Source organism: Caulobacter sp. GW821-FHT11E10 (assembly GCF_058808375.1).
In genome coordinates this window covers 331955-387668 of the sequence record NZ_JBXARP010000006.1, presented here as the reverse complement: position 1 = coordinate 387668, position 55714 = coordinate 331955, and the positions used below count along the sequence as shown (strand labels likewise).

Here is a 55714-nt window from a genome sequence, read left to right as displayed (position 1 = left end):
CGTCACTGGCTGCAGAGCCGCTTCGACGGCATCGCAGACGGCGAGACCCGGGCGCGGCTGGTGGGCCTGCTGCGGGCGGCGGCTGAGTAATGCATCCGGCCAGGGCCTTCCTCGTCGAGGATCGCGCGGTCTTGCTGGACTTCGTGCGCACCCATCCGTTCGTGACCGTCGCCGCCAGCATCGGCGGCCGGCCGTTCGTGGCCCAGGCGCCGGTGGTGATCCGCGATCTGGACGGCGAGATCGCGCTCGACTTCCACCTGTCGCGCGGCAACGCCATGACGCCGCACCTGACGCAAGGCTTCCGGGCGGTGGTGCTGGCCACCGGCCTCGACGCCTATGTCAGCCCCGACTGGTACGAGAGCGCCGATCAGGTGCCGACCTGGAACTACCAATCGGTCGAGGCCGAGGGCTCGGTCGCGCCGCTGAACGAGGCGGAGTTGATCGCCTTGCTCGACGACCTGTCGGCCCAGGAGGAGGCGCGCCTGCTGCCGAAGACGCCCTGGACCCGCGACAAGATGAGCGAGGGGCGCTTCGAGGCCATGCTGCGCGGGATCGCCGGCGGCCGGCTGTTCGTCGAGCGGCTGGAGGGTGTGTTCAAGCTCTCGCAGAACAAGAGCGAGGCCGATCGGCTCGGCGCGGCCAAGGGGCTGGGTGACCATCCGATCGCCGGGCTGATGCAGGACCTCTAGCCGTTCATCCCGGAAGCCTCGCAGAGGCTATCCAGTACCCAGGGGCCAAGCGCGGTTCGGCGGCCCCTGGGTCCCGGCTCTCCGCTTCGCTGCGGCCGGGATGACACATGAACGTTGACCTGATGAGTTTGCGAGGCCATTGAACCCCCGGACCAGATGGTCGGGCGGTCGCGTCGTCTTCGGACGCCGAGGAAAGTCCGGGCTCCACGGTGACAAGGCGGTGGGTAACGCCCACCGGGAGCGATCCCAGGGAAAGCGCCACAGAAAGCAAACCTCCTCCCTACGGGGCGGGAAGGGTGAAAGGGTGGGGTAAGAGCCCACCGCGGACCTGGCGACAGGGACGGCATGGCAAGCCCCGCCTGGAGCAAGACCGAATAGGGACCCCGCGCCGGCCTCGCGTCGGATAGGCCGTCACTGGCTGAGAGGGTCCGGGTAGGTCGCGAGAGCCGTCCAGCAATGGCCGGCCTAGAGGAATGATCGTCGCCGTCTCCCTGTCTTCGGATGGTGGGGCGGAACAGAACCCGGCTTACAGACTGTCTGGTCCCCTCACATCCTCCCCCTGGCGGGGGAGGTGGCGCGAAGCGTCGCAGGGTAGGTGCTTGAAGCCTTTGCTTCTTCCCTCTCCGTCGGCCGCGCCGGCGCCTCTCCCCTGGGGAGAGGATTTTCCCCTTCATCCCCACCAACTGGGCTGCGATGCCACCCCGCACGACGTTCACTTATGAGTTCTGTGTATGTTCTGTGGATTAACTATCACGCCCAGTGAAGAAGGGGTGCGACACCTTTGAAATGTCGATGAAATGGGCATTGGTGTCATTGTCTCCCAGTTCATCCCATGTTAACCCAATTTGTGTCGGGGCGACGTGGGTGATCGCCCTCCGACGTGGGTTGGCGGGGTTCGGCTTCAGTGTTTCTCTCGACGTTCGAGAAACAGCTCGACAGCAAGCGGCGCATCGTTGTGCCGCAGGAGTTCCGCGCCGCTGTCTCCGGCCTGTTCGACGGCATCTTCTGCTTCCCCTCGATCGAGGCCGACTGCCTGGAAGCGGGCGGAAAAGCCTTGTTCGACCGCTATTTGGGCGTGATCGAGGAGATGCCGTTCGGCGATCCGACGCGCTCGGCCCTCGAAACCAGCGTCCTCGGCGGCATGTCCAAGCTGGCGTTTGATACAGCTGGTCGCATTACCTTGCCCGATCACCTGTGCGAAATGTGCGGCCTCACGGATTGGGTGGCCGTCGTCGGCATGGGTGAACGCTTTCAGATTTGGTCCCGCGAGGCCTTCCAGGCCCATCGCGCGCAGCAGCGCGATCTGGCTCGGGAAGGTCTGGCGGCCCTGCGCGCTCAGCAGCGCGTCGCCAAGTTCGGGGGCGCGTCGTGAGCGAAGCGCCGCACATCTCGGTTCTGTTGGACGAAGTGGTCGAGGCCCTCGACGCCAAGCCGGGCGATGTGATCATCGACGGCACGTTCGGGGCGGGTGGCTACACCCGTGCGATCCTGGCCACCGGCGCCACGGTCGTGGGCTTCGATCGCGATCCCACCGTCCAGCGCTTCACCGAAGGTCTGTCGGCCGACCGCTTCCGCTTGATCCAGGACCGCTTCTCGCAGATGGCCGAGCACTTCGAGCCGGAGTCGGTCGACGGCGTGGTGCTGGATATCGGCGTGTCCTCCATGCAGCTGGACGAAGCCGAGCGCGGTTTCTCGTTCATGCGCGACGGCCCGCTGGACATGCGGATGAGCGACACCGGCCCAACCGCCGCCGACCTCGTCAACGAGCTGGACCACACCGAGCTGGCCCGCATTCTCTATGTCTACGGCGAGGAACACGCCTCGCGCCGCATCGCCAGCTTCCTGGTGCGTCGCCGCGAAGAGCGCCCGTTCGAGCGCACCCTGGACCTGGCCCACGTGATCGAGCGCGCCCTGGGCGGCCGCAAGGGCGCCAAGGTCCATCCGGCCACCCGCTCGTTCCAGGGCCTGCGCATCGCGGTGAACGACGAGCTGGGTGAGCTGGAGGCGGGCCTCGCGGCCGCCGAGCGAATCCTGAAGCCCGGCGGTCGGCTCGCGGTGGTCACCTTCCACTCGCTGGAAGATCGCATCGTCAAGAACTACCTGGCCGAGCGGGCCGGGCGCACGCCGGGCGGTTCGCGCCACCTGCCGCAGGCTCCCGCCGGCGCCCCGGCCAGCTTCCAGCTGATCGCCAACAAGGCCATCGCGCCGGGCGAGGCCGAGCTGGCCATCAATCCGCGCGCCCGCTCGTCGAAGCTGCGCGCCGCCGTGCGCACCGAGGCTCCCATCTGGGAGGGCGTCGCGTGAGCGTCTCGGGCGTCTTCAATCGCCGGGTCCGCGGCTTCCGCGTCGTCGAGGTCGGCGGTCTCGTCATCCTCGTCAGCCTGGTGACCAGTGTCTATCTGGCCAAGACCTTCGCCGGTCGCGAGCGTCAGGAGATCAGCCGCATCGAGCAGGAGATCCAGGACGAGGGCGTCCGCAAGCGTCTCCTGGAGGCCGAGGTCGCTCACCTGGAGCAGCCGCGCCGCATCGAGCAGCTGGCTCAGATGATGCAGCTGAAGCCCATCGCGCCGGACCATGAGATCTCCGAGGACGCGCTGATCGACGTCGCCCGCCGCCGCGACCTGCCGCGCGCGCCGGTCTCCGCCGCGCCGGTGGCGCCGGAAACCCTGGCCGCCGACGCGCCCGAGGCGCTGCCGGACGACGCGGCTGTTCCGCCGCCTCCGCCGGTCCCTCAGCCGGTCGCGCCGCAAGCGCCGAGGGCTCCGCGATGAGCCTCTCGAACCTCGATCCGAACGGCTTCCAGCCGGCCGCCTGGCGGTGGCTGATCGAGCGCGTCTGGCGCCTGGAACACGCCTTCGAGCGCTCGCGCGCCGCAGCCAAGCCCGAAGACGACACCCGCATCCGCATCTTCCTGGTCATGGCGTTCTTCAGCGTCTGCTTCGTCGGCGTGGCGCTGGGCGCCGGCTGGTCGGCGATCTTCTCCAACGCCGGCAAGGGCAACGGATACGCTCAGGGCGCGGAAGGCGCGCGCGGCGACGTGGTCGACCGCAACGGCAAGCTGCTGGCCGTCGACCTGGCCCACTACGCGCTCTACGTTGATCCGAGGGAAGTCTGGGACGCCAAGGAAACCCGCCGCGCCCTTGGCAAGGCTCTGCCGCAGGTCCCCGCCAAGCGCCTGGACAAGGCCGTGTTCGGCGATCACCGCGCCTTCGTCCTGGGCGGCCTGACCCCCGACGAGAAGGACGCGATCTTCAATCTCGGCCTGCCGGGCATCGCGTTCGAGGAGCAGGAGCGGCGGATGTATCCGCTGGGCGCCACGGCCGCGCACCTGATCGGCTTCGTCGACAGCGGCGGCAAGGGACTGGCCGGCGCCGAGCGCGCCCTGGACGACCCGATTCGCAAGGCCGCCGGCGGCGACGGCGGCGCCCCGACCCAGCTGTCGATCGACGTGCGCGTGCAAGCCGCCCTCGAGGACGAACTGCGCAAGGCCGCCCAGGAATTCCAGCCGCGCGGCGCCGTGGGCCTGGTCACCAACGTCCACACCGGTGAGATCCTGGGCCTGGCCAGCTATCCCGACTACGACGCCAACAAGGCGGGCGAGGCCACCGACGACCAGCGCCTGAACCGCGCCGCCGCCGCGGTCTACGAAATGGGCTCGACCTTCAAGGCCTTCACCGTGGCGATCGGCCTGGACACCGGGGTCGCTACCCCGGCCTCGACCTTCGATGCGCGCGTGCCCTTCAAGCTGGGCTACCGCACCATTCACGACTACCACGCGGCCAAGGCCATCCTGACCCTGGTCGAGGTGTTCAAGCACTCGTCGAACATCGGCACGGCCATGCTGGCCGAGCGGGTCGGCGGCGAGCGCCTGAGCCAGTACTTCACCAATCTGGGCCTGACCAAGCCGGCCAAGATCGAGCTGCCGGAGTCGGCGCGTCCGCTGACCCCGCGCAAGTGGGACCAGGACGCGGTGGCCTCCACCTCGTTCGGCCATGGCATGAATGTCAGCCCGCTGGCTCTGGCCCAGGCGATGAACGTCCTGCTGAACGGCGGCGAAATGCGGCCTCTGACGATCAGGAAGATGCCGGCCGGCGTCCGTCCCGAGGGCAAGCGCGTTCTGACCGAGGAGACCTCGCGCCAGATGCTGAAGATCATGCGGGCCAATGTCATTCCGGGCGAGGGCGGCAGCGGCGGCAAGGCCGATGTCCCGGGCCTGTCGGTCGGCGGCAAGACCGGCACCGGCGAGAAGTACGACCCGGCGATCCGCGGCTACAATCACCAGCGCCAGGTCTCGTCCTTCGCGGCGACCTTCCCGACCGATGGCCCGATCGAGGCCGACCGCTACTTCGTGCTGATCCTGATGGATGAGCCACACGGCACCGCCAACACCGCCGGCTTCTCGACCGGCGGCTGGGTGGCCGCGCCGGCCGCCGGCCGGGTGATCGAACGCATCGCGCCGTTCCTCGGCGTGCAGAGAAAAACCGAGCTGGTGACCATCGCCAGCCAGCCCAAGGCGGCGACTTCGGAGGCGGGACTATGACCAGGAATCTGTCGGAACTGTTCAACCGTCCCTTCGCCAACGATCCGGCGATCGCCGGCGTCACCGCCGACAGCCGCAAGGTCACGGCCGGCTGGCTGTTCGCCGCCCTGCCGGGGACCAAGGTCGACGGCCGCGACTTCGCGCCGGGCGCGGTTCGCCAAGGCGCCGCCGCCGTGCTGGCCCCCGAGGACGGTCTGGAAGGTCTGGGCGTGCCGGTGGTCCGCTCCGAGGACGCCCGCCGCGCCTACGCCCTGGCCTCGGCCGCCTTCTGGGGCAAGCAGCCGGCCATGTGCGTGGCCGTCACCGGCACCAACGGCAAGACCTCGGTCGCCGGCTTCGCCCGCCAGATTTTCGCGAAGCTCGGTCACAAGGCCGCCAGCATGGGCACGTTGGGCGTCGTCGTTTCCGAGGCCGGCAAGCCCGACCAGCAGCTGACCCCGCCCGGCCTGACCACGCCGGACGCCGGCGACGTCGCCGAGATGGTGGCGCGACTGGCCGAGATGGGCGTCACCCACCTGGCGCTGGAAGCCAGCTCGCACGGGGTCGATCAGCGCCGCGTCGACGGGGTCAAGCTGCACGCCGCCGGCTTCACCAACTTCACCCAGGACCACCTCGACTATCACGGCTCGATGGAAGAGTACCGGGCGGCCAAGCTGCGCCTGTTCGACACCCTGACGCCCAACGGCGCCATGGCCGTGCTGAACGCCGACAGCGAGGCCTTCCCGAACTTCGCCGCCGCCGCCATCACCTCCGGCCAGAGCGTGTTCTCGGTCGGCGAGGACGGCCAGGGCCTGCGTCTGGTCTCGCGCGTCCCGACGCCGGAAGGCCAGCGCCTGCTGATCGAGGCCGACGGCCAGGCGTTCGACATCCGCCTGCCGCTGGCCGGCGCCTTCCAGGCGTCCAACGTGCTGGTGGCCGCCGGGCTCTGTGTCGCGGCGGGCGAAGACGTCGCGAAGGTGCTGAAGGCGCTCGAAAGCCTGGAGGGCGCGGCTGGTCGTCTGCAGCGCGTGGGTCGCGGCCCCAAGGGCGGCGAGGCCTATGTCGACTACGCCCATACGCCCGACGGTCTGGAGACCGTGCTGGAGGCCCTGCGCCCGCACACGCGCGGCAAGCTGATCGCCGTGTTCGGCGCCGGCGGCGACCGCGATCGCGGCAAGCGTCCGCTGATGGGCGCGATCGCCGCGCGGCTGGCCGACATCGCCATCGTCACCGACGACAATCCGCGCTCGGAGGATCCCGCCTCGATCCGCGCCGCCATCCTTGAGGCCGCTCCCGGCGCCCGCGAGATCGGCGACCGTCGCGCGGCCATCCGCGCCGCCGTTGAGCTGATGGGCGATGGCGACGTGCTGGTCATCGCCGGCAAGGGCCACGAGCAAGGTCAGATCGTCGCCGGCGTCGTCCACCCGTTCGATGACGTGGCCGAGGCGCTGGAAGCGCTGGAGGGCGTGAATGCCTGAAGCGCTCTGGACCGCCGAGGAAATCGCTGAAGCCACGAACGGCAAGGTCGCCGGCGACTTCGCCGTCACCGGGGTCTCGATCGACACCCGGTCCGTGGAAGCGGGCGACCTCTTCGTGCCGCTGGTCGGCGCGCGCGACGGCCATGATTTCGTGCCGCAGGCCGTGGCCAATGGCGCGACCGGCGTCCTGGCGGCCAAGGCTGTCGACGCCCCGGCCGTGATGGTCGAGGACACCTTCAAGGCGCTGGAAGCCCTGGGTATCGCCGCTCGCGAGCGCGCGTCCCAGTGCAAGCGCGGCGCGGTGACGGGCTCGGTCGGCAAGACCAGCGTCACCCGCGCCGTCGAGGCTGGCCTGCGCCTGGCGGGCCGGGCGCACGCCTCGGTGAAGTCCTACAACAATCATATCGGCGTGCCCCTGACCCTGGCCCGCATGCCGCGCGACACCGAGCGCGCGGTGTTCGAGGTCGGCATGAACCACGCCGACGAGATCACCCCGCTCAGCCAGTTCGTCCGTCCCCACGCCGTGGCCATCACCACGGTCGGTCCGGTCCACCTGGAGAACTTCGCGGATGGCGAGGAGGGCGTCGCCCGCGCCAAGGCCGAGATCTTCGCGGGGCTGGAGCCCGGCGGTGTCGCGGTGCTGAACGCTGACAATCCCTGGTTCGAGCTGCTGCGCGCCGAGGCCGCCAAGGCCGGCGCCCTGGTCTGGAGCTTCGGCGAGGCCGAGGGCGCGACCGCGCGCCTGGCCGGCTTCAAGGTGGAAGGCGAGGGCGCGATCGTCTCGGTCGACCTTCGGGGCGAGGCCCTGAGCTTCCCGATCCGCCAGACCGGCGTCCACTGGGGCCCCAACAGCCTCTGCGTCCTGCTGATGCTGGAAGCCCTGGACGTCCCGCGCGCGACGGCCCTGGCGGCGCTCGCGGCCTTCGCGCCGATCGAGGGCCGCGGCGCCGAGAAGACGGTCCGGATCGAGGGCGGCGCCTTCACCCTGGTGGACGAGAGCTACAACGCCAATCCGGTCTCGATGCAGGCGGCCTTGAAGACCCTGGGCGCGCGCAAGGTCGGCGGTCGCCGGGTCGCGGTGCTGACCGACATGCTCGAATTGGGCGAGGGCAGCGCGGCGTTTCACGCCGAGCTTGCGGCCCCGATCGCGGCTGCAAACGTTGACGTGGTTTTTCTCGCAGGCGTCCACATGAAATCGCTGTGGGAGGCGCTTCCGCCGACTCGGCGCGGCGGTTACGCGGAAGTTACTGAAAAGTTAACAGCGACGCTGGCAGGGGCGATCCAGCCTGGCGACGTGGTGATGGTGAAGGGGTCGAACGGCTCTCGCGCCGGCGTGCTCGCCGGGGCTCTGGCGGCGCTCGATCTTGGGGAACAGGGCTGATGCTGTACTTCCTGTACGAATGGCTGGCGCGCACGCAAGAGCACGTCCCGGCGCTGAACCTCTTGAAATATCTGACCTTCCGGTCGGGCATGGCCATGCTGACGGCCTATATCGTCGCCGTGGCGATGGGCTCGCGCTTCATCCGCTGGATGAAGGCCAAGCAGGGCAAGGGTCAGCCGATCCGCACCGACGGCATCGCCCGTCACGTCACCGAAAAGGCCGGCACGCCCACCATGGGCGGCTTCATGATCCTGGCCGGCTTGTTCGCCGGCGCCCTGCTGTGGGCCGACCTGCGCAACATCCACGTCTGGGTCGTGCTGCTGGTCACCGGCAGCTACGGGATCCTCGGCTTCATGGACGACTACGCCAAGGTCACCAAGCAGACCACGGCGGGCCTCTCCAGCGGCCAGAAGCTGCTGGCCCAATTCATCGTGGCCATCGCCGCCACCGTGATCCTGGTGCTGTTCGCGCCCAAGTCGCCGATGACGCCGGGTATGGAGACCAGCGTGGTCTTCCCGATCTTCAAGGCCCTGGTGATCAATATGGGCTGGTTCTACGTGGCCTTCGCCGCGGTCACGATCGCCGGGTTTTCGAACGCCGTGAACCTGACCGACGGCCTGGACGGCCTGGCCATCGTGCCGGTGATGTTCGCCGCCTCGACCTTCGGCCTGATCGCCTACCTCGTCGGCAACTACAAGTTCGCCGACTATCTGAACCTGCACTTCGCGCCGGGCGTCGGCGAGCTGGCGGTGCTGTGCGGCGCGATCATCGGCGGGGGCATGGGCTTCCTCTGGTACAACGCCCCGCCGGCCAAGATCTTCATGGGCGACACCGGCTCGCTGGCCCTGGGCGGCGCGCTGGGCGCGATCGCCGTCTGCGCCAAGCACGAGCTGGTCCTGGGCATCGTCGGCGGCCTGTTCGTGGCCGAGGCGCTGAGCGTCATGATCCAGGTCGCCTACTTCAAGAAGACCGGCAAGCGCGTCTTCCTGATGGCGCCGATCCACCACCATTTCGAGAAGCTGGGCTGGGCTGAATCCACCGTCGTGATCCGGTTCTGGATCGTGTCGATGATCCTGTCCTTCGTCGGCCTCGCCACACTTAAGCTGCGCTAGGGAGACCCGGAGAATGATCCCCGTCCGCGGATTCGAGGACAAGACCGTCGCGGTGTTCGGCCTGGGCCGGACCGGACTGACGGCCGCGCGCGCCTTGATCGCGGGGGGCGCGAAGGTCGCCCTGTGGGACGAGAAGCCGGCCAGCCGTGAGGCCGCCGCCGCCGAGGGCTTCCCCGTCGTCGACCTGCAGGCCGCCGACTGGACCCAGTTCGCCGCCCTGATGCTGTCGCCAGGCGTGCCCCTGACCCACCCGGCCCCGCACTGGACGGTCGAGAAGGCCAAGGCCGCCGGCGTCGAGATCCTGGGCGATGTCGAGCTCTTCGCCCGCACGGTCAACGCCGCCCCGATCCACAAGCGCCCGAAGATCATCGCGGTCACCGGCACCAACGGGAAGTCGACCACCACCGCCCTGATCGGCCACCTCTGCGCCTCGGCCGGCCGCGACACGCGGGTCGGCGGCAATATCGGCCAGGGCGTCCTGGGCCTGGAAGACATGCACGGCGGCGCGGTCTATGTGCTGGAGCTGTCGTCGTACCAACTGGACCTGACCTCGAGCCTGAAGCCCGACGCGGTGGTGCTGCTGAACATCTCGCCCGACCACCTGGACCGGCACGGCGGCATGGACGGCTACATCGCCGCCAAGCGCCGGATCTTCCTGAACCAGGGCAAGGGCGACACCGCGATCATCGGGGTCGACGACGCCTGGTGCCAGCAGATCTGCACCGAGATCACCGCCGCCAACCGCCGGACCATCTGGCCGATCAGCGCCGGCAAGGCCATGGGCCGGGGCGTCTACGCCCTGCAGGGCGTGCTCTATGACGCCACGCGCGAGCGGGTGGTCGAGGTCGCCGACGTGCTGCGCGCCCGCAGCCTGCCGGGCCGCCATAACTGGCAGAACGCCGCCGCCGCCTACGCCGCCGCGCGGGCCATCGGCATCTCGATCTCCGACGCCGTCGACGGCCTGATGACCTTCCCGGGCCTGGCGCACCGGATGGAGACCGTCGGCAAGCTGGGCAAGGTCCGCTTCGTCAACGACAGCAAGGCCACCAACGCCGACGCCGCCCGCCAGGCGATGTCCTCCTATCCGAAGTTCTATTGGATCGCCGGCGGCGTCGCCAAGGCCGGCGGCATCGAGGACCTCAAGGATCTCTTCCCGCGCATCGCCAAGGCCTATCTGATCGGCGAGGCGGCCCAGCCGTTCTCCTGGACCCTGGCCGGCAAGGCCGAGTGCGTGCTGAGCAATACGTTGGAGAAGGCCGTGCAGCAGGCCTATGCCGACGCCGCCGCCAGCGGCGAGGAGGCCATCGTCCTGCTCTCGCCGGCCTGCGCCTCGTTCGACCAGTTCGCGGATTTCGAGGCGCGCGGTGAAGCGTTCCGCGCGGCCGTGAACGGGTTGAGCGTCAGCAGCGACAAGACGGCGGTGGCTTAGGGGGCCGCCCAAGCCTCCTGCCGGAGTTCCGCTTTCGACCCTAGTCGGACATTGGCTCACTGCGTCCTTCGAGGCGCGCTCAGGAGCGCGCACCTCAGGATGAGGTGGTCAGTGCAAGGAGATCCTCATCCTGAGGCGTGAGCCGCAGGCGAGCCTCGAAGGACGCACTGAACATCCGACTCCCACCCGTTGGAGACGTTTGAGAAGTTCGCTTCCCGGCATCGGTGACCAAACCATCGCGCGGATTCAGTTGTCCCAGGGGTCCCGAAGGGCTTCCCAATAAAATAGCAACTGAAGGAGAAAGCGGATCAGCGCGGCAACCACCGCCGTGGCGCCAATGGTGGTCAGCCCCCAGAACCAGATTGTGAACTTGAACCCGCCCAGTACAAACGCGGTGCCTAAACACACAGCGAGCGTGGCGAGGGTATAGACCAGCACTTGGTCGGTTCGCCGTCGCGCCGTCGCCCACCGCTCCAGAGCGGCTTCCAGCCGGGACGAAATATTGTGGTCAGGTTGATCGTCAGCGTCTTCCACGAACCGTCCCCCCGGCTAAGACACCTGCCGGAGTTGTTGTAGCGCTAAACTGACCAAGGTCCGCAATCCACCCTTTGGAGACACCACAGACGGCCGCTTGCCGCGCACCCTGTGGAGACCCGTTGCCCCGCACACCGCCATCGTCTAGCCACTCACAAGGTCAAGGTTCGCAACCTGAGACTTTGAGTGAGGCGTAGGTGAAGTTTTTGTTGGCTGCCGCCATTTCGCTATCGGCGAGCGCGGCGTTTGCGCAGGCGCCCCCTCCCGGCGTTTCCTTATTTGTCACATGCGGCTCGTCGGACAAGATAGAAGCGGCCGCAAAGGCGCAGCTCTCCAGCAGTTCAGCACCGGACGTCGATCTCGCGGCGGCGATTGCGGCTATCGCTCTGGGCAAGGCCCAACATGCCAAGGCGCTCGACGGGCAACCGGTCGAAGGCGTTTTTAGATCAGCCAGCCAGTTTGGCGCATTGGCCAAAACCGCGTCCGATCCTGAAGTCGCTGATCTGTTCCGTCGGGTCGCTCGCGATCAAGTCTATCGGAACACCTCTACCGCGGCGATGCAGCGGACGAGTTGGGCGACCGGCTTGAGCGACGTCTCCCGCGCCTACGCCTTTCAAATTCTCGCTGGCGACGGTTGCGGCGTCGATGGCGACAACCTCCGTTGGCTGCAGAGTCGTATCGCCGCCCGGGGCTGGTTCAAAATCAGCACTTCCGGCGTGGACGCCGATAGAGCGGCATTTCTGCTGATCCAGCACGCTGATCGTGATCCTGGTTTCCAGAGCGAAGTGCTGTCGATTCTGGAGCCTCTTGCCGCCGCTGGAGAGACCAAGCCCTTGAACTTCGCCTATCTGTTCGATCGCGTCTCTGTCGCGCATAGCCGACCGCAAAGATATGGCACGCAAGGTCGTTGCTCAGCGACAGGCTGGGCGCCGTTCGATATCGAAGATATCGATAGCCTCGACAAGCGCCGGTCGGCCGTAGGGCTGCCACCGCATGCGGACTACGTCGCCGCGAAACGCTGTGGCGCGCCCGGAACGCCGAGATAGTCTGTCCGAACGGGTCATCCGGGAAAGCAATGCAAAGTACCGTCCACGCCCCTAGCCGCCGTTCGAATTGCCCGCTCCCGATGCTGGCGTCTCACTTGGCAACCCCTCACCCCAGCGGCATGAACGCATCGACCTTGTCGAGGGCCGCCAGCGGCGAGCGGATCGAGCAGCGCAGGCCTTGCGACTGGTAGTCCATCGCCACCGCGCCGCCCAGTTCGGTGGGCAGGGCGGTTTCGACGATGCGGGTGCCGAAGCCTCGCCGCTCGGGCGGGCGCACGGCGGGCCCGCCGCGCTCGGTCCACTCGATATGAAGCTGATCGTCGGGCTCGACCCGCCAGCGCACGTCGACATGGCCGGTGGGGGCGGAGAGGGCGCCGAACTTGAGGGCGTTGATCGCCAGTTCGTGAAAGGCCAGGGCCATCACCACCGCCGGCTTGGGCGAGACCCGGAGATCCAGGCCGGTGATGGTCAGCTGCTCGGGATGAACGCGGTAGGGCGTCACCGAGCCGTCGACGATCTGGCGAAGGCTGGCCGCCGACCAGTTCTGGTCGGTCAGCACGTTGTGGGTGGCGGCGATGGCCATCAGGCGGCCTTCCAGGGCGTCGCGCACCGACGGCTCGACCCCGGCGTTGCGCAGCGACTGGTTGGCGATCGACTGCACGGTGGCCAGGGTGTTCTTCACCCGATGGTTCAGCTCGTTGACCAGCAGCTGGCGATGGCTCTCGGCCAACCGCTCGCCGGTCACGTCGCGCGAGGTCGCCAGGACCCGGATGACGCGGTCGCCCTCCAGGATCGGCGAGACGGTGGTGTCCCACCAGCGCGGCAAGCCCTTGGCCGTGGGGCACGAGGCGCGGAACGCCACGGCGTGGCCGGCCATGGCCGCGCGAAGGGCCTGCTCGACCGTGTCGCGGCTCTCGGGCGGCCACATGTCGGGCCAATAGCGCTGGCGATTGCGGCCTTCGAAGTCGTCGATCTCGAACAGGGACTTGCCCTGGGCGTTCATATATTCGACGAAGCCCTGGGCGCTGATGACGCGGATGCAGTCCTGGCTGGCCTCGACCACGCTGAGGAAATAGGCCCCGACGCCTTCCAGAACCGCCTTGTCGGAACCTTCGTCGGCCACCATTCGTCCCCACCAGTCCGGCATGTTCACCGGCTGGCGGACCGAATACAAGCGGCGCCGTGCGGCCTCGGCGGGAACGGGCCTCGCGCGACGGGTGTTCGAAGGGCGAAGGAGGCCGATCCCATGTCCCAGCTCGTCTGCGTCGCCTGCGGGGCGGGCAATCGCCTGCCGCAGGATCGCGACCCGCTCGCGGCCAGGTGCGGGCAATGCAAGGCGGCGCTGTTCACCGGCGCGCCGACGGCCGTGACCGGCGCCGAGCTTGATCGCCATCGTCGCCTGACGAAGGGTGTCGGTCTGCTGCTGGACGTCTGGGCGCCGTGGTGCGGACCGTGCCGGACCATGGCGCCGAACTTCGAAGCGGCCGCGCGCCAGCTGGAGCCAGCCGCGCGTTTGCTGAAGCTGGATTCCGACGCCGAACAGGCGGCCGCGGGCGCGCTGAACGTCAGCAGCATCCCGACCCTGATTCTATTCAAGGACGGCCAGGCCGTCGCGCGTCAGGCCGGCGCGATGACCGCGTCGCAGATCTTAGACTGGACGCGGCGGGCGCTAGGCTAGAGCCTGTCGGGTCAGATGGAACATCTGGACCCGATAAACAGGCTCTACCTTCAAATACTTAGAGCGCGTTTGGCGGGCGAAACCGCCCACACTTTCGCCCAACGCGCTCTAGTCGGTCGGGTTTTGGTCCGAGGGTTGGTCGCTCTCGGTCGCGGCGCGCTTGGCGGCGGCCTTTTCAGCGGCCTTGGCCGCCTTCTGGCGCTCGCGTTCCTTGCGCTCGAAATCGTAGTTCGGCTTGCGAGCCATGGGTTACTTCTCCCTGATCAGGCGCGGGCCTTGCGAGCCGCATAGCGGGCGTCGCGTTTAGCCTTGGCTTCAGCGGCCGAAAGCGCCTTGCGTTCCTTACGCTCGCCACGCTTGGTGGCCAACGCGTCGGCGTCTAGCACGGCTTGGGCCTGGATCAGAGCATCTTCCGCATCCGCGGTAGCTTGTTTGACGGCGGCCTTGGCGGCGGCGCGCGCCTCACGGACGTCGGTCAGTTCCTGAGCACGGAGGGTGGCGCGTTCGGCGAAGCGCGGGTCGATGCTCGTCGTCTTCGGCTTGAACTTGGCCAGCAGGGCGGCCTTGGCGTCCGCGGACGTCTTCAGGCGTTGCGAATGGCCGATGTCTTGAGATGGATTCATGGTCGCTTTCGTATCCGGTCGCGGAAGTGCGAGCCGGCGAGGAATCGACGGGCGCCCGGATCACCGGACGCCCGTGATGGTCTCTAGCCTTAGGCGGCGGTCAGCTGACCGGCCGACATCTTGCCGCTGCGCTGGTCGCGCTCGAGTTCGAAGTTGACCTTCTGGCCTTCATCCAGCGAGCCGAGGCCCGAGCGTTCGACGGCGCTGATGTGCACGAACACGTCGGCGCTGCCGTCGCTGGGTTGAATGAAGCCGAAGCCCTTGGCCGAATTGAACCACTTCACGGTGCCGGTAGCCATGGATGTATTCCTTGCATAGTAGGAGCCACGCAGCTCAAGACGAGCCGCGCGATCAAATTGTCGGAGAGGATTGGGGGTGGCTCGGGAGCTCGATCCGAAGAGCAAGCGTGGAGAGCGGCCGAACCGGTTCGATATTCGATGAAATATACCATGCGCTCAGCTGCGGGTAGAGGCAAGGATTTTTTCGAATGTTGTTCTGCGATGCGCGGTTTTGTCCTTAATATGCGCCATGTTTTTCAATTTTATTCGTGTATTCGCCGGCCATGACCAAGCTTGAGAAGGCTCCGCGCACCGGAAACGGCGTGCTGACGGTCGCTCGCCTGGAGGAGGCGGTGGTCTTCTCGTTCCTGATCGTCAGTGGGCCCGCGGGGCGCAAGTCCGGCAAGGGCAGCGTCACGGGCGACCCGGCGGTTCTGAGGCAGGCCTTCAGGGCGGGGGAGTGTCGCCTGACCCTGGACGACGGCGCGGCGCTGAACATCGCCGTCGTCGCCCACACCGAAGGCGGCGACGTGGCGTACTTCGAGTTGCGCTGACCGGAGACGGATCTCGCGGAAGGGCTCGCGTCCGCGCTTTTCGCCGCATGTCCACCGGCGTAGAACGGCGCAGCAAGCTTTGATTAACCCTGCGGTCCGACTCTCCGGCCATGGCCTCCAACGCGACACATGCCTTCGCCCGCACCGACCGCACCGCGCTCGGGATTTGGTGGTGGACGACGGATCGCTGGCTGCTGGGCGCGACGGCTCTGCTGGTGACGCTGGGCATGCTGCTGTCGTTCGCGTCGAGCCCCGCGGCGGCCCAACGCATCGGCATCGACGACCAGTTTCACTTCGCCCTGCGCCAGTGCGTGTTCGCCAGCGCCTCGGCGGTGATCCTGCTGACCTCGTCGATGCTGTCGCCCAAGGGCATCCGCCGCGCGGCCTTCTTCATCTATATCGGCGCGATCGCCATCATGATCGCCTTGCCGTTCATCGGTCACAACGCCAAGGGCGCCACGCGCTGGCTGCAGTTCGGCGGTTTCACCTTGCAGCCCTCGGAATTCATGAAGCCGGCCCTGATCGTGCTGGTCTCGTGGATGTTCTCGGAGGGCCAGAAGGGCGAGGGCGTGCCGGGCGTTTCGATCGCCTTCCTGCTCTATTTCATCGCCGTGGCCCTGCTGCTGATCCAGCCGGACGTCGGCCAGACCGTCTTGATCACCATCGCCTTCGGGGCGGCCTTCTGGATGGCCGGGGTGCCGATCTCGTGGATCATGGGGCTGGGCGCGGTCGCCCTGGCCGGCTTGGGCTCGACCTACTTCCTGTTCGACCACGTGCACGCCCGCGTGCAGAAGTTCCTCAGCCCCGACCAGGCCGACACGCACCAGATCACCCGCGCCGCCGAGGCCATCCGGGCCGGCGGCCTGTTCGGGCGCGGCCCGGGCGAGGGGGTCATGAAGCGCCACGTGCCCGACCTGCACACCGACTTCATCTATTCGGTGGCGGCCGAGGAATACGGCCTGATCTTCTCGTGGGCCCTGATCGGCCTTTTCAGTTTCGTGGTGGTGCGCGGGCTGTTCAAGGCCATGAAGCTGAACGACTCGTTCGAGCAGGTGGCGGCCGCCGGTCTGTTCGTTCTGGTGGGCCAGCAGGCCCTGATCAACATCGCGGTGAACTTGAACATGATCCCGACCAAGGGCATGACGCTCCCATTCATCAGTTACGGGGGCTCTTCCATGCTCGCGATGGGTTTGACGCTGGGCATGGCCCTGGCCTTGGTGCGCAAGCGCCCCGGCGCCTATGGGGCGTCGGGCGAGTTCGGCGCGGGCTCATACTCGTAAGATGAGCAAGCTGGCAGTCGTCGCCGCCGGGGGCACCGGTGGCCACATGTTCCCCGCCCAGGCCCTGGCCGAGGCGCTCAGCGCGCGCGGCTGGCGCGTCGTGCTGGCCACGGACGATCGCGGCGCGATGTACGCCGACAAGTTCCCCGCCGAGGAGCGGCTGGCCCTGTCGGCCGCCACCGCCAAGTCCAACGATCCGCTGGGCATGATCAAGGCCGGATTCGTGGTGCTGCAAGGCGCCCTGGAGGCCCGCGCGGCCTTCAAGCGGCTGGACCCGGCCGTGGTGGTGGGCTTCGGCGGCTATCCCGCCTTGCCGGCCCTGCTGGGCGCGCTGAGCCAGAAGCGCCCGACGGTGATCCACGAGCAGAATGCGGTGCTGGGCCGCGTGAACCGCTTCCTGGCCCCCCAGGTCAACGAGGTCGCTTGCGCCTTCCCGACCCTGGAGATGGCCAATCCCCGGGTGAAGGCCCGGGCCCATGTCGTCGGCAACCCGGTGCGCCCGCCGGTGCGCGAGCTCTACGACGTGCCCTATCTCGCGCCGGAAGTGCAGCTGCGGGTGCTGGTCACCGGCGGCAGCCAGGGCGCTCGCCTGCTGTCCGAGCTGATCCCCGAGGCCATCGCCAAGCTGCCGGAAGACATGCGCGGCCGCCTCAAGGTGTTCCAGCAGGCCCGCGCCGAGAGCATGGAAGCCGCCCGCAAGATCTATCGCAACGCCATGGTCGACTGCGAGGTCGCGCCGTTCTTCCGCGACATGGCCGGCTATCTGCGCCAGTCGCACCTGGTGGTCGGCCGCTCGGGCGCCTCGACCTGCACGGAACTGGCCGTGGCCGGCCGGCCGTCGATCCTGGTGCCCCTGAAGATCGCCGCCGACGACCACCAGCGCTTCAACGCCAGGCTCCTGGAAGAGGCGGGCGGCGCGGCCGTGTGCCTCGAGGATGAGCTGACGGTCGACGCGATGGCCGGCGCGCTGAACGCCCTGCTCAAGAACCCGGAACGCCTGGCCCGCATGGCCGAAGGCGCGCGGTCGGTGGCCAAGCCCAACGCGGCCGAGGAATTGGCGGACCTGGTGGAGCGCACGGCGCGGTGAGCGAGCTACGCCAGCGGCTGTTGGATCGCTTTGGCGTCGACAGCCTAGATGCGCTCTTCTACGGCGCGAAGTGGGCGCTGCGTTTCGAACTGGGCGCTGACTGGGAGGTCGAAGGCGGGCAGATCCCGCGCATGCTGCAAGCGGTCGATCGTGCTCGCGCCGTAACCGAAGCCGCTTTCGCAGGATCGAAGATCGTCGAGGCGGTTATCCGAAAGTGGGGCGCGCGGCGACCAGGACCGCGCAACGTGACTTTCAAGCGACTGGCGAAAATGGGGTTCCGTCCCAGCCTTCGCTACGAGATGGCCTATCGCAGTCTCGACGCCGAGCCCTCCGATCCGCGTGAATACTATTTCTTGAGCGGCTCGACTGGGGCGGATGACCGCGCGGTGCTCCTCTGGGACGCCTGCGCCAGTGACATCGGTGTAGAGCCGTCATCGCCGATCATGTTCGATGGCGACGACCAATTCAGAGCGTTTCTCGTGGATTTCGACCGCGGCGTTCTGGTCGATGTTTATGATGACCGGGGCATGGATGTGTTGGCCGCGGACCGGGAGGTTTTACGTCCTCTCCACGCCCAGTTCAGCGATTGGCTTTTGGATCACGACCGCGCGCGAATGGACGCCATGTTTGCGGGATAGCTACTTGCGCTCCTCGACCGACGGCTTCGCCGGCAAGCTGAGTGCGTGGGCTCTAAGTACATTGAAGTAGTCCGCGTCGACTTTGGAGCGTGCCGGAGAACAGGCCCCATCCAGCAATTGCTGGCGTAGCCGTTGACGTTCCCAGTCCTGAGTTGACGACTGCATCTAGTTCACGGCTCCGCCCCCATCTCGATCAGAGGCCGGCCCACGCCCACCGCCTGTTCGATGCTGATCGCGACCGGAACCTTCGCGAACGGCTTCCAGCCGTCGCAGACCACCTTGGCCACCGCATCATCGGCGGCGCCGGGCGGAATCGCCGCCGCCGGACGTTGATCTCCCGTCACCGGACCCTCGCGACCGCCCGCCCGGATGCTGCCGAACCCCGCGTGGGCGATCGTCCGCGCCTCGCAGTCGATGACCTCGTGACGCCAGCCGCCCCAGAACTCTTCAGCGCCGGCCTTGAAGCCGCCCTCGGTTACCTGCAGCACCCGCAGCCGCGCCGTCCGGCCGGTCCACTGGACGCTCCCCATGTCCACGAACACCGCGAAACGGCCGACGTCGGCCAGGCGCAGCTCAAGCGGGGCTGGAAGCGTAGCAGGCGAGGGGGTCTGGGCGAGCGCGGGCGCTGTCCACACACAGAGGCTCAGGAGGGCGTTTCGCGTCGCGCGCAAATGGTCTAATCGGCTTTTCATGATCCAGCGTCGACGCCCCGTACCCTTCGAACTCGGCCCCGTGCACTTCATCGGCATCGGCGGCATAGGCATGTCCGGCATCGCCGAGATCATGCTGCGTATCGGCTACACCGTTCAGGGCAGCGACGCCAAGGCCAGCGCCAACACCGAGCGGCTGGAGAAGCTGGGCGCGCGCATCTTCATCGGCCACGAGCCCGGCCACGTCGAGGGCGCCTCGGCCATCGTCTATTCCACGGCCGTGAAGGCCGATAATCCGGAAATGGTCGCCGGCCGCGACAAGCGCCTGCCGCTGGTGCGCCGCGCCGAGATGCTGGCCGAGCTGATGCGCCTGCAGTTCTCGATCGCCGTGGGCGGCACCCACGGCAAGACGACGACGACCTCGATGGTCGCGGCCCTGCTGGACGCCGGCGACCTGGACCCGACCGTGGTCAACGGCGGGATCATCAACGCCTACGGCACCAACGCCAAGGTCGGCGAGGGCGACTGGATCGTCGTCGAGGCCGACGAGAGCGACGGCTCGTTCCTGAAGCTGAAGTCGACCGTGGCCATCGTCACCAATATCGACGCCGAGCACCTGGACCACTGGGGCGACTTCGACTCGGTGAAGAAGGGCTTCCAGGCCTTCATCGAGAACATTCCGTTCTACGGCTTCGCGGCGGTCTGCACCGACCACCCGGAAGTCCAGGCCCTGACCTCGCGCATCGAGAACCGCCGCCTGGTGACCTACGGCACCAATCCGCAGGCCGAGGTCCGCGTCTCCAACATCGAGATGGGTCCCGAGGGCGCGACCTTCGACATCATCGTCTCGCCGCGCGACGGTGAGGCGGTGCGCTATGACGGCCTGAAGATGCCGATGGCCGGCCACCACAACGTGCTGAACGCCACCGCCGCCGTGGCCGTGGCCCGCGAGCTGAGCGTCGACGCGGAGTCGATCCGCAAGGGCCTAGCCACCTTCGGCGGGGTCAAGCGCCGCTTCACCACCACCGGCGTGGCCAATGGCGTCCGCGTGGTCGACGACTATGGCCATCACCCGGTCGAGATCGCCGCCGTGCTGAAGGCCGCCCGCGCCGTGACGCTGGGCAAGGTCATCGCCGTGGTCCAGCCGCACCGCTACACCCGCCTGCGCGACCTGATGACCGAGTTCAGCAGCTGCTTCAACGATGCCGACACGGTGATCGTGGCCGACGTCTATACGGCCGGCGAACAGCCGATCCCGGGCGTTGATCGCGACCACCTGGTCGAGGGCCTCAAGAAGTTCGGCCACCGTCGGGCCCTGCCGTTGGAAAGCCCCGCCGCCCTGGCGGCCTTGGTCGCCGCCGAGACGACCAGCGGCGACCTCGTCGTCCTGTTGGGCGCGGGCGACATCACCGCGTGGTCTTACGCCCTGCCGGGCCAGCTGGAAGCGTTGGCCAAGTGAAGCTGAGCCGCTGGCTTGCGGCCAAGGCCGCGATCGTCGTCACGGTGATCGCGTACCTCGTCGGAAGCTGGTGGTTCACCGAGCGGCTGGCGAACGGGCGGCCGACCACGCCGGGCGGCCGGTTCACTGTGCCGTTCAAGCAGCATGGCGAAGTGACCTATGTCACACCGGTCGAGCACTGGACGCACATCGCCTTGATCGTCGCCGGCGTTCTGCTCGTCCTGGCCTGGTGGATGGTCGAGCACTTTGAGAAACGATCCAGGACGCGCTAGAGCCCTCGTATGAGCTGGAAAACCAATCTCCCCGCCGTTCGCGGCAAGTTGCTGATCGACGAGGCGCTGGCGCCGTTCACCTGGTTCCGCGTCGGCGGACCGGCCGACGTGGTGTTCCTGCCGGCCGACGAGCAGGACCTGTCCGACTTCCTGAAGGCGCTGGATCCGGCCGTGCCGGTGCTCGCCATCGGCGTGGGCTCCAACCTGCTGGTCCGTGACGCCGGAGTCGACGGCGTGATCATCCGCCTGGGCCGGGGCTTCAACACGGTCGAGGCCCTGGGCGACAATCGCATCAAGGCCGGCTCGGCCGTGCCGGACGCCATCCTGGCCCGCAAGGCGGCCGAGGCGGGCATCGCGGGTCTCGAGTTCTATGCGGGCATCCCGGGCACCATCGGCGGCGCGGTGATCATGAACGCCGGCTGCTACGGCTCCGAGACCGTCAACGTCATCAAGTCCGCGCGGGTGATGAACCGCCGGGGCGAGGTCTCGGAGATCTCGGGCGAAGGCTTCGGCTACACCTATCGTCACAGCGACCTGATGGGCGCGGGCCTGATCGTGCTGGACGCGATCTATGAGGGGACCGCCGACGCGCCCGAGGCCATCAAGGCCCGCATGGCCGAGATCACCTCGCGCCGCGAGACCACCCAGCCGATCCGCGAAAAGACCGGCGGCTCGACCTTCAAGAACCCGCCGGGCCACTCGTCGTGGAAGCTGGTCGACGAGGCCGGCTGGCGCGGCAAGCCCTTTAGCGTGGATGGAAAGAGCGGCGGGGCGATGTTCTCGCCGCTGCACAGCAACTTCCTGATCAACACGGGCGAGGCCACGGCGGCTGACCTGGAAGGCCTGGGCGAGGCGGTCCGCGCCGATGTGCTGGCCAAGACCGGCGTGCAGCTGGACTGGGAGATCAAGCGGATCGGGCGCCCGGCCTAGGGCGCCGGCCGCGGCTTCGCATACTTCACCGCATTGCTGACTCCCCCTGGCGCGAACCGGTGCTATGACTCCCGCGCCATTGGGGAGAATCCTTGCTCATGTACCGTAGTCTGCTGGCCGCCTCCGCCACTCTCGCTTTGATTTCCGGCGCTTTGATTTCGAGCGCCGCCTACGCCCAGGATCTCAAGACCGCCGAAGCCTTGCGCGACAAGGCGTTGCTGGATCGCACGGCCTGGGACATCACCGAGGACCTCACCACCACCATCGGCCCGCGCCTCGTCGGCTCGCCGGCCATGGAGCGCGCCAAGGACTGGGGCGTGGCCAAGTTCAAGGCCCTGGGCTTCACCAACATCAAGGTCGAGCAGTTCGCCAAGCCGTCGTGGACGCGCGGCGAAGAGAGCGCCGAGCTGGTCGGTCCCTATTCGATGAAGCTGGGCATCGTCGGCCTGGGTCGCACGATCCCGACGCCCGCCGCCGGCATCGAAGCCGACGTCGCCCTGTTCCGCACCTATGCCGAGATGATCGCCGCCCCCGAGGGCGCGCTGAAGGGCAAGATCGTCGTCATCACCCAGCCGATGGTCAAGGCCCAGGACGGCTCGGGCTACGGCGTCGCCGGCATCTCGCGCCGCGCCGGTCCGGTGGAGGCCGCCAAGCGCGGCGCCCTGGCTCTGCTGATCCGCTCGGTCTCGACCTCGGACTCGACCGTGCCGCACACCGGCGTCACCGGCTTCGGCGAGGGCGTGGTCACCATTCCCGCCGCCGCCATGGGCGTGCCGGAAGCCGAGCAGCTGGAACGCCTGGCCAAGAAGGGCCCGCTGCGCATCAAGCTGAAGCTGGCCTCGACCGTGGATCCCAATGACGTCGCCTGGAACATCTCGGGCGAGATCAAGGGGACGGAAAAGCCGGACGAAGTGATCGTCATCGGCGGCCACCTGGACAGCTGGGACGTCGGCACCGGCGCCCTGGACGACGCCACCGGCGTGGCCATCACCACGGCCGCCGCCAAGCTGATCGGCGACCTGCCCAAGCATCCCAAGCGCACCATCCGCGTCGTGATGTTCGGCTCGGAGGAAAGCGGCGGCTCGTCGGACGCCTATATCGCCGCGCACAAGGACGAGGTCTCCAAGATCGTCCTGGCTGGTGAAAGCGATACGGGCGCCGACCGCATCTATTCGCTGAAACTGCCGGCCGGCGCGGCCACGCACCCGATCGCGACGACCGCCGCCAATCTGCTGGCCCCGCTGAAGATCTACGTGAACCGCACGCCCGCTTCGCACGGCGGCGCGGACATCGAGGGCCTGGAGGCCGCCGGCGTGCCGTCGATCGAGCTGGAGCAGGACGCCACCCGCTACTTCGACTACCACCACACCGCCGACGACACCCTGAACAAGGTGCGTCCGGACGAACTGGCGCAGAACGTCGCCGCCTGGGCCAGCTTCATCTACCTGGTGGCCGACAGCGACATCGACTTCCGTCCGATGAAGCCGGCGACGGCCGCGGCGCACTAGCTAGCAGGCGCGTCATCCCGGCTCTCCGCTTCGCCGCGGCCGGGATGACGCGCTTGTTGCGTGCGCGGTGGTTGGCAGGTGCGTCCGGGCTGACTAGGAGTGGCTGATATCCAGTCTCCTCCAAGAGTCACGCCTCCATGACCCAACCCTTGTCCGGCCGCCACATCGCCGTCCTTCTCGGCGGCCCTTCGTCGGAACGCGAGGTCAGCCTGGTCTCGGGCCGCGAGTGCGGCGACGCTCTGGAGCGGCTGGGGGCCAAGGTCTCGCGGATCGATCCCGGCGCGGACATCGCCCAGGTGCTGACCGCCACGAAGCCCGACCTCGTGTTCAACGCCCTGCATGGCGAGTGGGGCGAGGACGGCTGCGTCCAAGGGGTGCTGGAGACCCTGAAGCTTCCCTATACCCATTCGGCCGTCCTTCCGTCGGCCTTGGCCATGGACAAGGCCAAGGCCAAGGCCGTGCTGGCGGCCGCCGGCGTGGTGGTGCCGGGCGGTGGTCTCTACAACCGACACGATGTCGCGCGCGACCATGTGTTGCAGCCCCCCTATGTCGTGAAGCCGAATGCCGAGGGCTCCTCGGTCGGGGTGTTCATCATCAAGGAAGGCGCCAACCGTCCGCCGGAAGAACTTGCCTCTCCATCCTGGACTTATGGGGAGGAAGTGATGGTCGAGCCCTATATCCAGGGGTTGGAATTGGCTGTCGCGGTCATGGGTGAGTCAAATGGTCCCAGGGCCATGGATGTCACCGAGATCCGTGCATCCACAGGTTTCTACGACTACGAAGCCAAGTACTCCGAGGGCGGTTCGATCCACGTCCTACCGGCCCCAATCCCAAGCGGCGTAAGGGATCGGGCCATGCGCATGGCCGAGCTGGCCCACTCGGCTCTTGGTTGCCAAGGGGTGACCAGGTCCGACCTCCGTTATGACGACATTAACGACCTTCTGGTCCTTCTAGAGGTCAACACGCAGCCCGGCATGACACCGACTTCGCTCGTTCCCGAGCAAGCCGCTCACGTCGGGGTCTCGTTTGACCAGTTAGTTCTATGGATCGTGGAGGACGCTTATGCCCGCTGTAGTGCGGGGGGGACCGCCTAAGCCTAGGCGACCCCGGGCCGAAGCGCCCGCAAGTCCGAGCAAAGGCAAGCCGGCGCCCAGGGGGGCGCAGCCGGCCGCGAAGTTGCACGCCGCCAGGGGCGTGGGTTTGTCGCCCACGGTCGCCCTGACCGTTGCGGGCGCGGCGCTGGGCCTTGGGCTTGTGGTGATGCTGGCGACAGGACATCGCGCCGAGCGTATCGGCGCGTCGATGGTCCATGGCGTCGACAACAGCTTCGCCTCCGCCGGTTTCAAGCTGAAGACGGTTCACATCCGGGGCGCGTCCGCGACGGCCCAGGGGGACATCCTGAAGGCTTCCGGCCTCTATCTCGACCAGCCGACCCTGGGCATGGACCTCGCCGACGTCCGCCAGCGCGTGCAGGGCGTGGGCTGGGTCAAGGACGCCAAGATCGTGCGCATGCTGCCCGACACCGTGATGATCGCGGTCGAGGAGCGGCCCGCGCTGGCGGTCTGGCAGAACAAGGGCCGGATGAAGGTGATCGACAGCGAAGGCCAGGTGATCAGCGAAGCCGATCCGGCCCGCTTCCCCGGGCTGCCGCTGGTGGTCGGGCAGGGCGCCGACCAGGCCGCCGGCCTGATCCTTCCGGCCGTGGCTTCACGCCCGCGCCTGCGTGATCGTCTCGAAGCGCTGGTGCGCGTCGACGATCGCCGGTGGGACCTGAGACTGAAGGACGGCTCGCTGATCCAGCTGCCGGCCATTGACGAAGATTCCGCGCTGATTCAATTGGATCAGCTCGACCAACGGCAGCGAATCCTGGACATGGGTTTTGCGCGGATCGATCTGCGCGACCCCGAAATGGTTGCTGTCAGACCCCGCGACGCCGTGCTCCCCGGAGCTCCGGCGGCCGACGGGGCATAGATGACGTGATGGACTGAGGTGACGATAGCTATGTCGCGATTGGAGGACCGGAAGCAGGCACGCGAGGGCCTGAAGGCCACGCTCGTGCGCCAGCCCGCCATCGCGGCCGTGGACCTGGGCGCGTCCAAGGTCACGTGCTTCATCATGAAGGCCGACGGCATTCATCGGGACAACCGCACCCTGACGACGTCGGGCGTGGGCTACGTCCAGTCGCGCGGCGTGCGCGGCGGCGCGATCGTCAATCTGGACGAAGCCGCCCAGGCCATCGCCCAGGCCGTCGAGCGCGCCGAGACCGTGGCCGGCGTCAACGTCCAAGGCGTGTCGGTCTGCACCGCCGGCGGCCAGCTGGCCAGCAACCGCGTCCATACCCAGGTTTCGCTGGGCGCCCGCCCGATCGGCGACGGCGACCTGTCGCGCGCCATCGCTTCGGCCCTGGCGCAGGTCCGTATTCCCGGCCGCAAGCCGATCCACTTGCTGCCGATCGCCTGGTCGGTCGACGGCCAGCGCGGCATCCGCGACCCTCGGGCCATGTTCGGCCGCCTGCTGGGTCTTGAGTTGCTGGTCGTCTCGGTCAACGAGAACATCTTCCACACCCTGGCCCACTGCGTCGAACGCGCCCACCTCAGCTTCGAGGGCGTGGTCGCCGCGCCGTTCGCCTCGGCCCTCGCGGCCCTGGAAGAGGACGAGATGGACCTGGGCGCGGTCTGCATCGACATGGGCGGCGGCTCGACCTCGGTGGCCGTGTTCAACAACGGCGCGCTCTGCCACGTCGACAGCCTGGCCGTCGGCGGCGCGCACGTGACGCAAGACATCGCGCGCGGCCTGCAGACCTCGGTGGTCGGCGCCGAGCGCATCAAGACCCTGCACGGCAGCGCCATCGCCTCGGCCAACGAGGACCGCGAGATGATCGAGGCGCCGCCGCGCGGTGACGATCCGGGCGCTGGTCCGGTCATCGCGCCGCGTTCGCTGCTCAAGGGCATCATCCAGCCGCGCGTCGAGGAAACCCTGGAACTGCTGCGCGAGCGCCTGAAGGCCTCGGGCGCGCCGGTCGAGCCGGGCGCGGGCATTGTCCTGACGGGCGGCGCCAGCCAGCTGGCCGGCGTCCGCGAGGTCGCCGTGCGCGTCTTTGATCGTCCCGTTCGCCTGGGCCGTCCGCGCCGCGTGCCACACCTGGCCGACGCCGCCTCGGGTCCCGCCTTCTGCGCCGCCGCGGGCACTCTGCACCGCACCGCCTTTGGCCCGCGCGAGGCCGTCTCGTCCAAGGCCCTGGCCGGCGGTGTGGCCCGCAAGCGTCCGCTGGATCCCAACGCCAGCCCGATGGCCAAGGCCGCCGCCTGGCTGCGCGACAACCTCTAGGGGCCTCGGCCCGAAAGTGCGGCCGGTTTTCGGGAAAGCCGACGCCCAAAGCTCAAAACGTGGACCTGTAGCCACGCTCCAATCTTCAAGCGTGATTAACTCTATCGCTTAACTTTAAAGGCCCGGTCGAGCTTCTCGGCCGGGCTTTTTGCTGCTCTACGCGGCCTATATTCGCCAGAATCTCCACTCAGCGTCGTTCGGTCGCACGCGCCTGTGGATCCCCGAGGAACCCTTGGTTCGCTTGGAGATTCTGTTGATAGATCACAATTTATCCCACGGCCGCGCTCGACCAGACCACGACTCAGATTATGCAGTTAACCGCCGATTAACGATGGTGGTTGTTCTGTTAACACGATCGTCGAGGCATCCCCGGCGATTGGGTGTCGCCGAGGTCTTTATTTGACGATTTCGGCGTTAGGACGCGAGGGTCCCATGGCTATTTCTCTTTCCGCGCCGCGTACGACCGAGCTGAAGCCGCGTATCGTGGTCTTTGGTGTCGGCGGCGCAGGCGGCAACGCCGTGAACAACATGATCGAGGCTGGCCTCGAGGGTGTTGAGTTCGTGGTGGCCAACACCGACGCTCAACAGCTCCAGTTCGCGAAGACGGACCGACGCATCCAGCTTGGCGTGCAGATCACGCAGGGCCTGGGCGCCGGCGCGCACCCCGAAGTGGGCATGAGCGCGGCCGAAGAGAGCTTCCCCGAGATCGGCGAGCACCTCGACGGCGCTCACATGGTTTTCATCACGGCCGGCATGGGCGGCGGCACCGGGACCGGCGCCGCGCCGATCATCGCCAAGTGCGCTCGTGAGCGCGGCATCCTGACCGTCGGCGTCGTGACCAAGCCCTTCCACTTCGAAGGTCGTCACCGCATGCGCCTCGCCGACAGCGGCATCCAGGAGCTGCAACGCTACGTCGACACCCTGATCGTCATTCCGAACCAGAACCTGTTCCGCGTCGCCAATGAGCGTACGACCTTCGCCGAAGCCTTCGGCATGGCCGACCAGGTGCTGCACTCGGGCGTCCGTTCGATCACCGACCTGATGGTTCTGCCGGGCCTGATCAACCTCGACTTCGCCGACGTCCGCACGGTCATGACCGAGATGGGCAAGGCGATGATGGGCACCGGCGAAGGCGCCGGCGAAGATCGCGCCCTGATGGCCGCTCAGAACGCCATCGCCAACCCGCTGCTGGACGAAGTCTCGCTGAAGGGCGCCAAGGCCGTGCTGGTCAACGTGACCGGCGGCATGGACATGACCCTGCTGGAAGTCGACGAGGCGGCCAACGCCATCTCTGACCAGGTCGATCCGGAAGCCAACATCATCTTCGGCGCGGCCTTCGACCCGTCGCTGGAAGGCGTGATCCGCGTGTCGGTGGTCGCCACGGGCATGGACGGCGCCTCGATCGCCCAGATCGAGCCCAAGCCGGTCACCCGCAACACCACGACCCAGCCGCTGATCGCCGACACCACCCGTCCGGCCCCGCAGCCGGAACCGGCTCGCCCGACCGCCCGCTATGAAGCCGCTCGCCCGGTCGAGCGTCCATCGTCGGCCTTCATGGCCGAAGCGGCTCCCGAGCCCGAGATCGTCATGGCCGCCGCGCCCCAACCGGAGCCGGAAGCCGAACTCTATTACGACGAGCCGACCGTAGCTGAAGAACCGCGTATTTCCGCGGCCGCGGCCCGGCCGGTGACCCGCATCGTCGACCCGATGGTCGAGGAAGCCGGCGACGAGCCGCTGTTCCCCGAGAACAACTATTACGAAGAGCGTCGTCCCCAGAAGCAGGGTGGCTGGCTCTCGATGTTCGGCGGCGGTCGCCAGCGTTACGAGCAACAGACCTCGTCGGCCCCGCAACCGCAGGCCCGCTCGACCCAGAGCGCTCGCCCGCAACTGCAGCCGCTCGACGCCCCGCAAGCCGACGACGGCGAAGACCTGGAAATCCCGTCCTTCCTGCGCCGACTGGCCAACTGAAAGACGGCCCCTAAGAAGGGACCCAAGTGATCGAAGCGCCCCGGGAGAGATCCCGGGGCGTTTTGCGTTTGGGCGCCCGTCAGGACGCCGCGGGGTCTAGGGATCGATGGTCAATGCGACCGGCGCCTTGCCGCCCAGCGTCAGGGCGTTCGACAGTTTCTGAGCCAGCTCCGCCTGGCGAAATGGCTTGCGGATCAGGCGGTCCTCGTGGGCGAACGCCAAGGCGTCGGCATCCGCGTAGCCAGTCGAGAACAGGATAGGGACCGAAGCGCGACGCGCGTTCATTTCCTTGGCCAACGACGCGCCGTTCATGCCGGGCATAGCGAAATCCAGGATGACCGCTTCGATGTCCGTTCGCGTTTGAAAGGCCTCCAGCGCCGCGCCGCCGCTGCCGGCCTCCAGGACTCGGTAGCCCAGATCGCGGAGATATCCAGTGGTCACCTGGCGCACGGCCTCATCGTCGTCGACCACCAGGATCAACGCCTGCGCGCCGTCGTCCGCCTCCGGGCCGCGATGCTCGGTCGCCGGCAAGCTGGGAGCGGATGTCGCCTTGGGAAGGAAGATGCTGATCGTGGCGCCGTGGCCCACGCGGGTGTCGATCTTCACCCCGCCGCCGGACTGCTTGGCCAGCCCGAACACCTGGCTCAAGCCCAGGCCCGATCCCTTGCCGACATCCTTGGTCGTGAAGAATGGCTCGAAGGCGCGCGACCGCACCTCGTCCGTCATTCCCGACCCGTTGTCGGTCACCGACACCACGACGAAATTGCCTTCGGGGGGATCCTCCGGCGCCAGGGGCGGACCGGTCACGACATTGCGCGTGCTGATCAGCAGCGCGCCGCCCACGTCCATCGCATCGCGGGCATTGATGGCGAGGTTCAGGATCACCAGTTCAATCTGGGTGGGATCGATCATCGCCGGCCAGAGGTCGGCCGCGAGATCGGGCTCCTGGATCTGAACGCTCCCGCCGATCGTGCTTTGCAGGAGGTCGCGCATGCTGCTGACCGTGTCGTTCAGGTCGACAGCACGAGGCTCCAGCTTCTGCCGGCGGGAAAAGGCCAACATCTGGGCGGTCAGGCGCGCGCCGCGCCGCGACGCTTCCCCCATGAGCGAAAGGCGGCGGGCCAGATCCGGATCATCGATCCGCTTCTGCATCTGCTCGATATTGCCGATGACGACGGTCAACAGGTTGTTGAAATCATGCGCCACGCCCGAGGTCAGTTGACCGACCGCTTCGAGGCGCTGGGCCTGGCGCAGGGCGGTCTCGACCTTCTCGCGCTCCTCGATCTGGTCAGCGAGCTGGCGGTTGGCGGCCTCGAGCTCGGCGGTTCGTTCGGCGACGCGGCGTTCCAGCAGGACCTCGCCGCGGCGAATTTCCTCGATCAGCTCGCGAGCCTCGTACTGGCGACTGCGCCCACGCAGGGCGGTGCGAACGGCGCTGACAAGGGTGGTCGGATGGAATGGGCGCTCCAGGAAGCTGACGTTGCCCAAGGTCGATGACAGGCGCTTGGCGACCGGATTGCGCTCGACGCTGCCGCCGCGCTGGGTGAGCACCAGGAACGGAAAGTCGGACCAGGAAGGCTGGCATTCGATCCACCGGGCCACGGGGGCTAGGTCGGCGTTTCGCAGGGCGTCGTCGACGACGATCGCGAGGCCCGCGCCGCCATCGATCTCCAGATGCAAGGCTTCCAGGTCCTTGCACACCGTCACGGCGACTTCGGCCTCGCGCAGGATGGCGGCGGCGATCTCGGCGTCTCGCCCGGACGGCGCCAGTACAAGAGCGCGCTGGGAATGGGCGCCGCCCGTGCTCATGCGGAGGCGTCGCCCATCAGCCCGCTGCCCTGGCCAACGAAGTTCGGAACGCCCCGCAGGACGCCTTGGAAGCCCTTGAGCGGCGCGCCGAGCGACAGGCCGCTTGAGCTGATTTCGAACTCACGAATGGTCTTTTCGTGCTCGCCAGACCGTTTCTTGATCACCGAGACGGCGCGACGCACATCGCCCAGCGCCTCGAAGTAGCGCAGGAGAATGACGGTGTCGGCGAGATAGGTGACGTCGACCGGCGCCTTCATCTCCCCGACGAGACCATGCTGGGCCACGGTCAGGAAGGTCGAGGCGCCCTGGCGGTTCAGATACTGCAGCAGTTCGTGGATGTGCAGGACCAGGAACTGCTCCTGGGGCATCGCCGCCTGGTAGCCGTTCAGACTGTCGATCACCACCGTCTTGATGCGCTGCTCGCTGACGCAGCGACGCACACGGGTGGCGAACTCGCCCGGCGAGAGCTCGGCGGCGTCGACCTGCGCGACGACCAATTGGCCGTCCGCCTGCATCGCCTCGAGATCGATGCCGAGTTTCTTCATCCGGTCGTAGAGGAGGCCCAGCTCCTCATCGAAGATGAACAGCGCGGCGCGCTCGCCCCGGGCCACGGCGGCGACCGCGAAGTTGATGGCGAACAGGGACTTGCCGGTGCCGGCGGGCCCCAAAATCAACGCGCTTGAGCCCCGCTCGATACCGCCGCCCAGCAAGGTGTCCAATTCCATCACCCCGCTGGACACGGCGCTGCGGTCGAAATCGGTGCGGTGTTCGGAAGCGACGATGCGCGGGTAGACCTCGAGGCCGCCGGTCTTGATCGTGAAGTCGTGGAAGCCGCCACGGAAGCGGCGCCCGCGATACTTGATGATCCGGACCCGTCGACGCTCGGCGCCGTATTCCGGGGCCAGCTCGTGGAGCTGGATGACGCCGTGGGCGACGCTGTGCACGGTCTTGTCGTTGACGTCGGTGGTCAGGTCATCGAGCAGGAGCACCGTGGCGCCGTGCTTCGCGAAATAGTGCTTCAGGGCCAGCACCTGGCGGCGATAGCGCAACGAGCTCTGCGCCAGGAGACGGATCTCCGAAAGGCTGTCGATCACGACCCGACGCGGCTTCTTGGCCTCCACGGACCCGAAGATCATCCGCGTCGTTTCGCCCAGCTCCAGGTCCGACGAATAGAGCAGGCTCTGCTGCTGCTGCTCGTCCAGCAGGCTTTCGGGCGGCACCAGTTCGAAGATGTCGACGCCTTCGAGGGACCAGTTGTGAGACTTCGCCGTTCCGCGCAGTTCCTGCTCGGTTTCCGAAAGGGTGATGTAGAGGCCGGTCTCGCCGAGGCGGGCGCCCTCGATCAGGAAACTCATGGCCGCGGTGGTCTTGCCCGTCCCGGGCGCGCCCTCGAGGAGATAGACGCGGTCGCGTTCCATCCCCCCGGCGAGCACATCATCAAGGCCCGGAATCCCGAAGCCGGCATCACGCGTAAACCCGCCGGCTTGTTGTCCGTCCATGTGTCTCGTCGTCGGTTAGCCGAATAGCAACGCTCGGCGGCCGACTTGGTTACATGGAGAGTCGACGCCGCTCCCTAGTCGATCTTCACGAACGGCGTGGCCCCACCGGTGACCTTGGGCAGTTCGCCGTTCCACTTCTCGATGGCCAGTTGCTGCAGGATTTGCGGGTTTGCGCGCAGGGCCTCGCCCTTGATGCGGATGGACTCGGCCTCGCCGCGGGCGCGGGCGATGGCGGCGTTGGCGAGAGCGGTTTCCTTGGCCTCCAGGGCCTTGGCGGCCAGGGCTTCCTGCTCCAGCTGCGTCTTGGCCTGCATCTGCTGGATGATCGCGGCCGGGTAGCGGATGGAGCCGATCCAATCGAGTTGCGAGACCGTCACGCCGTGGCGGGCCCACTTGCTGGCCACGCGGGCATAGGCCTTCTGGATCACCATCTGGCGACCGCCGCTGTAGAGGGTTTCGACCCCGACCTTCTCGGCCTCGGCGGCGACGGCCGAGCGGACGTCGTTGCGGATCGGGCCGTCCAGCAGTTGGTCGAACGATAGGCGATAGGTCTGGTAGAGGTTCGGCGCCGAGGCCGGGTTGACCTGCAGGGTCACCGAGACGTCGGCCGTCATCGGCAGGCCGGTGTTGTCGGAGAAGGTGATCTCCTCGTTCTCGTTGCCGCGCTCGTCCTTCTCGCGGGTGTAGCTGTAAGTGCGCTGGATCACCGGATACTGGATGATCCGCTCGCCGATGCCCCGGAAGTACCAGCGGGCGGGCAGGGGCTCGGGCGCGACGCCGGCCGAAGAGCCCAGGGTGCGGATCTTGACCCCGACGTTGCCCGGCTCGACCGTCGTGCTGTGCGACAGGACCGAGCACGAGCCCAGCAACAGCAGGAACACGGCGGCCACGCCGACCAGGATCTGCTGCCCGCGCATCCGGAACGGCGGCTTGGGCGGACCCTTGCGTGACATGGAGGCGAAGGGGCTGTCGGTCATTCGGGATCCTCGGACTCGGTCTTCAGGGTCTTGGAAAGGTCGCGCAGCAGGATGGAAGCCAGCTTGCCGAGCGCCAGCACGCCGACCACGAAGGCCGCCGGGGCGGCGACCAGGCCGATATTGGTTCCGGAGCCCCACAACGGGCCGACGATCACGCGCATCAGGACGATGGCCAGGAACACCCAGCCCACCAGATAGGCCGTCGCCTTGGCGTAGATCACCCCAGCCCCTCCGCGCGCCGGAGCGGCCGGCGTCTCGCCCCATGGTAGACCGCCAAGTCCCGCTTGGCGCAAGGGCGGTCGGTTCGAAATGCGATGACGCTACGTTCCAGCGGCGAAGCGCGATAGATTGGCGCTATATGCCAGTTTCAAGCCTGATTGGGTCACGATGAAGCTCACCCGCGCGGACCGGAAGATCCTCCAGATCCTGCAGGAGGATGGCAAGATCTCGAACGTCGACCTTGCCGAGCGCGTGGGGCTGTCACCCAGCCCGTGCCTGCGCCGCGTCAAGCAGCTGGAGGCCTCGGGCCTGATCAGCGGCTATGTCGCCCTGCTGGACCGGCGCAAGGCCAAGCTGGACGTGCTGGCCTATGTCGAGGTGCAGGTCGACCGCCACAGCGAGGAAGCGGCCGAGGCCTTCCGGCAGGCGGTGCTGCGCGAGCCCGAGGTGGTGGGCTGCTACGTGATGACCGGCGGCTTCGACTATCTGCTGAAGGTGGCCGTGCCCAACCTCGACGCCTATGCGGACTTCTCGATGAAGCGCCTGCTGAAGATGCCGGCGGTCAAGGATATTCGCTCGTCGTTCGTGCTGGACACGATCAAGGACTCGACGGCCCTGCCGCTGGACTATCTGGAATGATCACATTCTATCGGTCTGGTGACCATAATTGGTTGAATATGACCGTTTACAGGCATCACGCAGTCATCATCGCCACGTTCTGACTTCCAGTCCGCGATAAGCTGCCGCTCTCACTTCATTGGAGCGCGGCCGCATGCTGGTTCTCGATCGCAAGCCTCTGTCGCCCGCCTGGGCCTCGCCGATGCGCCCGGCGCTGGAAGGCGTGCAGGGCTACAAGGCCGGCATGACCCTGGCCGAGGCCGGCCGCCGCACGGGGCTGTCGACCTTCTCCAAGCTGGCCAGCAACGAGAACCTGTTGGGCCCCAGCCCCAAGGTCGCCGAGGCGGTCATGGCCGCCATGGCCGAACCGCACATCTATCCGGACCCGCACAGCGACGTGTTGCGCGCCGCGATCGGCGAGCGCCTGGGCGTTTCGCCCGCGCGCCTGGTGATCTCGCCGGGCTCGGAAGCCCTGATCGACTACCTGTTCCGCGCGGTGCTGCACCCGGGTGACTCGATCCTGCTGTCCAGCCCGACCTTCCCGACCTATGAGATCTTTGGCCGCTGCGCCGAGGCGCGGATCATCGACGTGCCGCGTCTGGCGAACTTCGACATCGACGTGCCGGCCGTCTGCGCCGCCGCCGCCCAGGGCCCCAAGCTGCTGGTGCTCTGCACGCCGAACAACCCGACCGGCAACGCCCTGAAGGCTGAGGCCTTCAAGCAGATCCTCGACGCGACCCCGCGCTCGACCATGATCTTCGTGGACGAGGCCTATCGCGAGTATCACGAGGCGTTCGACACCTTCGCCCTGCTGGACGCCTGGGGCGGCCCGTGGGTGTCGGCGCGGACCTTCTCCAAGGCCTATGGCCTGGCCGGCCTGCGCATGGGCTATGGCGTGGCCTCGTCGGCCGAGCTGGTCGAGTATCTGGACCGCATCCGCCCGCCGTTCAACGTCACCGCCGTCAGCCAGGCCGCCGCCCTGGCCGCCTGGGGAGACCGCGAACACCTGGACCGCACCGTCGCCCTGACCATCGCCGAGCGCGGCCGGGTCGAGGCGGTGCTGGACGACATGGGCGTGGAGCATACCGAGAGCCACGCCAACTTCGTCTTCCTGCGCTCGCCGGCTGGCGCCGAAACGACCGCCGCGCATTTGTTGCAGGAAGGGCTCATCATCCGCCCGACGCCGGTCGCTGGCGGCTGGGTCCGCATCACCATCGGCCGTCCGGCCGACAACGACGCCCTGATCGCCGCCCTGCCGGCGGCCCTGGCCCTCTAAGCTTCACGGAGACGCCCCCATGACTCTCGTCACCGAACAGAACCCCCTGGGCCTCGACGGCTTCGAATTCGTCGAGTTCACCAGCCCCGATCCCGCCGCCATGGTCGCCCTGATCGAGCAGCTGGGCTTCGTCGCGGCCAGCAAGCACCCGACCAAGCCGGCGACCCGCTACAAGCAGGGCCGCATCAACCTGATCGTCAACCAGGACACGGCCGGCCAGGTCGCCGCGTTCCGCGCCGACCACGGTCCGTCGGCCAATGGCATGGCCTTCCGCGTCGAGAACGTCGAGCAGGCCTATGCCGAAGCCGTCAAGCGCGGCGCCAAGCCGGCCGACGCCAGCCGCTCGCTGCTGGGCTCCGACGCCAAGGTTCTGGAAGGCATCGGCGGATCCTTGCTCTACCTCGTCGACCGCTATGGCGACGCCGGCACGATCTATGACGGCTGGGAACAGGTCCCGGGCGCGGCCCTGGCGGAAGCCAAGAACAATGTCGGCCTCGACCTGCTCGACCACCTGACCCACAACGTCAAGCGCGGCCAGATGCGGACCTGGTCGACCTTCTACAACCAGATCTTCGGTTTCGAGGAGCAGAAGTACTTCGACATCAAGGGCCAGGCGACCGGCCTGTTCAGCCAGGCGATGATCGCGCCCGACAAGGCCATCCGCATCCCGCTGAACGAGAGCCAGGATGACAAGAGCCAGATCGAGGAGTTCATCCGCCAGTACAACGGCGAGGGCATCCAGCACCTGGCCATGACGACCGACGACATCTACGGCACCGTCGAGAAGCTGCGCGCCCGGGGCGTCAAGCTGCAGGACACGATCGAGACCTACTACGAGCTGGTCGACAAGCGCGTCCCGGGCCACGGCGAGGACCTGGAGCGCCTGAGGAAGAACCGCATCCTGCTGGACGGCAATGTCGGCGACGAAGGCCTGCTGCTGCAGATCTTCACCGAGAACCTGTTCGGTCCGATCTTCTTCGAGATCATCCAGCGCAAGGGCAACCAGGGCTTCGGCAACGGCAACTTCCAGGCCCTGTTCGAGAGCATCGAACTGGACCAGATCCGCCGTGGCGTGATCACGGTCGAGGCTTGAGGGCTTTACCGGGCGCATGTCATGGCGTGTGATCGCGCCATGACGCCCGTGGTTGAAATCCGAGACAGCGAGCACGGCGTGGTGCTTTCGAGCGCCAACGCCGAGCTCATCGATGTTCTGGAAGACTTCCTAACCGAGGAGTGCTTCGTCGAGTTCAGCGTCAAGTTCGAACCTGAAAGAACCTCTCTGCTGTTTGGGGAGGCTAGTTCGGTTTCGAAAGTGGAAGCGCTGTATGAACGTTTTCTGGCGTTCGATGCGACGAGAGCGACCTGAGTTTCCGATCTCCTCGGCGAAGACCGGGGTGGGGGAGGACGCAAGTGACCAATAGCGACGCGCTCAAATATCAAACCGGCTTCGGCGCCCATTTCGCCACCGAGGCCGTGGCCGGCGCGCTGCCGGTGGGACAGAACTCGCCGCAGCGGACGCCGTTCGGCCTCTATGCCGAGCAGTTGTCAGGCACCGCCTTCACCGCCCCGCGCCACGAGAATCGTCGCAGCTGGCTCTACCGCCTGCGGCCCAGCGCTGGGCACGGCCCGTACCAGCCCTATGCGCAAGGCAAGCTGGCCAGTGGTCCGTTCGACGGTCCGGTGACGCCCAACCGCCTGCGCTGGGACCCGCTGGCCCTCCCGACGGAGCCGACCGATTTCGTCGACGGCCTCACGACCCTGGCCGGCAACGGTGATGTCGCCATCCAGACGGGTCTGGGCATCCATATCTATCTCGCCAACGCCTCGATGAAGAACCGGGTGTTCTACGACGCCGACGGCGAGCTGCTGATCGTGCCGCAGCAGGGCGTGCTGACCCTGGTCACCGAGATGGGCGTGCTGAGAGCCGGTCCTGGCCATATCGCGGTGATCCCGCGCGGCGTGCGTTTCCGGGTCGAGGTCGACGGCCCGGCGCGCGGCTATGTCTGCGAGAATTACGGCGCGGCCTTCAAGCTGCCGGACCTGGGGCCGATCGGCTCCAACGGTCTGGCCAATCCGCGTGATTTCGAGACGCCCGTGGCGGCCTTCGAGGACGTCGATGCGCCGACCCTGGTGATCCAGAAGTTCCAGGGCGCTCTATGGGCGGCCGAATGGGACCACAGCCCGCTGGACGTGGTGGCGTGGCACGGCAACCTCGCGCCGTACCGCTATGACCTGTCGCGCTTCAACACCATCAACACGGTCAGCTTCGACCATCCCGATCCGTCGATCTTCACGGTCCTGACCTCGCCCAGCGAGATCCCGGGCACGGCCAACTGCGACTTCGTGATCTTCCCGCCGCGCTGGATGGTGGCCGAGCACACGTTCCGCCCGCCCTGGTTCCACCGCAACGTGATGAGCGAGTTCATGGGGCTGGTGCACGGCGCCTATGACGCCAAGGAGGGCGGCTTCTCGCCCGGCGGCTCATCGCTCCACAATTGCATGAGCGATCACGGCCCCGATGTCGCCAGCCACAAGAAGGCGACGGAGGCCGAACTGGGGCCGCACAAGATCGATGGAACCATGGCTTTCATGTTCGAAAGCCGCTGGGTGATCCGCCCGACGAAGTTCGCTCTGGAGACTTCCGCGCTTCAGGGTGACTATGACGCCTGTTGGACGGGCTTCCCCAAGGCGCGTCTGCCCTAACCAGAACAAATAAAGAGGAAGCGCCGATGAAGCTTGCGTCTCTCAAGGGCGGCCGCGACGGCCGGCTGGTGGTGGTCTCCAACGATCTGGCCTGGTTTACCGACGCCGGGACGGTCGCGCCCACCCTGCAGGCCGCGCTGGACGACTGGGCGCGCTGCGGGCCGATGCTGGCGGGTCTGGCCGAAAGCCTCGAGCACGGCGGGGTTCCCAAGGAGCGTTTCCACGAGCATGACGCGCTCAGCCCGTTGCCGCGCGCCTTCCAGTGGGTCGACGGCTCGGCCTACGTCAATCACGTGCAGCTGGTGCGCAAGGCGCGCGGGGCCGAGATGCCCGAGACCTTCTGGACCGATCCCCTGATGTACCAGGGCGCTTCGGACGGCTTCCTGGCGCCGCGCGACCCGATCCCGCTGGCCGACGCGTCCTGGGGCTGCGATTTCGAGGGCGAGATCGCGGTGATCGTCGACGACGTGCCGCTGGGCGCCAGCCGCGAGGAGGCTCTGGCCGCCATCCGCCTGGTCATGCTGTGCAACGATGTCAGCTTGCGCAACCTGATCCCGGGCGAACTGGCCAAGGGTTTCGGCTTCGTGCAGTCCAAGCCCGCCAGCGCCTTCTCGCCGGTCGCCGTGACGCCGGACGCCCTGGGCGCGGCCTGGAAGGATGGCAAGCTGCACGGCCCCCTCCTGATCGAACTGGACGGCAAGGACTTCGGCAAGGCCGATGCGGGCGTCGACATGACCTTCGACTTCGGGACCTTGGTGGCCCACGCGGCCAAGACCCGCGGCCTTTGCGCCGGCACCATCGTCGGCTCGGGCACGGTCAGCAACCGCGGCCTCGACGAAGGCCCCGGCAAGCCAATCGCCGACGGCGGCGTCGGCTATTCGTGCCTGGCGGAACTGCGCACGGTCGAAACCCTGCTGACCGGCAAGGCCAAGACGCCGTTCCTGCTGGGCGACGACACCGTCCGGATCGAGATGAAGGACGCCAAGGGCCACACGATCTTCGGCGCCATCGAGCAGACGGTCGAGCGGGTTTGAGTGAAGAGGCCCCTGTCGAGGCGTCCAGTGTCGCGGTTGGCCGTGTCTGGTCGACCCCGGCGGGGGTCAATCTCGGCCCGCTGGACCTGATCGCCGACGGTGCGGCGCGCAACTACGTACTGCAGATCGGCCAGAACCGTTTCCACGGCTTCGTGGTCCGCAAGGGCGAGGCGGTGTTCGGCTATGTCGACCGCTGCCCGCACGCGGGCCTGCCCCTGGCGCAACAGCTGGACCAGTACCTGACCCCCGACGGCGGCCTGATCGCCTGCTCCTGGCACGGGGCGGTGTTTTCGGTGGAGGAAGGGGCCTGCGTCGGTGGCCCCTGCGTGGGCGCGAAGCTGACGCCGTGGCCGGTCAAGGCGCGCGAGGGGCGGATCATCACCGCCTAGGCGGCCTCGGGCCCGCCCGCGAGGGGCGGACCCGCGCCGATACGCTCAGACCAGGTTGGTGACGACGTCGATATTGCCGTGGGTCGCCTTCGAGTACGGGCAAATCACGTGGGCGGAGTCGATCAGGTCCTGGGCCACGTCGCGATCCAGCCCGGGCAGGGCGACGTCGAACTTGGCGCGCAGGAAGTACGAGCCGGCTTCGTTCAGCAGATCGATGGTGGCGTCGACCGCGAAGTCGGCCGGCAGCTTCACCTTGCGTTGGGCGGCGACCAGACCGATGGCGCCCATGTAGCAGGCCGACCAGGCCGCGCCGAACAGGTTTTCGGCGGCGGGGTGGGGCTCGGCGATCTTGATGTCGAGGAAGCCGTCCTGGCTGCGCGCGCCGCCGTTGGGGCCAGCGGTATTGTGGGTCGTACCGGAGAAGAGAACCTTGGCGGTCATGGAAGCACCTGTCATTTCGCGTGGTTGATCATATCCGATCTAATCGGATGCGATGCAATTTGGTGCGGCCTTGGGCAGCTTCAAGGGGTTCGATTAGATCGGATGCGATTTATTTTTCGGAGAGGGTTTGCGCGGGGCGCCGGACAAAAGAACGGCCGCCCTCCAGGAGAAGAGGGCGGCCGAGTCATTGGGAGGAAACGCCCGAAAGGGCTGAATTCCGTATAGCCGCTCGGCGTGTGCTTGACAACGTTGTCACGGAATTAATTTCGCGTAACGATGAAATTTAAGCGCAGGGGCCTGTCCTACTTCTTCTTCGCCGCTTGGACCTCGATCTCGACCAGCATGCCGTCGGCGACTAGGCCGGTGACCTGGCTGGTGATCCGCGAGGGCTTGTTGGGCTGGGCCGCCGTGCCGAAGAAGGTCTTGTAGGCCTCCATCATGCCCATGAAGTCCATCTTGCCCTCCTTGGCCGGGTCGCCGACCAGCAGGACGCGCATCATCACCACGTCGGCCATGGTCGCGCCCTGGCTCTTGAGCGCTGCCTCGATGCGACCCAGCACGCCCATGGTCTGGATCTTGGTGTCGCCGAACTTGGCCACGCCCGTGGCCTTCTCGTCGATCACCGGCGGGGTCATGCCGCTGACATAGATGGTGTCATAGCCGGCTGGCACGGTGACGACGCTGGCGATGGCCGATTTGGGATCGCCGCCCCGGACGATCTCCTGGGCTTGGGCGGCGGAGGCGGCGCCGGCGAGGGCGCAGAGCCCGGCGGCGAGGGCGACGAGGCGTTTCATGGAATTCTCCCTTTTGAGCAGATCGATCAGTGGGCTTGCAGACCGCGCGCCTTGGCGCCGGCCTTGGCGGCGACGCGGGCCTTGGCGACGTCGGCGGGCTTGAGGGCGGGGGCCTTGTTGCCCCACGACGAGCGGACATAGGTCAGGATCGCCGAGAGGTCGGCGTCGGTCAGGTCGTCCTTGAAGGCCGGCATGCCGGCGCGGCCGTTCAGCACTGTCGTCGTCAGGACCTTGCCGTCGCCCTGCACGAACGGCGAGCCGGCCAGGGCTGGGAAGGCGCCCTTGACGCCCTTGCCGGTGGCCTGGTGACAGGCCGAGCAATTGTCCATGAACAGCGACTTGCCGTCGGCGGAGGCGATCGACGGAGCGGCGAGGCCTGCAACCAGACACAGGGCGGCGAAACGGTAAGCGAAGGTCATTCGTTTCCTCGGAAAGCTTGCTCTTAAGCCTGCTGTACGCGGGCGTGGATCTTGGCGATCTGCTGCCAGGCCGACTCGATGGCGCCGGCTTGCCAGCCGCCAAGGTAGCTGAGGTGTTCGCCGGCCAGATAGAGGCGACCGTCCGGTTGGCAGAGGATGGGATAGCTCTCCTTGCGGCCGTTCTCGCCCCACTCGGCCCAGCCGCCCAGATTGTGCTCGGCCAGGTGCCAGCTGAAGGAGAAGGCGTTCTCGAAGTTCTCGGCGTACTCGGGGAAGATCTTCTGACCCGCCGCCACGGCGAAGGCCGCGCGGTCGGCGGGGCTCTTGGCGCTGATCTTGGCCGCCTCGCCGCCGAAGGCGTAGTAGCCCAGCAGCACGCCCTTCTGTCCCTGCCAGCCGTAGGAGGGCAGGGTGATCGTATTGATCCCCGGCAGGTCGTTGTAGATGTGGCCGCCGTAGATGTGGTGCTTGTCCTCCCAGAAGCGGGACTTCATCTGCAGCCCGATCTTGTTGACTGGGGCGTAGGCCACGCCGCTCATCGCCGCCTTGAACGGGGCCGAGGCGTCGAGGTCGATCTGCTTCAGCACGCTGAGCGGGATGGTGCACAGGCAATAGTCGGCGGTGACCTCGCCGGGCTTGCCGTCGGCGCCCTTGAACGAGACCGTCACGCCGGTGGGCGACTGCTTGATCTTCTCGACCACGGCGCCGTAGCGGATCATCGGACCGACGTGCTTCTCGAAGGCCTTGGCGATCTGGTCCATGCCGCCGATCGGCTGCAGCATGGTGCGCTGCTGCTCGTAGCCGGTGACCGAGCTCAGGACGCGCCAGGCGTTGCTGTCCAGAACGTCCTTGAAAGCGAAGGGCGGCAGCTCCTTGCCGGGGCCGGGATCGACGCCCGCGCCGGGGTGCACCGAGAAGCCGCGACCCTCGGTGCCCTTGTAGGCGAGGTCCTTGGACAGGCGGCCTTCGGTGACCAGGTAGGTGACGAACCGCTCGCGATCCATGCCCGACAGCGGGGCGTCCAGCGCGCCCTGGCTGGCGGCCTTGGCGACCAGCTCGGCGGTGTAGCCGCGGATGTCGGCGGCGACCTCGCCCTTGCGGACGGGCTTGCCGGTCAGCGGGCCCTTGCCCTTCTCGAAATAGACGTAGGAGGCGTCGTTATCGTTGACGAAGCTCTCCAGCGGCACGCCGAACTTCTTAGTGTAATGCAGGGTCGAGCGGTGGTGGTACGGGATCCGCCACGGGCCGTGGTTGATGTAGTGGCCATCGTCGAATTCGCAGGTCTGCTCGTGGCCGATCAGGTCGGTGTGCTTGAACCCCTTGCGCGCCGTCTGGCAGCGGCCGCCGGCGAAGGACCGAGCCTCCAGCACCTGGACCTGGTAGCCGGCCTTGCTGAGCTCGTAGGCGGCGGTCATGCCCGCCAGGCCGGCGCCCAGGATGACGACCTTGGTGTTCTTGGCGCCACCCGTCAGTTCGGGCGGCAGCTCGGTGGCCGAGGCCATGCCGTAGCCGAGGGCCTCCATGCCGGACAGAACCAGAGACATGCCGCCGACCGCGGCGAGGCTTTCAAAGAACCGACGGCGCGTGAGTACGCCGCCGCCCGAAGACGCGTCTAAACCACTCATAAAATCCCCGCCCTTGTTACGGGCCGGCGCCTTGATCGCGCCCGGCCTCGAGGTCCGGCGGGTCACGCCGCGCCGGACAGGGACATCTCGAAATCCCGGCCTTCATGGCGCAACGCAATTCGGGTTCGTCCTCGTCCTGACATGTTAGAAGCCTCGCCATTGGGCGCCGCGCGGGGCGTTTGAGCGATCGGTGAGCGCGGGCGGGCGATCCGCCTTCGCGGTGCGGAATCGCTTTTGCGCGATGCGGCATCGCGGCCTGAAGGAGTAGCCATGAGTTCGACCGCCTCCGCTCTCCGCCTGCGCCTGGCGCGCCCCGACGACATGCCCGTCCTCTCGGCCCTGATGGACCGCGCGATCGGCGAGCTGCTGCAGGCCTTCCTGCCGCCCGAGGGGGTGAAGGCCTCGTTCGAGATCATGGGCCTGGACACCCAACTGATCGCCGACGGCACCTATTTCGTGGTGGAGGATGGGGATGAGATCGCCGGCTGCGGCGGCTGGAGCCGGCGGGCTACCCTGTTCGGCGGAGACCATTCAGCGGGGCGCGACGCGGCGCTGCTGGATCCGGCCAAGGATGCGGCGCGGGTGCGGGCGATGTACACCCATCCCGACCACACCCGCAAAGGCGTCGGCCGGATCGTGCTGGAGGCCTGCGAGGACGCCGCGCGGCGTGAAGGCTTTTCCCGCGTCGAGATGGCGGCGACCATGGGCGGCGTGCCGCTGTATCGCGCCTGCGGCTACCAGGACATCGAACCGTTCGAGGCGGTGACCTCGAACGGATACCGCGTGCCGCTGATCCGGATGGGCAAGGGGCTTTAGCCAAAGCAAAAGGGGCGGGCCTCGCGGCCCGCCCCTTCGCTTTTCACCGTGAGACCAAGCCTCAGAAGGCGAAGGACAGTCGGCCGTAGTAGTAGCCGCCGTTGATGCCGTATGGCGAGAACGAGGGGTATTGGGTGACGCACCCGCCGCCGGAGGCGACGCAGGCGGTCTGGAAGGCGGCCGTGAACTTGTCCGGATACTTGTTGAACAGGTTGTTGGCCCCGATCGCGGCGGTGACGCCGACCGGGAACTTGTAGGAGAGCTCGGCGTCGGTGATCGCCGTGGCGCTGGCCACGGTGTTCAGCAGGGGACCGGTGCCCGGATCCGACAGGGCCGAGGCCTTGCCGTAGAAGGTTTCGGTCAGCGACAGCGAGATCTTGCCGAAGGTGTAGAGGGCGTTCACGCCGATCTTGTACTTCGGCGCGGCCTTCTCGAGCAGCGAGGCGGCGTTGCCGGCGAACAGGACCTGACCGGTCGGGAAGGCGGCGCTGGTGGTCCCGAGGGCCGCCGGAGCCGATTTGACCTTGGTGATCTTGGTCTTGTTGAAGTTGCCGCTCAGCGTCCAGTCGATGCGGCCGTAGCCGTCCAGATCGGTCGGATACGCGACCACGAAGTCCAGGCCGCGCGTGCGGGTGTCCAGGCCGTTCGAGAAGATGTTGATGCCGGTGCTGGCCACCGTGCTGTCCAGCACATTGCCGTTGGCGGCGATCGCGGCGTTGACGTTGCTGTTGACCACGACGCCGTTGCGCAGGCCGTAGACCGAGCTGGAGCCGAAGATACGGTCCTTCAGATTGATCTGATAGGCGTCGATCGTCGCCGTCATCTTCGGGATCGGATGGGCCACGATGCCGAGGCTGTAGTTCTTCGACTTCTCGGGCTTCAGCGCCGCGATGCCCAGCAGGCGGGCGGCGTTCGAGTTCGGGGCCAGCTGAACGAAGGCGCTGGTCGGCGAGACGTTGGTGGCCGAGTAGAACGACTCCGCCAGGGTCGGCGCGCGGAAGCCGGTCGAGGCCGTGCCGCGGACGGCGAACATCTCGTTGAAGTCGTAGCGGCTGGTCAGCTTGACGACCGTGGTGTCGCCGAAGTCGCTGAACTTTTCGTAGCGCACGGCGGCGTCGATCTTCCAGGCCGCGACCGGCGTGGCGGCGATGTCGCCGTACACGGCCCAGCTGGTGCGGGCGTGGCCGCCGGCGTCCGTCTTCTGGAAGCCCGGATACGACTGCGAGCCTTCCTTGTAGGTCGAGGCCGCGTCGCCCTGGCCGATACGGTAGTAGTCGCGACGCTGCTCGTAGCCGACGGCGACGTCCAGTGCTTCGGCGAACCCGACGTCGAAGCCGCGGCGCAGGTCGATGTTGTTGGTCCACTGGGTGGTGCGCCAGCTGCCCGCGTGGAACGAGGTCGGGGTGAAGCCCTTGGTCGTGGTGGTCGAGGTGTCGACATAGAGGCTGGCGTTGGCCGAATCCTCGACGCGGACCTCGATATCGTCCTTGCCGTAGGTGGACGAGACGTCGAGATCCCAGCCGGCGAGCTTGCCCGACACGCCCAGGGTCATGGCGTAGTCGTCTTCGATGATGCGCTCACGCGGGCTGAAGCCCAGCGGGAAGGGCCGGTCGGTCGCACCCATCTTGCCCTGGATGCGGTTGTAGCGGCGGTAGTTCTCGTAGGCCGAGGCGTCCTTGTGACCCAGGGTGCCGAACGAATAGACCTCGAAGTCGCCCGGCAGTTCGATCCCGGCGTTGTAGACGAGGTTGTTCAGGCGGTATTCGGCGTCGCCCGAGATCAGATTCAGGTTCGGATAGCCCTTGATCAGGCTTTCGACGGCGTTGTTGGCGGCCGAGTACCCGGTGCTGGCGGGGTTGAAGACGCGCTGGTCGGGAAGGCCCCGATTGCTGAAGCCGTGGTATTTGCTCTCGACCGTAATGTTCAGATAGCTGTTCTCGGTCGGCGACATACCGATGTTGATCGCGCCGCCGGCGGTCTTGCCGCCGCCGTCGAAATATTCGCCGCCGGTAGCCGAGATCGAGCCGCCCGAGACGTTCTTCTTCAGGATGATGTTGACGACGCCGGCGATGGCGTCGGTGCCATACTGGGCGGCGGCGCCGTCGGTCAGCACTTCGATGCGGCCGATGCCGGCCATCGGGATGAAGCCGAGGTCCGCGGCGGCGGCGCCTTGGTAGACGCCCGACAGCACGGCGAGGTTGCCGGTGGTGTGGCGGCGCTTGCCGTTGACCAGCACCAGGGCCTGGTTGGGCGAGAGGCCGCGCAGGCGGGCCGAAAGGGTCAGGTTGGCGGTGTCGCCGCCGAAGGCCTGGGCGTTGAACGAGGGCACCAGATTGGCGAGACCGAGGCGCAGATCGACCGCGCCGGTACGCTCGAGGGTGCTGGTGTCGACCACCTGGACGGGGGCGGGGCTGTCGATGACACGCAGGCCCGTCTGGCGCGTGCCGGTGACGATGATGGTGTCGACTTCGGTCTGGTCAGGCGCCGCCGGCGGCGTCGCGGCATCGGCGGCAAAAGCGGTGGCAGAATATCCGATAGTAACGGATAGCGCCGAAATGCCCGCCAACAGTGCGGACTTGAAACGCCGAGTCATTAGTAACCCCCTCATTGTGTTTATTGACGCATGACGAATGCTCCATCCACGGCGTTTTTCTCCCCACGATTATAATTTTTGACGCGCACACAAAAAATGTATCGGAAACCAACCGATCTATTCATGGGGATCCAGGTTTTGGCGTTCGGCAATGGGAGGGTGTCAGGAAACGGCCACAACCGCGCCGGCGCCCGATAGGCGCCGTTTTGCGCGGCGATTGATCTCGGATTTTAGGCAGAACGACGGTGTCGAAGCGCTCGCGGAGGTCGCGATGGCGTCTTGGCTCAAGCGCAGAGGCGCATCGGCTCGGCGGCTTCGTCGGTGTCTTCGGTCTCGAACAGGTCGAAGGCCTCTTCCCAGGCGGTCATCCGAGAATCACGCAGTTCGGCGTCGTCGGTGACGCGCACGATCTGGTCCTCGCGATCGTTCCAGACCAGGCCGATGTCGGTGACCCGCTCGACGTCGCGACCCAGCAGCAGAAACATGTCGGCCCGCGCCGCGCGCTCATGGCTGATCCGGCGCAGGGTGCGTCCGCCGCCCAGGTCCCGATGGATGTCGGCGAAATCCAGCACGGCCGAGATCAGGGTCTGGTTGACGGGGGCGACGGCCCAGGGGGAGCAGGCGAAGCGCGACATCGGGGCCATTGGGGTTCTCCAGTCTCGACATCCGCAGAATGTGCGGGCATTGCGACAGAAACGGTCGTAAGCTGTGCGTCCGTATGGGGAACGCATGAGACACGAAAAAGCGACACGGCTTCTGGACCTGGCCCGGATGCTGGCCGGCTCGGCCGAAGGCCTGACCCTGGACGAGATGGCCCAGAACCTGGACGTCGGTCGCCGCACCGCCGAGCGGATGCGCGACGCCGTCTGGGCCGCCTTCCCACAGATGGAGGCGGTCGACGACCCGCCGACCAAGCGGTTCCGCATCCCCTCGGGCCTGGACGGCCTGTTCCAGACCCCGACAGCCGAAGAGCTCGCGGCCCTGCGCACGGCGGCCGACTCCTACAAGGCGTCCGGGGCCGAAGGGCGCGCCGCCTCGCTCTATGCCCTGGAGGCCAAGCTGTTGTCGGCCCTGCGCGGCTCGGCGCGCCGGCGGGTGGCTCCGGACGTCGAGGCCCTGGTCCAGGCCGAGACCATCGCCATCCACGCCGGCCCCCGGCCGTTCGAGGACGCCGGCGTGCTGGCGGCCATTCGCACGGCGATCAAGGGGCTCTCGGCGCTGTCCTTTCGCTATGAGGGGGGCAGCACCCCGGGGCGGACACGGGAGGTGACGCCGCTGGGCGTCCTGTTCGGGCGCAGCAACTATCTGGTGGCGCTGGAAGGCAAGGGCAGCCGGCCGCGCTCGTGGCGGCTGGACCGGATGAGCGACCTGCAGGTGCTGGACAAGCCGGCGCCGCCGCCCGAGGGCTTCTCGCTGCAGGCCTTCGCCGATGAGAGTTTCGGCATCTATCACGACGAGATCCAGGATGTGATCCTGCGTATCAAGAAGGAGCGGGCCGAGGACGCCCTGCGCTGGCGCTTCCATGCCACCCAGCAGGTGAAGCAGGAGCCGGACGGTTCGGTGCTGGTCACCTTCAGCGCCGGCGGCATGCGCGAACTGTCCTGGCACCTGTTCACCTGGGCCGACGCGGTCGAGATCGTCGCGCCGCAGGCCCTGAAGGACATGATGGTCCAGGAACTGCGCGAGGCTGGTCGCGCGCACGGGGCGTGGTAGGGACGCAGGATGAATTACCGCCACGCCTTCCACGCCGGCAACTTCGCCGACCTCCACAAGCACGCGATCGTGCTGGCCATGCTGTCGGCGCTGCAGGCCGAGAGCGACGCCGTGTCGGTGATCGACACCCACGCGGGGGCTGGCGGCTATGACCTGTCCGGCGAGATGGCCCGCCGGTCGGGCGAGGCCCAGGCGGGGATCTTCCGCCTGAAGGTCGCGGCGGACACGCCGCCCGTCTTTAATCCGTTGCTCAAGGCCGTGGCCGAGATGAACGGCGGTCGGGACGGCGATCTCTATCCTGGTTCGCCGCTGCTGATGGCGCGGGCCCTGCGCAAGGCCGACCGCTACGCCGGCTGCGAGCTGCGGCCCGACGACGCCCAGCTGCTGCGCAAGACCCTGGCGCCCTATGTCAGCGCCCAGGCCCTGGAGGCCGACGGCTTCGTGACCGCGGTCCAGCAGGCCGGACGCGGCGGGCGGGCTTTCGTGGTCATCGATCCGCCGTTCGAGCGGCCCGATGACTATCGCCAGATCGTCGCCACGACCCGCGCCGTGCTGGCCCGCGCCCCGGACGCCGCCCTGGCCATTTGGCTGCCGATCAAGGACCTGGAGACCTTCGACGCCCTGCTGCGCACGATGGAAACCGTCACGAAGAACCTGCTAGTCGCCGAGCTGCGTCTCCGCCCCCTGACGGATCCCATGAAGATGAACGGCTGCGCGATGGTGATGATCGGCGCGCCGACCGCGATTGATGACGCGGCCGTCGAGGCCGGAGACTGGATCGCCGCGCGCCTGGGCGAACCGGGCGGGCGCTCGCGCGTCTGGCGGACCTGACGTGACGCCCACCCCGCCCAGCTTCGGTGAGGCCGTGCGGGTCTGGCTGAAGATCGGCCTGCTGGGTTTCGGCGGCCCCGCCGGTCAGATCGCGCTTCTGCACCGCGAGGTGGTCGAGGCTCGCGGCTGGGTCGACGACGACGAGTTCGCGCGCGCCTTGAGCTTCTGCATGCTGCTGCCGGGCCCCGAAGCCCAGCAACTGGCCACCTGGCTGGGCTGGCGGCTGCATGGCGTTCGCGGCGGGGTCGCGGCGGGGCTGCTGTTCGTACTGCCGGGTCTGGCGGTCATGCTGGGGCTCTCGGCGCTGTATGTCGCTCACGGGCGCTCGGACTGGGCCGGACCGGTGCTGCTGGGTCTGAAGGCGGCGGTGGTGGCCCTGGTGTTGCAGGCCCTGCTGAGGATCGGCGCCCGCGCGATCAAGGATCGTCTGGCTGCCCTGGTCTGCGGCGCGGCCTTCGTCCTGCTGGCCTTCACGACCGTGCCGTTCCCGCTGGTGGTGCTGGGCGCGGGCCTGCTGGGCTGGTTTGGGGCGAAGGGCGTCGAGGTGGTTTCAGGCGTCGAGACCCCGCCGCTGAAGGGGCAGACAAGGACGGCCCTGGCGTGCCTTACCCTGTGGCTGGCGCCGATCGCCCTGGCCTGGCTGGTCGCGCCCGGTTCGACCCTGGCCTGGATGGGGATGAGTTTCGGCGGGCTGGCGGCGATCAGCTTCGGCGGCGCCTATGCGGCCCTGGCCTATCTGGGCCAGACGGCGTCGGCTTTCGGCTGGCTTTCGGCGACCCAGATGCTGGACGGCCTGGGCCTGGCCGAGACCACGCCGGGGCCGCTGATCCTGGTCTTTGTCTTTGTCGGTTTCGTCGGCGCCTTCCAGACCGCGCCGCCGGAGTGGGCCTGGGTCCTGGGCGTGCTGGGCGGATTGATGGCCGCCTGGACCACCTTCGCGCCGTCATTCCTCTGGATCTTCGCCGGCGGGCCGCTGTTCGAGCGCTGGGGGCGGCGTCGGCGTCCGTCGCGGGCCTTGGCGCTGATCTCTGCGGCGGCGGTGGGGGTGATCGGCCAGCTGGCCTTGTGGTTCGCCATCCACCTGCTGTTCCGCGCCGGCCAGACCATGGAGGTCGCGGGCGTGGTTCGCGTCATGCTGCCCGATCTGGTCAGTCTGGACTACGCGGCGCTGGGCCTGACGGCGTTGGCGCTGATGCTGACCTTCGCCACGCGCGCGCCGATGCTGGCGATGATCGCCATCGTCGTGATCGCCGGCGCCCTTCTGAAGGCGTTTGGCCTGACCTGACCTAGGGGAAGCATTTTTGCGCTTGCGAGCGTATTTTCTGTGTTATGTTGCATTGCAACAAAATCGCGGTTGCCACACTCGATCTCTGGGAGCGCGCCATGGTTTCCGTCTTCACTTTCCTTCCTGAGTTTCAAGCCGACAAGGTCGAGCCCGAGACCGCGCCTCGCGTGGCGGTCGGCGCCATCTCGCCGTTGTGGCTGATGTTCGGCGGCGCGGCCGCCGCCGGCGCCACCTATTGGTGGTGGGCTTCGCGCTGGCGCGAGGCGATCAATCTCGAGGCGCTGATGGCCCTGACGCCGGAGCCGGTGGCTCCGCCGGCCGAGGTGGTCGCCGAGCTTGAAGCCTCGCCGGAACCGGTGATCGAAGCGATCGCGGAGCCGGTGATCGAGACCGTCGCCCTGGTCGCCGAAACCACCGAAACGGTGCTGGATGCGGTCGAAGAGATCGCCCAGGCGGCCGCCGAACCGCTGGTCGAAACCGTGATCGCCGCCAACGAGGACATCGCCGAAGCGGTGGTGGAGCCGATCGTCGAAGCCGAGCCGGCGGTTGCCGAAGCGGCGGAGATCGTCGCCGAGGCGCCGGCCGTGATCGCCGAGACGGTCGTCGAAACCGCTCCCGAAGTCGCCGAGGCCGTTGTCGAAGTCGCCGCCGAAACCCTCGGTGACGACCTGACCCGCCTGGTCGGCGTCGGGCCGAAGCTGGCCGCCTCGCTGGCCGAGCTGGGCGTGACCTCGTTCAGCCAGATCGCCGCCTGGACGCCGGACGAGCTCACGTCGTACGATCAGCTGCTCAACCTGAAGGGCCGCGCCGACCGCGACGCCTGGATCGCCCAGGCCAAGCGTTTCGCCAGCCCCACCGAAGCTTGACCATAGTCTTTCCGATGAACTGAGAAGCCGCCGGGTTCGTCCTGGCGGCTTTGTCGTTTGGCTTGAACGACTTGAGAAGTATTCTCAACGCGACCGGTGCCGGAAACCAGCGTTCTTTACAGACGAAAACGCCATGCGCCGCGTTGGTTGCCGCGCACGTAAAGACTTTCAAAGACTTCGAGACAGGCATCAGTGCAACGAGTGCGTGTCCAAAGCCACAGTTCGTCGAAAATGCGACAAATGTGCGACGCCAAGATTGCGGCGGCGCCGCGAAGCAGCTTGGGTGGCCCCAGCGGTAGGTCGTCGCACGCCAAGGGGGCTTGGTGGGGAGGCGTGACCGCGCTGTCCGCAATTCAAGGCGAAATCCTCCAATGCTCACCCAACGTAAACATCTTCTAGCCTCGACGATCATCGCCGGGCTGGCGGCTGGCGTGGCCGTTCCGGCCATGGCCCAAACCGCGCCGGCGCCGGCGCCGGCGCCCGCCGAGCCGACCCAGACCGAGGTCGAGGCCGTCGTCGTCACCGGCTCGCGCATCAAGCGCAACGAGTTCAACAGTCCCGACCCCGTGCAGGTCATCACGGCCGACCAGGGCCGGTTGAAGGGCATCGGCAACACCGCTCAGTTGCTGCAATCCTCGACCATCGCTTCGGGCTCGCCGCAGATCACCGCCGCCGTCTCCAGCGCCTTCGTCACCGACGGCGGCCCGGGCTCGGAAACCATCTCGCTACGCGGTCTGGGCGCCAACCGCACCCTGGTGCTGCTGAACGGCCGTCGCGCCGGTCCGGCCGGCGTGCGTGGCGGCGTGTCCGCCTTTGACCTGAACGTCCTGCCGGTTTCGGCCATTGATCGTGTCGAGATCCTGAAGGACGGCGCCTCGTCGGTCTACGGCTCGGACGCCGTGGCCGGGGTCGTCAACATCATCACCAGGAAGGGCGGCGAGGGCTTCAGCGTCGACGCCTTCGCGACCCAGCCGCAGCACCGCGGCGGTCAGGAGTTCCGCAGCAGCCTGAGCTGGGGCAAGACCTTCGACCGCGGCTCGTTCAACATCACCTACGACTATTCCAAAAAGGCCGAGCAGACGAACGGCCAGCGCAGCTACACCAACTGCGGCCAGCAATACATCTTCGACGCCAACGGCAAACGTAAGGACGCGGTCGACCCGCGCACGGGCAAGACCCAGTGCCGCGACCTGCTGTACGATCAGGTCTGGATCTACACCTCGAGCTTCGAGGGCCGGGACGGCAAGCTGCAGTTCGACTACGACAACGTGCTGGGCAAGTTCATCCCGCAGTATCCAGCGGGCGGCCAGGCCAACTATCCGGGCATGCCGGCGGGCTGGTTCGTGGTCGGCGACAGCCTGGACCCGGCCAACCCGGACATGGGCGTGCTGGACTACAACAGCCCCTACAATCTGAGTAAGTCGCTGACCCCGCGCACCGAGCGCAACACAGTCTTCGCCCAGGCCACGTTCGACGTCTCCGACAATGTCGAAGCCTATGGCGAAGTGCTGCTGAACCGCCGCGCCACCAAGACCAACGGCTATCGTCAGATCTGGACCTACCTCTATACCGAGGATCTGGGCGACCCCTTCAGCCAGGGCTTCACCGGCGACTACATCCTCAGCCCGACCATCGTCACGCCGCTGAACCGCGATGGCCAAAGGGTCGACTACCAGCGCTATGTCGGCGGGCTGCGCGGTGACTTCGGGGCCAATTTCCTGAAGGGCTGGGATTGGGACGTCTTCGCCCAATACAGCCACAACAAGGGCCTGTATTCGCAGGACGTCGTCCTGAACGACGCCCTGAACAGCGCGGACGGCCGCAGTGACTTCGGTTCGTACGGTCTGGGTAAGGCCAACTCGATCCCGCGTCCCACGGCCTCGTGCGTCGGCTACACCACGCCGATCAGCAAGCGGAAATGCGTGGACGTGAACTGGATGTCGCCGGACTTCCTGGCCGGCAAGTACACGCCGGAAGAGCAGGCCTTCCTGTTCGACACCGAGACCGGCAAGACCGTCTACAAGCAGCTGGCGGTCGAAGGCTCGATCTCGGGCGACCTGTTCAAGCTGCCGGCGGGGACGGTCGGCGCGGCCTTCGGCGTCGCCTACCGCCGCGACGAGATCAACGACACGCCCGGCCCGATCACCCAGGCCGGCAACATCTGGGGCTCGTCGACCTCGGGCATCACCGCCGGTACGGACAAGACCAAGGAAATCTACGGCGAGCTCAGCATCCCGATCTTCAAGGACATGGCCTTCGCCCAGTCCGTGGATCTGTCGCTCTCGGGCCGCTACACCGACGTCAACAGCTACGGCAGCGACGAGACCTACAAGATCGGCCTGAACTGGCAGATCATCCCCTCGGTGCGCGTCCGCGCCACCAAGGGCACCTCGTTCCGCGCCCCGGCGCTGTTCGAGCTCTACAAGAACGCCGAAACCGGCTTCGTGTCGCAGCGCAACCTCGACCCCTGCATCCGCTGGCAGGCGGCCCTGACGGCGGGCACGCTCCCGCAGTACGTGGCCGACAACTGCAAGGCCGCCGGCATCCCCGGCACCTATACCGGCGCGGGCGCCCAGGCGACCGTGACCTCGGGCGGCGGCGTGGGTTCGCTGGGGGCTGAAACCTCCAAGGCCACGACCTACGGCGTGATTTGGACGCCGAAGTTCGCCGACCTGAAGGTGGCCGTCGACTACTTCGACATCCAGGTGAACAACGAGATCACCCAATTGGGCGCAGGCCGGATCGTCTCGGGCTGCTACCGCTCGCTGAGCTATCCGAGCGACAAGCTGTGCTCGCTGTTCAAGCGCGGTCCGTCGGGCCTCGTCACCACGGTGACCGACAACTACCTGAACATCGCCTCGCAGGTGAATAAGGGCCTGGACCTGACCGTTAACTACGGCCAGGAGCTGCCCTGGGACGTCCGCCTCGACCTCGAGCTGCAGTCGACCTGGCAGTTCAAGGACACCACGGCCCTGTTCGCCGACACCGTCGTCGACAGCAACGGCTTCGTGGGCGATCCGGACTGGACCGGTCAGCTGAACTTCCGCTTCAGCAAGGGCGACTGGACCGCGTTCTGGGGCGTGGACATGGTGGGCAAGGCCTCGGACGCCGAGGACTATGCTGACGCCAACACGACCAAGACCACGTTCTACAAGATCCACACCGAGTTCACGGCGTACCACAACCTCTCGCTTCAGAAGAAGTTCGAGGACTGGACGCTGCTGGGCGGCGTGGCCAACGTGTTCAACGAGGAGCCTCCGCAGGTCAGCCAGTCGGCCGGAAACTACAATCTGGTCGGCCGTTCGGTTCTGGCCTCGCAGTACGACTACATCGGCCGTCGGATGTTCGTGAGCATCCAGGCCAAGTTCTAAGGAGCCGGGCGGCCGCGATCGTCGAGAGGCGTTTCGCGGCCGGTCGCCTTAGGGCTAATCTCTCGGGGCGGCGGAGCGATCCGCCGCCCTTTGTTCTTGAGCAGCGGGACGCCTCCTTCGTGAACGCCATCATCCGCGGCAAGGCCGACAATCTCGACGCCATCGGCGAGCGCTTCGAGCGCGCGCGCCTGGGCCAGCCGGTCTTTCTGAACAGCGTGCCCAAGGCCGGCACGCACCTGATCCGCAACATCATGCGAATGTTCGTCGCGCCCGAGCAGCACTGGCCGCGCGAGTACATCCAGCACGCCCTGCTGGCCCGCAGCCGCGACGCCTTCTCGCCCGACCAGCCGATGATCAGCTGGGGACACATGCTGTTCTCGGACGAGTCGGCCGTGGCCCTGCGTGACGTGCGCCACATCGTGCTGGTTCGCGACCCCTATGACTGGGTGCTGGCGCGGGCGCGCTTCTACCTGTCCGACGAATTCCAGGGGAACCTGAACCACATCAAGGACGGCGGCGCCTCGGTCGAGGACGTCATCATGATGATGATCCTGGGCGCGCACGGCCGCGTTCCGGACATCCGCGACATCTTCAGCATGAACGCCGTGGCCTGGATGGGGTCCAGCGCGGTGATCGTCCGCTACGAGGACATCGTCGAGAGCCTCAAGGACCTGGGCTCCAAGCGCGCCGAGGCCTTCTTCCGCCAGTTGCTCGCCGACTGCGGCCTGGACCTGCCGGCCGACTGGCGCGACCGCGTCGAGGCCGGCGCCGACCGCCGCGAGAGCCGCACCGCCAGCGAGAACCTGAAGGTCACCGCCGAGGTGCCCAGGGTGTTGTCGGATGTGCACAAGCGCGTGGTGGATTTCCACGTCCCGGGGCTGCGGGCGCTGTTGGGCTATGGGTAAGAGCGCCTAGGCCTCCAGCGCGCGGAGGCGTTTGTGGATGTCGGTCGCGGCGATGGCCGCCTCGGCCGTGGCGACGGCGATCTGGTTGAGGCCTCGGACGATGTCGCCCGCCGCGTAGAGGCCGTCGATCGACGTTTCCTGGTGGCTGTTCACGACGAGATTGCCTTCCTCATCGTGCGCCGCGCCCCACTGCACGGCCAGCCGGCTCTGCATCTCGCAACCCAAGGCCAGGTAGAGGCAATCGAAGGCGCGAGGTTCGTCCATTCCGGACTTCACCACCACCGGCCCCGAGCCGACCGTGAGGTCCGCCAGATCGACCGGCATAACTTCGATGTCGTGCTTTTCGAGCGCGGACGCATCGCTCAGCGCCGCGATCGGTCCGAGATGCAGCAGGGTCACGTGGGGCGAATAGGTGGTCAGGAAGGCCGCTTCGCGCGCGCCGAGATCGCCGTCGCCCAGCACCGCGATCCGCTGATCGATCGCTTCATAGGCGTCGCAGATCGGGCAGACGCGAACACGGGTCGCGCGTATGGCCGCTTCGATATTCTCAAGGGCCGGCAAACGGTCCACCACGCCTGTCGCCAGAAGCACGAATCGCCCGCGAACCGGGCTTGAGACCGCTGGCGAGGCTTCGACCGTCAAGGCAAAGCCGTCCGGGGCGCTCGTCAGGGTCAGCGCGCGGGCCGCGACACGATCGGCGCCATAGAGGGCGGCCTGTTCCCCCATCTTGGCCAGCAGGCTGTCACCGCCGATCCCCTGGGGGAAGCCGGGCGTATTGTGGCTTTCTGGAATCCAACTGGCGCGCGACGGGCCGCCGTCTAGGATCAGCACCTTGCGGCGAAACCGTCCCAGATAGGTCGCCGCCGTCAGTCCAGCAGGACCGGCGCCGACAATGATCACGTCATACGACGCCATGGTTTTCCTGAGGAGAGCGTGGTGGGCTCAGGGCTAACGGCGGCCGCGTCCGCCGGTTCAATCGCCGTTCGACGTTCCCGTCAGGTCAGCCCGAACGCCGCGAGCAGCCGATCCGCCGCCGCCGAGGCCGGGAGGTCGCCCTGTCGCACCGCCGTCTCCAGCGTCGGAACCAGGGA

At 67.3% G+C, this 55714-nt stretch carries 57 protein-coding genes and 1 other RNA gene (2 of these 58 cut by a window edge); 40 read left to right on the top strand and 18 right to left on the bottom strand.

The window, feature by feature from the left end:
• The 11 genes from AC1RRV_RS15070 to murD form a co-directional block, all read left to right on the top strand.
• Positions 1-90, top strand: partial view of an N-acetylmuramoyl-L-alanine amidase gene (locus AC1RRV_RS15070; RefSeq protein ID WP_492860461.1) — the 3' portion only. The gene continues 639 nt to the left of window position 1, outside the view; the window shows 90 of its 729 coding nt (coding positions 640-729); its start codon lies beyond the left edge, outside the window; the stop codon is at positions 88-90.
• Positions 90-689, top strand: coding sequence for an FMN-binding negative transcriptional regulator (locus tag AC1RRV_RS15065; RefSeq protein ID WP_492860460.1), 600 nt, complete (start codon positions 90-92; stop codon positions 687-689). The genes AC1RRV_RS15070 and AC1RRV_RS15065 overlap by 1 nt, the downstream gene beginning before the upstream one ends.
• Positions 690-841: 152 nt before the next feature.
• Positions 842-1234, top strand: an RNA gene (rnpB, locus tag AC1RRV_RS15060) — RNase P RNA component class A.
• 359 nt (positions 1235-1593) lie between these two features.
• The gene (locus tag AC1RRV_RS15055; protein ID WP_492860459.1) at positions 1594-2061 is read left to right on the top strand and encodes a division/cell wall cluster transcriptional repressor MraZ; all 468 of its coding nucleotides are present in this window, start codon (positions 1594-1596) and stop codon (positions 2059-2061) included.
• On the top strand, positions 2058-2993 hold the full coding sequence (gene rsmH, locus AC1RRV_RS15050; RefSeq protein ID WP_492860458.1) for a 16S rRNA (cytosine(1402)-N(4))-methyltransferase RsmH: 936 nt from the start codon (positions 2058-2060) through the stop codon (positions 2991-2993). The genes AC1RRV_RS15055 and rsmH overlap by 4 nt, the downstream gene beginning before the upstream one ends.
• A complete protein-coding gene (gene ftsL / locus AC1RRV_RS15045) occupies positions 2990-3460 on the top strand; it encodes a cell division protein FtsL (protein WP_492860457.1) in 471 nt (156 codons plus the stop codon). The genes rsmH and ftsL overlap by 4 nt, the downstream gene beginning before the upstream one ends.
• Positions 3457-5229: a peptidoglycan D,D-transpeptidase FtsI family protein gene (locus AC1RRV_RS15040; RefSeq protein ID WP_492860456.1), complete on the top strand. Its 1773-nt coding sequence runs from the start codon at positions 3457-3459 to the stop codon at positions 5227-5229. The genes ftsL and AC1RRV_RS15040 overlap by 4 nt, the downstream gene beginning before the upstream one ends.
• Complete coding sequence (locus AC1RRV_RS15035) at positions 5226-6686, top strand: UDP-N-acetylmuramoyl-L-alanyl-D-glutamate--2,6-diaminopimelate ligase (protein ID WP_492860455.1); 1461 nt, start codon at positions 5226-5228, stop codon at positions 6684-6686. The genes AC1RRV_RS15040 and AC1RRV_RS15035 overlap by 4 nt, the downstream gene beginning before the upstream one ends.
• Positions 6679-8067 carry a UDP-N-acetylmuramoyl-tripeptide--D-alanyl-D-alanine ligase gene (locus AC1RRV_RS15030; protein WP_492860454.1) on the top strand — a complete coding sequence of 463 codons (1389 nt, stop codon included), beginning with the start codon at positions 6679-6681 and terminating at the stop codon, positions 8065-8067. The genes AC1RRV_RS15035 and AC1RRV_RS15030 overlap by 8 nt, the downstream gene beginning before the upstream one ends.
• Positions 8067-9179, top strand: coding sequence for a phospho-N-acetylmuramoyl-pentapeptide-transferase (gene mraY, locus AC1RRV_RS15025; RefSeq protein WP_492860453.1), 1113 nt, complete (start codon positions 8067-8069; stop codon positions 9177-9179). Before AC1RRV_RS15030 ends, mraY begins: the two co-directional genes overlap by 1 nt.
• A gap of 13 nt (positions 9180-9192) precedes the next feature.
• Entirely contained in the window at positions 9193-10608 is a 1416-nt protein-coding gene (gene murD, locus AC1RRV_RS15020; protein WP_492860452.1) for a UDP-N-acetylmuramoyl-L-alanine--D-glutamate ligase, read from the top strand.
• Between the two features lie 246 nt (positions 10609-10854).
• Here murD and AC1RRV_RS15015 read toward each other — a convergent pair whose 3' ends face one another.
• Positions 10855-11142 carry a hypothetical protein gene (locus AC1RRV_RS15015; RefSeq protein ID WP_492860451.1) on the bottom strand — a complete coding sequence of 96 codons (288 nt, stop codon included), beginning with the start codon at positions 11140-11142 and terminating at the stop codon, positions 10855-10857.
• A 197-nt stretch (positions 11143-11339) separates the two neighbouring features.
• Here AC1RRV_RS15015 and AC1RRV_RS15010 point away from each other — a divergent pair, with 197 nt between their 5' ends.
• The gene (locus AC1RRV_RS15010) at positions 11340-12188 is read left to right on the top strand and encodes a DUF6624 domain-containing protein (protein ID WP_492860450.1); all 849 of its coding nucleotides are present in this window, start codon (positions 11340-11342) and stop codon (positions 12186-12188) included.
• Between the two features lie 106 nt (positions 12189-12294).
• Here the strand turns inward: AC1RRV_RS15010 and AC1RRV_RS15005 are convergent, their stop codons facing one another.
• Positions 12295-13311, bottom strand: coding sequence for a sensor histidine kinase (locus tag AC1RRV_RS15005; protein ID WP_492860527.1), 1017 nt, complete (start codon positions 13309-13311; stop codon positions 12295-12297).
• Between the two features lie 123 nt (positions 13312-13434).
• Here AC1RRV_RS15005 and AC1RRV_RS15000 point away from each other — a divergent pair, with 123 nt between their 5' ends.
• On the top strand, positions 13435-13866 hold the full coding sequence (locus tag AC1RRV_RS15000) for a thioredoxin family protein (protein WP_492860449.1): 432 nt from the start codon (positions 13435-13437) through the stop codon (positions 13864-13866).
• Positions 13867-13974: 108 nt separating this feature from the next.
• Here the strand turns inward: AC1RRV_RS15000 and AC1RRV_RS14995 are convergent, their stop codons facing one another.
• The 3 genes from AC1RRV_RS14995 to AC1RRV_RS14985 all read right to left on the bottom strand — a co-directional run bounded on the left by AC1RRV_RS14995 (position 13975) and on the right by AC1RRV_RS14985 (position 14788).
• Positions 13975-14112 carry a hypothetical protein gene (locus AC1RRV_RS14995; protein ID WP_492860448.1) on the bottom strand — a complete coding sequence of 46 codons (138 nt, stop codon included), beginning with the start codon at positions 14110-14112 and terminating at the stop codon, positions 13975-13977.
• 17 nt (positions 14113-14129) lie between these two features.
• A complete protein-coding gene (locus AC1RRV_RS14990) occupies positions 14130-14489 on the bottom strand; it encodes a DUF6481 family protein (protein WP_492860447.1) in 360 nt (119 codons plus the stop codon).
• A gap of 89 nt (positions 14490-14578) precedes the next feature.
• A complete protein-coding gene (locus tag AC1RRV_RS14985; RefSeq protein ID WP_492860446.1) occupies positions 14579-14788 on the bottom strand; it encodes a cold-shock protein in 210 nt (69 codons plus the stop codon).
• A 263-nt stretch (positions 14789-15051) separates the two neighbouring features.
• Here AC1RRV_RS14985 and AC1RRV_RS14980 point away from each other — a divergent pair, with 263 nt between their 5' ends.
• From AC1RRV_RS14980 to AC1RRV_RS14965, 4 genes are all read left to right on the top strand, one after another.
• A complete protein-coding gene (locus AC1RRV_RS14980; RefSeq protein WP_492860445.1) occupies positions 15052-15321 on the top strand; it encodes a hypothetical protein in 270 nt (89 codons plus the stop codon).
• A 110-nt stretch (positions 15322-15431) separates the two neighbouring features.
• Positions 15432-16601, top strand: coding sequence for a putative lipid II flippase FtsW (gene ftsW, locus AC1RRV_RS14975; protein WP_492860444.1), 1170 nt, complete (start codon positions 15432-15434; stop codon positions 16599-16601).
• Between the two features lies 1 nt (position 16602).
• A complete protein-coding gene (murG, locus tag AC1RRV_RS14970) occupies positions 16603-17688 on the top strand; it encodes an undecaprenyldiphospho-muramoylpentapeptide beta-N-acetylglucosaminyltransferase (protein WP_492860443.1) in 1086 nt (361 codons plus the stop codon).
• Entirely contained in the window at positions 17685-18326 is a 642-nt protein-coding gene (locus tag AC1RRV_RS14965) for a DUF3885 domain-containing protein (protein ID WP_492860442.1), read from the top strand. The genes murG and AC1RRV_RS14965 overlap by 4 nt, the downstream gene beginning before the upstream one ends.
• Positions 18327-18496: 170 nt before the next feature.
• Here the strand turns inward: AC1RRV_RS14965 and AC1RRV_RS14960 are convergent, their stop codons facing one another.
• Positions 18497-19018 carry a hypothetical protein gene (locus AC1RRV_RS14960; protein ID WP_492860441.1) on the bottom strand — a complete coding sequence of 174 codons (522 nt, stop codon included), beginning with the start codon at positions 19016-19018 and terminating at the stop codon, positions 18497-18499.
• Here AC1RRV_RS14960 and murC point away from each other — a divergent pair.
• From murC to ftsZ, 9 genes are all read left to right on the top strand, one after another.
• Entirely contained in the window at positions 19017-20435 is a 1419-nt protein-coding gene (gene murC, locus AC1RRV_RS14955) for a UDP-N-acetylmuramate--L-alanine ligase (RefSeq protein ID WP_492860440.1), read from the top strand. The genes AC1RRV_RS14960 and murC overlap by 2 nt on opposite strands.
• Positions 20432-20707, top strand: coding sequence for a hypothetical protein (locus tag AC1RRV_RS14950; protein WP_492860439.1), 276 nt, complete (start codon positions 20432-20434; stop codon positions 20705-20707). The genes murC and AC1RRV_RS14950 overlap by 4 nt, the downstream gene beginning before the upstream one ends.
• Positions 20708-20716: 9 nt before the next feature.
• On the top strand, positions 20717-21637 hold the full coding sequence (murB, locus tag AC1RRV_RS14945; RefSeq protein ID WP_492860438.1) for a UDP-N-acetylmuramate dehydrogenase: 921 nt from the start codon (positions 20717-20719) through the stop codon (positions 21635-21637).
• A gap of 92 nt (positions 21638-21729) precedes the next feature.
• Complete coding sequence (locus AC1RRV_RS14940; protein ID WP_492860437.1) at positions 21730-23145, top strand: M20/M25/M40 family metallo-hydrolase; 1416 nt, start codon at positions 21730-21732, stop codon at positions 23143-23145.
• A gap of 137 nt (positions 23146-23282) precedes the next feature.
• The gene (locus tag AC1RRV_RS14935) at positions 23283-24239 is read left to right on the top strand and encodes a D-alanine--D-alanine ligase (protein ID WP_492860436.1); all 957 of its coding nucleotides are present in this window, start codon (positions 23283-23285) and stop codon (positions 24237-24239) included.
• Positions 24208-25116, top strand: coding sequence for a cell division protein FtsQ (gene ftsQ, locus AC1RRV_RS14930; protein ID WP_492860435.1), 909 nt, complete (start codon positions 24208-24210; stop codon positions 25114-25116). The genes AC1RRV_RS14935 and ftsQ overlap by 32 nt, the downstream gene beginning before the upstream one ends.
• A gap of 30 nt (positions 25117-25146) precedes the next feature.
• Positions 25147-26472, top strand: coding sequence for a cell division protein FtsA (ftsA, locus tag AC1RRV_RS14925; protein ID WP_492860434.1), 1326 nt, complete (start codon positions 25147-25149; stop codon positions 26470-26472).
• 331 nt (positions 26473-26803) lie between these two features.
• Positions 26804-26875, top strand: coding sequence for a hypothetical protein (locus tag AC1RRV_RS14920; RefSeq protein ID WP_492860526.1), 72 nt, complete (start codon positions 26804-26806; stop codon positions 26873-26875).
• 29 nt (positions 26876-26904) lie between these two features.
• Positions 26905-28440, top strand: coding sequence for a cell division protein FtsZ (gene ftsZ, locus AC1RRV_RS14915; protein WP_492860433.1), 1536 nt, complete (start codon positions 26905-26907; stop codon positions 28438-28440).
• Between the two features lie 96 nt (positions 28441-28536).
• Here the strand turns inward: ftsZ and AC1RRV_RS14910 are convergent, their stop codons facing one another.
• The 4 genes from AC1RRV_RS14910 to AC1RRV_RS14895 all read right to left on the bottom strand — a co-directional run bounded on the left by AC1RRV_RS14910 (position 28537) and on the right by AC1RRV_RS14895 (position 32946).
• Positions 28537-30249: a response regulator gene (locus AC1RRV_RS14910; protein WP_492860432.1), complete on the bottom strand. Its 1713-nt coding sequence runs from the start codon at positions 30247-30249 to the stop codon at positions 28537-28539.
• Positions 30246-31748, bottom strand: a complete 1503-nt coding sequence (locus AC1RRV_RS14905; RefSeq protein ID WP_492860431.1) for an ATPase domain-containing protein — start codon at positions 31746-31748, stop codon at positions 30246-30248. The genes AC1RRV_RS14910 and AC1RRV_RS14905 overlap by 4 nt, the downstream gene beginning before the upstream one ends.
• A gap of 74 nt (positions 31749-31822) precedes the next feature.
• The gene (locus AC1RRV_RS14900; protein ID WP_492860430.1) at positions 31823-32725 is read right to left on the bottom strand and encodes an SPFH domain-containing protein; all 903 of its coding nucleotides are present in this window, start codon (positions 32723-32725) and stop codon (positions 31823-31825) included.
• Positions 32722-32946 (bottom strand): hypothetical protein, encoded by a 225-nt coding sequence (locus AC1RRV_RS14895; protein ID WP_492860429.1) that lies wholly within the window; start codon positions 32944-32946, stop codon positions 32722-32724. Before AC1RRV_RS14895 ends, AC1RRV_RS14900 begins: the two co-directional genes overlap by 4 nt.
• Before the next feature lie 166 nt (positions 32947-33112).
• Here AC1RRV_RS14895 and AC1RRV_RS14890 point away from each other — a divergent pair, with 166 nt between their 5' ends.
• The 7 genes from AC1RRV_RS14890 (at position 33113) to AC1RRV_RS14860 (ending at position 38964) form a co-directional block, all read left to right on the top strand.
• Positions 33113-33583: an Lrp/AsnC family transcriptional regulator gene (locus AC1RRV_RS14890; protein ID WP_492860428.1), complete on the top strand. Its 471-nt coding sequence runs from the start codon at positions 33113-33115 to the stop codon at positions 33581-33583.
• Between the two features lie 118 nt (positions 33584-33701).
• Complete coding sequence (gene hisC / locus AC1RRV_RS14885) at positions 33702-34838, top strand: histidinol-phosphate transaminase (protein WP_492860427.1); 1137 nt, start codon at positions 33702-33704, stop codon at positions 34836-34838.
• Positions 34839-34857: 19 nt separating this feature from the next.
• Positions 34858-35931 carry a 4-hydroxyphenylpyruvate dioxygenase gene (gene hppD / locus AC1RRV_RS14880; RefSeq protein ID WP_492860426.1) on the top strand — a complete coding sequence of 358 codons (1074 nt, stop codon included), beginning with the start codon at positions 34858-34860 and terminating at the stop codon, positions 35929-35931.
• A gap of 39 nt (positions 35932-35970) precedes the next feature.
• On the top strand, positions 35971-36204 hold the full coding sequence (locus AC1RRV_RS14875; protein WP_492860425.1) for a hypothetical protein: 234 nt from the start codon (positions 35971-35973) through the stop codon (positions 36202-36204).
• Between the two features lie 44 nt (positions 36205-36248).
• The gene (gene hmgA, locus AC1RRV_RS14870; RefSeq protein ID WP_492860424.1) at positions 36249-37541 is read left to right on the top strand and encodes a homogentisate 1,2-dioxygenase; all 1293 of its coding nucleotides are present in this window, start codon (positions 36249-36251) and stop codon (positions 37539-37541) included.
• Positions 37542-37567: 26 nt separating this feature from the next.
• Positions 37568-38575: a fumarylacetoacetate hydrolase family protein gene (locus AC1RRV_RS14865; RefSeq protein ID WP_492860423.1), complete on the top strand. Its 1008-nt coding sequence runs from the start codon at positions 37568-37570 to the stop codon at positions 38573-38575.
• Entirely contained in the window at positions 38572-38964 is a 393-nt protein-coding gene (locus AC1RRV_RS14860; protein WP_492860422.1) for a Rieske (2Fe-2S) protein, read from the top strand. Before AC1RRV_RS14865 ends, AC1RRV_RS14860 begins: the two co-directional genes overlap by 4 nt.
• A gap of 45 nt (positions 38965-39009) precedes the next feature.
• On the opposite strand, the gene AC1RRV_RS14855 is transcribed toward AC1RRV_RS14860, so the two are convergent.
• The 4 genes from AC1RRV_RS14855 to AC1RRV_RS14840 all read right to left on the bottom strand — a co-directional run bounded on the left by AC1RRV_RS14855 (position 39010) and on the right by AC1RRV_RS14840 (position 42243).
• A complete protein-coding gene (locus tag AC1RRV_RS14855; RefSeq protein WP_492860421.1) occupies positions 39010-39405 on the bottom strand; it encodes an Ohr family peroxiredoxin in 396 nt (131 codons plus the stop codon).
• A gap of 302 nt (positions 39406-39707) precedes the next feature.
• The gene (locus AC1RRV_RS14850; RefSeq protein WP_492860420.1) at positions 39708-40199 is read right to left on the bottom strand and encodes a RidA family protein; all 492 of its coding nucleotides are present in this window, start codon (positions 40197-40199) and stop codon (positions 39708-39710) included.
• A 26-nt stretch (positions 40200-40225) separates the two neighbouring features.
• Positions 40226-40618 (bottom strand): c-type cytochrome, encoded by a 393-nt coding sequence (locus AC1RRV_RS14845; protein ID WP_492860419.1) that lies wholly within the window; start codon positions 40616-40618, stop codon positions 40226-40228.
• 23 nt (positions 40619-40641) lie between these two features.
• Complete coding sequence (locus AC1RRV_RS14840; RefSeq protein ID WP_492860418.1) at positions 40642-42243, bottom strand: flavin monoamine oxidase family protein; 1602 nt, start codon at positions 42241-42243, stop codon at positions 40642-40644.
• A gap of 270 nt (positions 42244-42513) precedes the next feature.
• Between AC1RRV_RS14840 and AC1RRV_RS14835 the strand changes: the two genes are divergently transcribed.
• Positions 42514-43059 (top strand): GNAT family N-acetyltransferase, encoded by a 546-nt coding sequence (locus AC1RRV_RS14835; protein WP_492860417.1) that lies wholly within the window; start codon positions 42514-42516, stop codon positions 43057-43059.
• A 61-nt stretch (positions 43060-43120) separates the two neighbouring features.
• On the opposite strand, the gene AC1RRV_RS14830 is transcribed toward AC1RRV_RS14835, so the two are convergent.
• Entirely contained in the window at positions 43121-45652 is a 2532-nt protein-coding gene (locus AC1RRV_RS14830; RefSeq protein WP_492860416.1) for a TonB-dependent receptor plug domain-containing protein, read from the bottom strand.
• A 284-nt stretch (positions 45653-45936) separates the two neighbouring features.
• Positions 45937-46287 carry a hypothetical protein gene (locus AC1RRV_RS14825; protein ID WP_492860525.1) on the bottom strand — a complete coding sequence of 117 codons (351 nt, stop codon included), beginning with the start codon at positions 46285-46287 and terminating at the stop codon, positions 45937-45939.
• Positions 46288-46381: 94 nt separating this feature from the next.
• On the opposite strand from AC1RRV_RS14825, the gene AC1RRV_RS14820 reads away from it, so the two are divergent.
• From AC1RRV_RS14820 to AC1RRV_RS14795, 6 genes are all read left to right on the top strand, one after another.
• Positions 46382-47365 (top strand): helix-turn-helix transcriptional regulator, encoded by a 984-nt coding sequence (locus tag AC1RRV_RS14820; protein ID WP_492860415.1) that lies wholly within the window; start codon positions 46382-46384, stop codon positions 47363-47365.
• Positions 47366-47374: 9 nt separating this feature from the next.
• Positions 47375-48196: a 23S rRNA (adenine(2030)-N(6))-methyltransferase RlmJ gene (gene rlmJ, locus AC1RRV_RS14815; protein WP_492860414.1), complete on the top strand. Its 822-nt coding sequence runs from the start codon at positions 47375-47377 to the stop codon at positions 48194-48196.
• 1 nt (position 48197) lies between these two features.
• A complete protein-coding gene (gene chrA / locus AC1RRV_RS14810) occupies positions 48198-49481 on the top strand; it encodes a chromate efflux transporter (protein WP_492860413.1) in 1284 nt (427 codons plus the stop codon).
• Between the two features lie 98 nt (positions 49482-49579).
• Positions 49580-50347: a phasin PhaH gene (phaH, locus tag AC1RRV_RS14805; RefSeq protein ID WP_492860412.1), complete on the top strand. Its 768-nt coding sequence runs from the start codon at positions 49580-49582 to the stop codon at positions 50345-50347.
• A 371-nt stretch (positions 50348-50718) separates the two neighbouring features.
• Positions 50719-53718, top strand: coding sequence for a TonB-dependent receptor plug domain-containing protein (locus AC1RRV_RS14800; protein ID WP_492860411.1), 3000 nt, complete (start codon positions 50719-50721; stop codon positions 53716-53718).
• A gap of 119 nt (positions 53719-53837) precedes the next feature.
• The gene (locus tag AC1RRV_RS14795) at positions 53838-54623 is read left to right on the top strand and encodes a hypothetical protein (protein ID WP_492860410.1); all 786 of its coding nucleotides are present in this window, start codon (positions 53838-53840) and stop codon (positions 54621-54623) included.
• Between the two features lie 6 nt (positions 54624-54629).
• Here the strand turns inward: AC1RRV_RS14795 and AC1RRV_RS14790 are convergent, their stop codons facing one another.
• Both AC1RRV_RS14790 and meaB read right to left on the bottom strand, forming a co-directional pair.
• On the bottom strand, positions 54630-55538 hold the full coding sequence (locus tag AC1RRV_RS14790) for an NAD(P)/FAD-dependent oxidoreductase (RefSeq protein WP_492860409.1): 909 nt from the start codon (positions 55536-55538) through the stop codon (positions 54630-54632).
• Between the two features lie 80 nt (positions 55539-55618).
• Positions 55619-55714 carry the final stretch of a methylmalonyl Co-A mutase-associated GTPase MeaB gene (gene meaB / locus AC1RRV_RS14785; protein WP_492860408.1) on the bottom strand. 888 nt of this gene lie beyond the right edge of the window, so the window shows 96 of its 984 coding nt (coding positions 889-984); its start codon lies beyond the right edge, outside the window; the stop codon is at positions 55619-55621.

Bases quoted from the DNA above. Each gene is read 5' to 3' on its own strand.
- AC1RRV_RS15065 (WP_492860460.1), top strand. From the start codon at position 90: ATGCATCCGGCCAGGGCCTTCCTCGTCGAGGATCGCGCGGTCTTGCTG.
- AC1RRV_RS15040 (WP_492860456.1), top strand. From the start codon at position 3,457: ATGAGCCTCTCGAACCTCGATCCGAACGGCTTCCAGCCGGCCGCCTGG.
- AC1RRV_RS15035 (WP_492860455.1), top strand. From the start codon at position 5,226: ATGACCAGGAATCTGTCGGAACTGTTCAACCGTCCCTTCGCCAACGAT.
- AC1RRV_RS15030 (WP_492860454.1), top strand. From the start codon at position 6,679: ATGCCTGAAGCGCTCTGGACCGCCGAGGAAATCGCTGAAGCCACGAAC.
- mraY (WP_492860453.1), top strand. From the start codon at position 8,067: ATGCTGTACTTCCTGTACGAATGGCTGGCGCGCACGCAAGAGCACGTC.
- murD (WP_492860452.1), top strand. From the start codon at position 9,193: ATGATCCCCGTCCGCGGATTCGAGGACAAGACCGTCGCGGTGTTCGGC.
- AC1RRV_RS15000 (WP_492860449.1), top strand. From the start codon at position 13,435: ATGTCCCAGCTCGTCTGCGTCGCCTGCGGGGCGGGCAATCGCCTGCCG.
- AC1RRV_RS14995 (WP_492860448.1), bottom strand. From the start codon at position 14,112: ATGGCTCGCAAGCCGAACTACGATTTCGAGCGCAAGGAACGCGAGCGC.
- AC1RRV_RS14990 (WP_492860447.1), bottom strand. From the start codon at position 14,489: ATGAATCCATCTCAAGACATCGGCCATTCGCAACGCCTGAAGACGTCC.
- AC1RRV_RS14985 (WP_492860446.1), bottom strand. From the start codon at position 14,788: ATGGCTACCGGCACCGTGAAGTGGTTCAATTCGGCCAAGGGCTTCGGC.
- AC1RRV_RS14980 (WP_492860445.1), top strand. From the start codon at position 15,052: ATGACCAAGCTTGAGAAGGCTCCGCGCACCGGAAACGGCGTGCTGACG.
- ftsW (WP_492860444.1), top strand. From the start codon at position 15,432: ATGGCCTCCAACGCGACACATGCCTTCGCCCGCACCGACCGCACCGCG.
- murG (WP_492860443.1), top strand. From the start codon at position 16,603: ATGAGCAAGCTGGCAGTCGTCGCCGCCGGGGGCACCGGTGGCCACATG.
- murC (WP_492860440.1), top strand. From the start codon at position 19,017: ATGATCCAGCGTCGACGCCCCGTACCCTTCGAACTCGGCCCCGTGCAC.
- AC1RRV_RS14960 (WP_492860441.1), bottom strand. From the start codon at position 19,018: ATGAAAAGCCGATTAGACCATTTGCGCGCGACGCGAAACGCCCTCCTG.
- murB (WP_492860438.1), top strand. From the start codon at position 20,717: ATGAGCTGGAAAACCAATCTCCCCGCCGTTCGCGGCAAGTTGCTGATC.
- AC1RRV_RS14935 (WP_492860436.1), top strand. From the start codon at position 23,283: ATGACCCAACCCTTGTCCGGCCGCCACATCGCCGTCCTTCTCGGCGGC.
- ftsQ (WP_492860435.1), top strand. From the start codon at position 24,208: ATGCCCGCTGTAGTGCGGGGGGGACCGCCTAAGCCTAGGCGACCCCGG.
- ftsA (WP_492860434.1), top strand. From the start codon at position 25,147: ATGTCGCGATTGGAGGACCGGAAGCAGGCACGCGAGGGCCTGAAGGCC.
- ftsZ (WP_492860433.1), top strand. From the start codon at position 26,905: ATGGCTATTTCTCTTTCCGCGCCGCGTACGACCGAGCTGAAGCCGCGT.
- AC1RRV_RS14910 (WP_492860432.1), bottom strand. From the start codon at position 30,249: ATGAGCACGGGCGGCGCCCATTCCCAGCGCGCTCTTGTACTGGCGCCG.
- AC1RRV_RS14905 (WP_492860431.1), bottom strand. From the start codon at position 31,748: ATGGACGGACAACAAGCCGGCGGGTTTACGCGTGATGCCGGCTTCGGG.
- AC1RRV_RS14900 (WP_492860430.1), bottom strand. From the start codon at position 32,725: ATGACCGACAGCCCCTTCGCCTCCATGTCACGCAAGGGTCCGCCCAAG.
- AC1RRV_RS14890 (WP_492860428.1), top strand. From the start codon at position 33,113: ATGAAGCTCACCCGCGCGGACCGGAAGATCCTCCAGATCCTGCAGGAG.
- hppD (WP_492860426.1), top strand. From the start codon at position 34,858: ATGACTCTCGTCACCGAACAGAACCCCCTGGGCCTCGACGGCTTCGAA.
- AC1RRV_RS14875 (WP_492860425.1), top strand. From the start codon at position 35,971: ATGACGCCCGTGGTTGAAATCCGAGACAGCGAGCACGGCGTGGTGCTT.
- AC1RRV_RS14865 (WP_492860423.1), top strand. From the start codon at position 37,568: ATGAAGCTTGCGTCTCTCAAGGGCGGCCGCGACGGCCGGCTGGTGGTG.
- AC1RRV_RS14855 (WP_492860421.1), bottom strand. From the start codon at position 39,405: ATGACCGCCAAGGTTCTCTTCTCCGGTACGACCCACAATACCGCTGGC.
- AC1RRV_RS14850 (WP_492860420.1), bottom strand. From the start codon at position 40,199: ATGAAACGCCTCGTCGCCCTCGCCGCCGGGCTCTGCGCCCTCGCCGGC.
- AC1RRV_RS14845 (WP_492860419.1), bottom strand. From the start codon at position 40,618: ATGACCTTCGCTTACCGTTTCGCCGCCCTGTGTCTGGTTGCAGGCCTC.
- AC1RRV_RS14840 (WP_492860418.1), bottom strand. From the start codon at position 42,243: ATGAGTGGTTTAGACGCGTCTTCGGGCGGCGGCGTACTCACGCGCCGT.
- AC1RRV_RS14835 (WP_492860417.1), top strand. From the start codon at position 42,514: ATGAGTTCGACCGCCTCCGCTCTCCGCCTGCGCCTGGCGCGCCCCGAC.
- AC1RRV_RS14830 (WP_492860416.1), bottom strand. From the start codon at position 45,652: ATGACTCGGCGTTTCAAGTCCGCACTGTTGGCGGGCATTTCGGCGCTA.
- AC1RRV_RS14825 (WP_492860525.1), bottom strand. From the start codon at position 46,287: ATGTCGCGCTTCGCCTGCTCCCCCTGGGCCGTCGCCCCCGTCAACCAG.
- AC1RRV_RS14820 (WP_492860415.1), top strand. From the start codon at position 46,382: ATGAGACACGAAAAAGCGACACGGCTTCTGGACCTGGCCCGGATGCTG.
- rlmJ (WP_492860414.1), top strand. From the start codon at position 47,375: ATGAATTACCGCCACGCCTTCCACGCCGGCAACTTCGCCGACCTCCAC.
- phaH (WP_492860412.1), top strand. From the start codon at position 49,580: ATGGTTTCCGTCTTCACTTTCCTTCCTGAGTTTCAAGCCGACAAGGTC.
- AC1RRV_RS14800 (WP_492860411.1), top strand. From the start codon at position 50,719: ATGCTCACCCAACGTAAACATCTTCTAGCCTCGACGATCATCGCCGGG.
- AC1RRV_RS14790 (WP_492860409.1), bottom strand. From the start codon at position 55,538: ATGGCGTCGTATGACGTGATCATTGTCGGCGCCGGTCCTGCTGGACTG.